44 protein-coding genes (2 of these 44 only partly in view) are annotated in these 57,671 nt (G+C 69.3%); 31 read left to right on the top strand and 13 right to left on the bottom strand.

Annotation, left to right across the window (positions count from 1 at the left end):
* From ACFYO2_RS13580 to ACFYO2_RS13540, 9 genes are all read left to right on the top strand, one after another.
* Positions 1–880: the 3' portion of a TauD/TfdA family dioxygenase gene (locus tag ACFYO2_RS13580; RefSeq protein ID WP_388348059.1), read on the top strand. Its footprint begins 125 nt before the window's first position; 880 of the gene's 1,005 nt are visible here — the last part of the coding sequence; the start codon falls outside the window, past its left edge; it ends in the stop codon at positions 878–880.
* Between the two features lie 42 nt (positions 881–922).
* Entirely contained in the window at positions 923–1,816 is an 894-nt protein-coding gene (locus ACFYO2_RS13575; RefSeq protein ID WP_388348057.1) for an aminoacyl--tRNA ligase-related protein, read from the top strand.
* Positions 1,817–1,981: 165 nt separating this feature from the next.
* Positions 1,982–2,956, top strand: coding sequence for a glycosyltransferase family 2 protein (locus ACFYO2_RS13570; protein WP_388348055.1), 975 nt, complete (start codon positions 1,982–1,984; stop codon positions 2,954–2,956).
* 61 nt (positions 2,957–3,017) lie between these two features.
* Positions 3,018–4,439, top strand: a complete 1,422-nt coding sequence (locus ACFYO2_RS13565) for a condensation domain-containing protein (protein ID WP_388348053.1) — start codon at positions 3,018–3,020, stop codon at positions 4,437–4,439.
* A 282-nt stretch (positions 4,440–4,721) separates the two neighbouring features.
* Positions 4,722–5,828: a thioesterase domain-containing protein gene (locus tag ACFYO2_RS13560; RefSeq protein ID WP_388348051.1), complete on the top strand. Its 1,107-nt coding sequence runs from the start codon at positions 4,722–4,724 to the stop codon at positions 5,826–5,828.
* A gap of 56 nt (positions 5,829–5,884) precedes the next feature.
* Complete coding sequence (locus ACFYO2_RS13555) at positions 5,885–6,595, top strand: thioesterase II family protein (protein WP_388348049.1); 711 nt, start codon at positions 5,885–5,887, stop codon at positions 6,593–6,595.
* A gap of 257 nt (positions 6,596–6,852) precedes the next feature.
* Positions 6,853–8,754 carry an amino acid adenylation domain-containing protein gene (locus tag ACFYO2_RS13550; RefSeq protein WP_388348047.1) on the top strand — a complete coding sequence of 634 codons (1,902 nt, stop codon included), beginning with the start codon at positions 6,853–6,855 and terminating at the stop codon, positions 8,752–8,754.
* Positions 8,755–8,875: 121 nt separating this feature from the next.
* Positions 8,876–9,103, top strand: coding sequence for a hypothetical protein (locus tag ACFYO2_RS13545; RefSeq protein WP_388348045.1), 228 nt, complete (start codon positions 8,876–8,878; stop codon positions 9,101–9,103).
* Positions 9,104–9,173: 70 nt separating this feature from the next.
* Positions 9,174–10,472 (top strand): helix-turn-helix domain-containing protein, encoded by a 1,299-nt coding sequence (locus ACFYO2_RS13540; RefSeq protein ID WP_388348043.1) that lies wholly within the window; start codon positions 9,174–9,176, stop codon positions 10,470–10,472.
* A 106-nt stretch (positions 10,473–10,578) separates the two neighbouring features.
* Here ACFYO2_RS13540 and ACFYO2_RS13535 read toward each other — a convergent pair whose 3' ends face one another.
* From ACFYO2_RS13535 to ACFYO2_RS13520, 4 genes are read right to left on the bottom strand one after another with little or no spacing between them, the layout of a single operon-like run.
* Entirely contained in the window at positions 10,579–11,538 is a 960-nt protein-coding gene (locus ACFYO2_RS13535) for a TauD/TfdA family dioxygenase (RefSeq protein WP_388348041.1), read from the bottom strand.
* A complete protein-coding gene (locus ACFYO2_RS13530) occupies positions 11,535–16,082 on the bottom strand; it encodes a condensation domain-containing protein (RefSeq protein ID WP_388348039.1) in 4,548 nt (1,515 codons plus the stop codon). Before ACFYO2_RS13530 ends, ACFYO2_RS13535 begins: the two co-directional genes overlap by 4 nt.
* Positions 16,082–19,459, bottom strand: a complete 3,378-nt coding sequence (locus ACFYO2_RS13525; RefSeq protein WP_388348037.1) for an amino acid adenylation domain-containing protein — start codon at positions 19,457–19,459, stop codon at positions 16,082–16,084. Before ACFYO2_RS13525 ends, ACFYO2_RS13530 begins: the two co-directional genes overlap by 1 nt.
* Positions 19,460–19,471: 12 nt before the next feature.
* Entirely contained in the window at positions 19,472–19,696 is a 225-nt protein-coding gene (locus tag ACFYO2_RS13520; protein ID WP_388348035.1) for an MbtH family protein, read from the bottom strand.
* A gap of 309 nt (positions 19,697–20,005) precedes the next feature.
* Here ACFYO2_RS13520 and sbnA point away from each other — a divergent pair, with 309 nt between their 5' ends.
* The 5 genes from sbnA to ACFYO2_RS13495 all read left to right on the top strand — a co-directional run bounded on the left by sbnA (position 20,006) and on the right by ACFYO2_RS13495 (position 24,793).
* On the top strand, positions 20,006–21,001 hold the full coding sequence (gene sbnA / locus ACFYO2_RS13515; protein ID WP_388348604.1) for a 2,3-diaminopropionate biosynthesis protein SbnA: 996 nt from the start codon (positions 20,006–20,008) through the stop codon (positions 20,999–21,001).
* A gap of 4 nt (positions 21,002–21,005) precedes the next feature.
* The gene (gene sbnB, locus ACFYO2_RS13510) at positions 21,006–22,010 is read left to right on the top strand and encodes a 2,3-diaminopropionate biosynthesis protein SbnB (RefSeq protein WP_388348033.1); all 1,005 of its coding nucleotides are present in this window, start codon (positions 21,006–21,008) and stop codon (positions 22,008–22,010) included.
* 35 nt (positions 22,011–22,045) lie between these two features.
* The gene (locus ACFYO2_RS13505; protein ID WP_388348031.1) at positions 22,046–22,996 is read left to right on the top strand and encodes an ornithine carbamoyltransferase; all 951 of its coding nucleotides are present in this window, start codon (positions 22,046–22,048) and stop codon (positions 22,994–22,996) included.
* Between the two features lie 66 nt (positions 22,997–23,062).
* Positions 23,063–23,953, top strand: coding sequence for an aminoacyl--tRNA ligase-related protein (locus tag ACFYO2_RS13500; protein ID WP_388348029.1), 891 nt, complete (start codon positions 23,063–23,065; stop codon positions 23,951–23,953).
* Positions 23,954–24,475: 522 nt separating this feature from the next.
* Positions 24,476–24,793: a hypothetical protein gene (locus tag ACFYO2_RS13495; protein ID WP_388348027.1), complete on the top strand. Its 318-nt coding sequence runs from the start codon at positions 24,476–24,478 to the stop codon at positions 24,791–24,793.
* Positions 24,794–24,977: 184 nt separating this feature from the next.
* On the opposite strand, the gene ACFYO2_RS13490 is transcribed toward ACFYO2_RS13495, so the two are convergent.
* A complete protein-coding gene (locus ACFYO2_RS13490; protein ID WP_388348025.1) occupies positions 24,978–27,167 on the bottom strand; it encodes a protein phosphatase 2C domain-containing protein in 2,190 nt (729 codons plus the stop codon).
* 523 nt (positions 27,168–27,690) lie between these two features.
* Here ACFYO2_RS13490 and ACFYO2_RS13485 point away from each other — a divergent pair.
* Both ACFYO2_RS13485 and ACFYO2_RS13480 read left to right on the top strand, forming a co-directional pair.
* On the top strand, positions 27,691–28,173 hold the full coding sequence (locus ACFYO2_RS13485) for a DUF456 domain-containing protein (RefSeq protein ID WP_388348023.1): 483 nt from the start codon (positions 27,691–27,693) through the stop codon (positions 28,171–28,173).
* Positions 28,174–28,264: 91 nt separating this feature from the next.
* A complete protein-coding gene (locus ACFYO2_RS13480; protein WP_388348021.1) occupies positions 28,265–28,639 on the top strand; it encodes a PPOX class F420-dependent oxidoreductase in 375 nt (124 codons plus the stop codon).
* Here the strand turns inward: ACFYO2_RS13480 and ACFYO2_RS13475 are convergent.
* The 5 genes from ACFYO2_RS13475 to ACFYO2_RS13455 all read right to left on the bottom strand — a co-directional run bounded on the left by ACFYO2_RS13475 (position 28,636) and on the right by ACFYO2_RS13455 (position 35,087).
* A complete protein-coding gene (locus ACFYO2_RS13475; protein ID WP_388348019.1) occupies positions 28,636–29,124 on the bottom strand; it encodes a methylated-DNA--[protein]-cysteine S-methyltransferase in 489 nt (162 codons plus the stop codon). The two genes, ACFYO2_RS13480 and ACFYO2_RS13475, sit on opposite strands and share 4 nt — an antisense overlap.
* Positions 29,121–30,524 (bottom strand): DNA-3-methyladenine glycosylase 2 family protein, encoded by a 1,404-nt coding sequence (locus tag ACFYO2_RS13470; protein ID WP_388348602.1) that lies wholly within the window; start codon positions 30,522–30,524, stop codon positions 29,121–29,123. Before ACFYO2_RS13470 ends, ACFYO2_RS13475 begins: the two co-directional genes overlap by 4 nt.
* A 91-nt stretch (positions 30,525–30,615) precedes the next feature.
* Positions 30,616–31,746: a ribosome small subunit-dependent GTPase A gene (gene rsgA, locus ACFYO2_RS13465; protein WP_388348017.1), complete on the bottom strand. Its 1,131-nt coding sequence runs from the start codon at positions 31,744–31,746 to the stop codon at positions 30,616–30,618.
* 342 nt (positions 31,747–32,088) lie between these two features.
* Entirely contained in the window at positions 32,089–33,570 is a 1,482-nt protein-coding gene (locus ACFYO2_RS13460; protein ID WP_388348015.1) for a cellulose binding domain-containing protein, read from the bottom strand.
* Positions 33,571–33,767: 197 nt separating this feature from the next.
* Positions 33,768–35,087 (bottom strand): radical SAM protein, encoded by a 1,320-nt coding sequence (locus ACFYO2_RS13455; RefSeq protein ID WP_388348013.1) that lies wholly within the window; start codon positions 35,085–35,087, stop codon positions 33,768–33,770.
* A 232-nt stretch (positions 35,088–35,319) separates the two neighbouring features.
* Here ACFYO2_RS13455 and ACFYO2_RS13450 point away from each other — a divergent pair, with 232 nt between their 5' ends.
* The 10 genes from ACFYO2_RS13450 to ACFYO2_RS13405 all read left to right on the top strand — a co-directional run bounded on the left by ACFYO2_RS13450 (position 35,320) and on the right by ACFYO2_RS13405 (position 48,806).
* Complete coding sequence (locus ACFYO2_RS13450; protein ID WP_388348011.1) at positions 35,320–36,573, top strand: D-arabinono-1,4-lactone oxidase; 1,254 nt, start codon at positions 35,320–35,322, stop codon at positions 36,571–36,573.
* A gap of 115 nt (positions 36,574–36,688) precedes the next feature.
* A complete protein-coding gene (locus tag ACFYO2_RS13445; RefSeq protein ID WP_388348009.1) occupies positions 36,689–37,936 on the top strand; it encodes an ROK family transcriptional regulator in 1,248 nt (415 codons plus the stop codon).
* Positions 37,937–37,947: 11 nt separating this feature from the next.
* Positions 37,948–39,795 (top strand): glycoside hydrolase, encoded by a 1,848-nt coding sequence (locus ACFYO2_RS13440; protein ID WP_388348008.1) that lies wholly within the window; start codon positions 37,948–37,950, stop codon positions 39,793–39,795.
* 219 nt (positions 39,796–40,014) lie between these two features.
* Positions 40,015–41,277, top strand: coding sequence for an ABC transporter substrate-binding protein (locus tag ACFYO2_RS13435; RefSeq protein ID WP_388348006.1), 1,263 nt, complete (start codon positions 40,015–40,017; stop codon positions 41,275–41,277).
* Between the two features lie 20 nt (positions 41,278–41,297).
* Positions 41,298–42,263 (top strand): carbohydrate ABC transporter permease, encoded by a 966-nt coding sequence (locus ACFYO2_RS13430; protein ID WP_388348004.1) that lies wholly within the window; start codon positions 41,298–41,300, stop codon positions 42,261–42,263.
* Positions 42,260–43,135: a carbohydrate ABC transporter permease gene (locus ACFYO2_RS13425; RefSeq protein ID WP_388348002.1), complete on the top strand. Its 876-nt coding sequence runs from the start codon at positions 42,260–42,262 to the stop codon at positions 43,133–43,135. Before ACFYO2_RS13430 ends, ACFYO2_RS13425 begins: the two co-directional genes overlap by 4 nt.
* 27 nt (positions 43,136–43,162) lie before the next feature.
* On the top strand, positions 43,163–46,057 hold the full coding sequence (locus ACFYO2_RS13420; RefSeq protein WP_388348000.1) for a glycoside hydrolase family 2 TIM barrel-domain containing protein: 2,895 nt from the start codon (positions 43,163–43,165) through the stop codon (positions 46,055–46,057).
* A gap of 144 nt (positions 46,058–46,201) precedes the next feature.
* The gene (locus ACFYO2_RS13415; protein WP_388347998.1) at positions 46,202–47,197 is read left to right on the top strand and encodes an ATP-binding cassette domain-containing protein; all 996 of its coding nucleotides are present in this window, start codon (positions 46,202–46,204) and stop codon (positions 47,195–47,197) included.
* Positions 47,197–48,000 (top strand): ABC transporter permease, encoded by an 804-nt coding sequence (locus tag ACFYO2_RS13410; protein WP_388347996.1) that lies wholly within the window; start codon positions 47,197–47,199, stop codon positions 47,998–48,000. Before ACFYO2_RS13415 ends, ACFYO2_RS13410 begins: the two co-directional genes overlap by 1 nt.
* Entirely contained in the window at positions 48,000–48,806 is an 807-nt protein-coding gene (locus ACFYO2_RS13405) for an ABC transporter permease (protein ID WP_388347994.1), read from the top strand. Before ACFYO2_RS13410 ends, ACFYO2_RS13405 begins: the two co-directional genes overlap by 1 nt.
* Before the next feature lie 194 nt (positions 48,807–49,000).
* Here the strand turns inward: ACFYO2_RS13405 and ACFYO2_RS13400 are convergent, their stop codons facing one another.
* On the bottom strand, positions 49,001–49,687 hold the full coding sequence (locus ACFYO2_RS13400; protein ID WP_388347992.1) for a TetR/AcrR family transcriptional regulator: 687 nt from the start codon (positions 49,685–49,687) through the stop codon (positions 49,001–49,003).
* Between the two features lie 115 nt (positions 49,688–49,802).
* Here ACFYO2_RS13400 and ACFYO2_RS13395 point away from each other — a divergent pair, with 115 nt between their 5' ends.
* Positions 49,803–50,432: an NADPH-dependent FMN reductase gene (locus tag ACFYO2_RS13395; RefSeq protein WP_388347990.1), complete on the top strand. Its 630-nt coding sequence runs from the start codon at positions 49,803–49,805 to the stop codon at positions 50,430–50,432.
* A gap of 14 nt (positions 50,433–50,446) precedes the next feature.
* Positions 50,447–51,850: a DHA2 family efflux MFS transporter permease subunit gene (locus ACFYO2_RS13390; RefSeq protein WP_388347988.1), complete on the top strand. Its 1,404-nt coding sequence runs from the start codon at positions 50,447–50,449 to the stop codon at positions 51,848–51,850.
* A gap of 69 nt (positions 51,851–51,919) precedes the next feature.
* Here the strand turns inward: ACFYO2_RS13390 and ACFYO2_RS13385 are convergent, their stop codons facing one another.
* Positions 51,920–53,278, bottom strand: a complete 1,359-nt coding sequence (locus ACFYO2_RS13385; protein WP_388348600.1) for an MFS transporter — start codon at positions 53,276–53,278, stop codon at positions 51,920–51,922.
* Positions 53,279–53,560: 282 nt separating this feature from the next.
* Between ACFYO2_RS13385 and ACFYO2_RS13380 the strand changes: the two genes are divergently transcribed.
* Together ACFYO2_RS13380 and ACFYO2_RS13375 are read left to right on the top strand one after the other, a co-directional pair.
* A complete protein-coding gene (locus ACFYO2_RS13380) occupies positions 53,561–54,880 on the top strand; it encodes a jacalin-like lectin (RefSeq protein ID WP_388347986.1) in 1,320 nt (439 codons plus the stop codon).
* Between the two features lie 99 nt (positions 54,881–54,979).
* Positions 54,980–55,564, top strand: a complete 585-nt coding sequence (locus ACFYO2_RS13375) for a TetR/AcrR family transcriptional regulator (RefSeq protein WP_388347984.1) — start codon at positions 54,980–54,982, stop codon at positions 55,562–55,564.
* Here ACFYO2_RS13375 and ACFYO2_RS13370 read toward each other — a convergent pair.
* The gene (locus ACFYO2_RS13370) at positions 55,521–56,363 is read right to left on the bottom strand and encodes an isocitrate lyase/phosphoenolpyruvate mutase family protein (protein ID WP_388347982.1); all 843 of its coding nucleotides are present in this window, start codon (positions 56,361–56,363) and stop codon (positions 55,521–55,523) included. The two genes, ACFYO2_RS13375 and ACFYO2_RS13370, sit on opposite strands and share 44 nt — an antisense overlap.
* Positions 56,364–56,479: 116 nt before the next feature.
* Between ACFYO2_RS13370 and ACFYO2_RS13365 the strand changes: the two genes are divergently transcribed.
* A protein-coding gene (locus ACFYO2_RS13365; RefSeq protein ID WP_388347980.1) for a hypothetical protein crosses the window boundary here: on the top strand, positions 56,480–57,671 show its 5' portion. 197 nt of this gene lie beyond the right edge of the window; only the first 1,192 of its 1,389 coding nucleotides appear in the window; its start codon is at positions 56,480–56,482; the stop codon falls past the right edge of the window.

Genomic DNA, 57,671 nt, shown 5'->3' with positions numbered 1-57,671 from the left:
CCCACCCGCGCTGGTGGACCATCCCGACTGGCTGGCAGGCGCGCGTCGGATGAGTAGCGAACTCCCCACTCGTGTGCTCGAGGTCGTCAGGCGCTTCCGGCATGATGCTGGACTGGACGGCACCCTGACCCTCTTCAATCTGCCTGTCGACCAGGGAAAGCTACCGCCGACCCCTGACGTTCCGAACTCGGTCGAGCGAGAATCCACGGTGCCGGCGGCCATCACCATGATGTTGGCGACACAGCTTGGGGAGGTCATCGCCTACCGCAACGAAAAGCATGGCGCGCTGGTCCAGAACGTCGTGCCCGTTCCCGCGCTGGCGGACTCGCAGAGTAACGGCGGTTCGGTGACGCTGGAGTTCCACACCGAGAACGCCTTCCATCCGCACCGCCCCGACTACGTCGGACTGCTGTGCCTAAGGCCCTCCCACGAGGAGGCGGTGAGCACGTATGTCGCATCGGTCCGCAAGGCACTTCCGCTGTTGTCGCCGGGCGAAAGAGAAATACTGCATGAGCCCAGGTTCGTCACCGCCGCACCGCCTTCATTCCGTACGGCGGGCCACGCGGGACCGCACGCCCTGCTGAACGGCAGCGTGGAGGACCCGAATATCCGGGTCGACTTCCACGCCACTTCGGCCCTTGACACCGCGGCAGCGGCGGCCATGTGCCGACTGCGGGAAGCGCTCATGGAGATCCGGAACGATCTCGTCCTGCGACCCGGCGACATGGTCTTCCTCGACAACCGGATCGTCGTTCACGGACGGGGGGCTTTCGTCCCCCGCTACGACGGCAACGACCGCTGGCTGCATCGCGTTTTCGTGCACCTGGACAACCGTCGGAACCGGGCCCACCGGGTCAACGGCGGAGCGGTACTTGCATAGAAATCGGATGAGAACGCAGTTTCCGAAGGGGTGTGTTGTGCTGTGAAGGTGCTGGAGTGTGGGCTTGACGTGGGTGCGGTCAAGCCTGATGCGTATGACCGTCTCGTGGCCGGCGGGTGGCTGAGGCCCACTTCGGTGGCGGGCTTGCTGAACCTGACCTCCAAGTTCGAGACCGCAGTGGCACGGCTGCAGGCCGCCCTGACCGCGGCCGATCCCTCGGACTCACCCGGACCCCTGTGGTGCCCTCCAGTCGTGCCACGGGAAGTCATCGAGCGGGCCGAATACGCGGAGTCGTTTCCGCAGTTGCTCGGCGCGGTCCACACGCTGGGCGGCGAGGAAGCCGTGGCCGGGGACGCCGCAAGCCCGACTGATGTGGTCCTGGCGCCGGCCTCCTGCTATGCGATCTATCCACAGGTCGCCGACTCCACCCTCGCCGAACCGGTCTTCTTCGATGTGGTCGGCCACTGTTACCGCCAGGAGGCAACCAGTGAGGTGGGCCGCTTCCGCTCTTTCCGGCAGCGTGAGTTCGTCGTCATCGCGGACGACGGGTACGCCCTGCAATGGCGCGATGAGTGGCTCGCTCGCGGTGAGGAACTGCTGACCCGCCTCGGCCTGACCATCGAAGTTCAACCGGCCAACGACCCCTTCTTCGGCCCTGTCGGCGAGTTCATGCGGGTCAGCCAGCTGCAGCAGTGCCTGAAGTTCGAGCTTGTGACCCGCGTATCCGCCGATGATCCGGGGACCGCGGTCGCCTCAGTCAACAGCCACCGGGACCATTTGGGTCACCGGTTCGGGATCCGGTTCGGCCGCGATGGTGAAGAGGAGCCAGCGCACAGTTCCTGTACTGCCTTCGGGATCGAGCGGGTCGTCTTGGCGTTGATCCACGCGCATGGCGACGACCTGGATGTCTGGCCGGACTTCGTGGAGTCACGGTGACAGTGGTAAATGCGCTGAGGTGAGCTGTTCCACTGAGGTCGGCCTACCCATGGCGCCGACCGGAGGCTTTGCTCGCCGAGGGTCCTGATCGCATCCACGCCCATCGACGGACAACAAGTTGATTTTCTACAGCCGTCGTAATCCATAGGGAAGGGTTAGTGTGCCATGTTGCCGACACTAAGCGTCGTCGTTCCGATGTTTGACGTCGAGCCATACATCTCCTCCTGCCTCGGGTCGCTACTCGACCAACAAGTCGCAGAAGTCGAGATCATCGTTGTCGATGACGGGTCCACGGATGGAAGCCACACCATCGCCGAACAGTGGGCGCACAAGGACTCTCGCATCCGCGTGCTCAAACAGCCGAACGCCGGAGTGAGTGCTGCCCGCAACGCCGGCGTTCGTGCGGCCCGAGGACGGTATCTCGCCTTCTGTGACAGTGACGACGTCGTGCCGGCCACCGGGTACGCCTCGCTCATCAAGTCGCTTGAGGACACGGGATCTGACATCGCTTCCGGAGACGTACGTCGACTGCACAGCGCCGGCGTGCGACAGCATCCCGGATACCAGGACGTGTTCGCGCACGACCGGCGCCGCACACACATCCGCCGCCACACCGCACTCGTGCGCGACCGCATGGTGTGGAACAAGGTGTTCCGACGCTCGTTCTGGGATGCGCGGGCTCTTGTGTTCACACTGCCGGAATACGAGGACGCGCCTGTGATGATACGCGCGCACATCGAGGCGTCGTCAGTCGATGTGGTGTCGGAGGTCGTCTACTTCTGGCGCATCCGCGAACGCGGTGCGCCATCGATCACACAGCGGCGCGACGAACCGGCGAATATCGCGGCCTGCATGCGGATGGTGCTCGACACGTTCGAGGTCATCACGACGCTCGCTCCGGAACTTGTCCCGCCGTACGCCGATGACATGTGCCGCGGTAACGTCCGGCAAGCGCTCCGCGCGCTGCACTTGCACAGCGACGCCACGCTGAGCGATGCGCTGTCGCCCGCGCGCTCGTTCGTCAGGAGTGTGCCCGTCGACCTTCTCAACGAGTTGCCGGCAAAAGACCGGCAACTCATGGCTCTGCTGGTCCGGGGTGATCTCACGCAGATCCGTCGCCTGGTGGAAGAACCAATTTAGCATTGCCGCATTCCCCAGGTGAAAGATTCGAAGAGGACACCGATACGACAGGCGGAGAGTCGTGCCCGAAAAAGTTGAGAACACAGCGGGGGAACGAGAAGGACGTCTGAACTGGCCCCAGGCCGACTGGTTCGCCGAACGCCCCACCGATCCTCAGGTACTCGAGCAGCACAAAAAGGCGGCCTACGAGGACAACATGTGCGCCGTGGTCGACGGAAGGGGAGCCACGGTCCCGCAGGTGCTTGAGGCTCTGACCGAGTTGGTCGACCGGCATGAAGCCCTGCGCACTCTGCTGTCGTTCGACGGGGACCTCACGGGCAGGCAGAGGGTCACTGCCGTCTCCGCCCCGGCTGTGGAGGCCGCCGTCTCGGTGAGAAGTGTCCGGACAGCCGAGGAGCTCTTCGCCCAGATCCGGCATTCGTCGTTCGAGGTGGCATCGAAGTGGCCGTTCCATGTGGTTCTCTCGACCACGGGTCGGCGGGTCCGAGAGATTGGCCTGGTGGCCGACCACAGCGCCGTCGACGGGTGGGGCATGAACGTGCTGCTGCAGGACCTGGACGGCCTCCTGCGCAGAGCGCCCCTCTCCAGCCCGGACGTCACCCAGCCGCTGGACGTCGTCCGCTGGGAGGACTCCGAGGCGGGCCAACGTCACCTCGAGCGGGCTCTCCGGTACTGGACCGAGCAGTTCGAGGAACTGCGGAAGGAGGTGGGACCACAAGGCGGCGTCGATGCTCGCTCGTCGGTCGTGCCCACTGGCTCAGACCGGTACGCCGCCTGCGTGCTGCGTTCCACGTCCATGCTCAAGGCTGCCGAGGCCGCGTCGTCCAGCCTTCAGGTGCCGGTGTCCACCGTGCTGCTGATGGCATTCGGAGCGGCACTGTGCCGCTTCACCCGCACTCCGGCGATCGGCGTGCTGACCCTGTCACACAACAGGTGGCTGGAGAGCGTCCGGTCCAGCGCGAGCAAGATGTTCCTCCAGGCTCCGGTGCGCGTGCCGGAGCCGTCACCAGAGGACCTCTCCCACGTCGCGAGGCGCACCTTCGTCCGGCACACCCAGGCCAACATGTTCGCCCACATCGACCGCGCGGAGGCCGAGGCCGTCAGGGATCAGGTGCTGCCCGGCGCGCACTCGATCCGGGTTGCCGGCGCCCTGTTCAACTTCATCGACACATCGGCGCAGTCGCTCCGCGCGGAACCGCAGGGCCCTCTCGCGTCCTCCCTCGCCCCGCGGCCTGTTCCCGAGGGGGAGATCATCTTCGAAGAGGAGCGGAGACACGGTCCGCAGCTGATGCTGTTCGCCTGGCGGGAGCCGAACAGCATCGGCCTGCGGCTCGCCTGGCGCCTGAACGGCGAACTCACCCGCCCCGGCGACCTCTTCATGCGTGATATCGGCGACGCGGTCTCGGCCCTGGCACGCGGTACGGATCCACGGGCCGAGCGTGCGGCCATCGACGCGAACCCGTCGCAGCGCGCTTACCGGTAGGCACGCCCGCGCCGGGTCCGCTGGGTGCGGATGGTGCACCAGCGTCCAGTTGATCTGGGCTGGTCGGGGCACTCGCGCCGTGGACGTGGAGTCCGCTGCCGGCACCGACGCGGCCGGCGTCGGCCAGGCCGGACGCCGATTCCCCGGCAATTCCCAGGCGTAAATTGCCGCCCTGATTCCTGTATTTACGTCGACTCCCGGTAAACACTTACCGGTGCCGCAGCAAGCGACGAAGTTAAGGCGTGAGCGTGACAGTGATATTCCATGGGTGGTGAATCGTCAATGATCAAACTGGACACCGCGGATGCTGAAGCCCAGCACACACTATGGGCATGCCAGGAAATCGAAGAAGCCCTGTGTGAGATATGGAGTGAACACCTCGGGCGGGAAGTTCTTCCATACGACGACTTCTTCGACCTCGGCGGCGACTCAGTGGCCATGATCGACGTCGTTCTGGCAGCCAGGCAGCGGGGGATACAGGTGCGGAGCTCGGTGGCGCTCCGGAACCCCGTGCCGGCGCGCCTCGCGGAGCGACTGACTGTGCACGGCGACGCACGCTCCCGATTCGGCCCACTGCAGGCGTCCCCCGAGAACACAAAGGCCTTCACCGACGCCGATTCTGGCGCATGCGGGGCGAACGAGTATCCGTCGGTGATTGTGGATGGCGGGGGTGCCGAACCGCTGTACGTCGTTCACTCAGAAGACCACGTCCAGGTGGAGCAAGAGGCCGTTGCCGCATGGGCGGGCGGTGTCCGGCCGGCAAAGGGCTTCGCTTTGCCGGAGCACCCTGTCGCGTTGGGCACGGGCATCGCGGACCTGGCGGAAGGCTTCCTGACCACCCTGCGCCGCGAACGACCCGAGGGCCCCTACCTCTTGGCCGGTTTCGGCACTGGTGCGGTCGTCGCGTTCGAGATGGCCCGGCGACTGCGGGAGAACAGTCACAGCGTGCCCGTGCTGGCGTTGATCAGACCCCGCCCGATGCGGCAGGCCGCGGAGCCGCCGCCGGTCTTCGATGAGCTCCTGCGGCAACGGCACGACGAGCTGGCCCGGCGGTTCGGCCTGACCGGCGACGAGGACTTGGCCGACATTCACACCAGAATGCGCCGGGCAGGCTGGTACGGCGACGCCCTACGTCCGGCTGCTCTTCCCCGGTTGCAGCATGCGTGGGCGCATCTGGCGATGGCCCTCGGCAGCTACACGCTCACGCACTACGCGGGGCCGGCACTCCTCGTCCTGGACCGCGAGGACATCCCCCTCGCACAGCTGTCCTGGGGCCGCTTTCTGCACGATCCCCAGAACGTCTGCGTCGATTACGGCCTGGAATCCCCCAAGGGCGTCATAGGGGATCTGGAGGTCGCCCGGACAATGCGTGAGGTGCTCTCGCCGTGATCACGAGTAGGCCGGCGGGGCAGGCGGGGACACGATGGATCGCCCGGCCCCGTCCCGTGGACGATCCGGACCTCCGGTTCATCTGCTTCCCGCACGTAGGCGCCGGCGGAGCGGCTTTCAACTCCTGGATGGATCATGTGCCGGCCAACGTCGACCTGTGTGTGGTACGGCTGCCCGGCCGGGAGAACCGCCTCGCCGAACCGCCCATTGACGACTCGCGCGCACTGTTCGACGGCCTTGAACCCGCGGTGGCCCCGCTGCTGGACGTACCCTTCGCATTGGTGGGGCACTGTTCCGGCAGCGTGCTTGCCTTCGAGCTGGCGCGCCGCCTGCACGACATGGGGAAGGCACGCCCGGCCATGATCGTGCTTTCCTCCACCGAGGCACCCGCGCACCGCAGCATCAACGACCCGCTGCATCTGCTGTCACGACAGGAGCTGATCTCGCGGGTCGTCGGTTTCGGCGGAATGCCGGCCGCCGTGCTCGAAGACCCGGATCTCATGGCTCTGTTCGAGCCCATTCTTCGGGCGGACTATCGAGTGATCGAAAGACTGCGGTATTCGGCGGGTCCTCCGCTGGACGTGCCCATCGCCGTGATCGGGGGCCGCCACGACGAATTCGTCAGCCCAAAGGCGATGGCGGCGTGGGCGGACGAGACCACCGCGGACTTCTCGCTGCACCTGCTCAATACCGGACACTACCTGCTCGCTGAAGCGGGCCAGATCATCGGTGGGATCGTACGGGGTCTGCTGGAGCGAGGACTATGACTGTCGCCGTCAGTAACGAGTTCGCCCTGCCCGCGCCGTGGCGCGCCGGCGGCGAAGCACCCCCGGTCGATCGCACGGTCGAGGTTCCGTACGCCGACCTCAACGCCGCTCTCGGCTCATACGCAGAAGACGGAGAAGATTCCGGCCGGACCGCCGCTCTCATGGCCGTCCACGCCAAGGTCCTCAGCATGCTCACTGAGGAGTCGATGTTCCTCACCGACGTCATCAGGGAGGACGGCCGGCTCGTACGTGTCCGCGTGGACCGCCCGGTCACCACCTGGCAGGAGGCGGTCGCCCAGGTTCGACAGGCTCTGGCGACGGCTTCGGCGGCGGTGGATACCGAGACCGACGAGGTCTGTTCGCCCGGCCGTGTGCTCCTCGTCGCGGATTCTTCCGCAGCCCGTGGCGTAGTCCAGACCGGGCCTCGGAGCTACGGGCTGCACGTGGGCCTGGAGCCGGGCAAGTTCGTCCTGCACACGGTCGGCGATGGGATCACAGGCACCTGCCTCACACGCCTGGCCGGTATGTACCGGCGCGTGCTCCAGGAGCTGGCATACGGGGAAGGCGACGCGAAGGCCGTCTGTCTGCCGGAGGAAGAACTCAAGTCGGTGCTGACCGACTGGGGCATCGGCCCCGCTGTCGAACGGGGACCCGACACGGCCGTCGACCTGTTTCAGGCACAAGCGGCCCGCACACCCGACGATGTTGCGGTAAGGGCGTCGGGTACGCAGCTTACTTACCGTGAACTCGATGTGCGGTCAAACCAGGTTGCCCGACACCTCATGGGTCTCGGCGCGCGACCGGACGCCCCGGTAGGTGTCTGTCTGCGACGCACGCCCGATCTGCTGCCAGTCCTCCTCGGGATCTGGAAGTCGGGCGCCGCATACCTTCCGCTCGACATCGATCTGCCCGCCGAGCGTCTCCGCGGCATGCTCGCTGCCGCCGGTTGCGAGCTGGTAGTCACCTGCGCAGAGCACCTGCCCGCACTCGAACCAGTGGACAGGACCAGGTTCGTCGTGCTGGACGAGGCCCGGAGCGCCGTCGCCGCACTGCCGGGATCGCCGCCCGGGGTTCGCGTCTCTTCAGCCGACCTCGCTTACCTCATCTTCACCTCGGGTTCCACCGGGGCGCCCAAGGGGGTAATGGTTCAGCACGGAGGACTCGCGAACTACCTGCTGTGGGCGGTGGACGAGTACGTGGCGCGCGGTACGGGCGGCTCGCCGTTCTTCTCCTCCATCTCCTTCGACCTCGGCATCCCCAGCCTCTTCGCCCCACTCCTGGCCGGACAGTGCGTACACCTCCTGCCCGACCCATTGGACACTGCGGATCTCGGTGAGCTGCTGACTGTCGGCGCACCGTACAGCTTCATCAAGCTCACACCCGGCCACCTGCACCTACTCAGCCTCGATCTGAGCCCCGAGGAGATCCACGGCCTCGCCGGGCTTGTGGTCGCGGCCGGCGACGCGTTCCCGGCCGGGCTCGCAGAGCGATGGAACAGACTCGCTGGCCCCGGCGGCACCCTGGTGGGTACGGAGTACGGGCCGACCGAGATCACGATCGGCAATTCAGGTGCTGTCATCCGAGATGGGCTCAGTACGGAGCTGGTGCCGCTCGGCGCCCCCATCCCCAACACCACGATGTACGTGCTGACGGACCGTCTGGAGCCAGTACCCATCGGGGTTCCCGGCGAAATCTGCGTAGGCGGCGCCGGAGTTACTCAGGGATACCTGGGCGATCCCGCCCTGACCGCGGACCGGTTCGTACCTGATCCTTACGGGCCCCCTGGGGCGCGCCTCTACCGCACCGGAGACCGCGGCCGCTGGTGGGCAGGGGCGCTGGAGTTCCTGGGGCGCACCGACAACCAGCTGAAGATCCGCGGCTACCGGGTCGAGCTGGGCGAAGTCAGGGAGGCGCTACGTCGGCGACACGGTGTGGGCGAGGCGGAAGTCATCGCACACCAGAGGCCGTCCGGGTCTGCCGGCCTCGCAGCATTCGTCGTCCCCTCGGCCTGCCGCCCATTGGACATCCCCACGGTGCGCCAGGCCCTTGCCCGCGAGCTCCCCGAGTTCATGGTCCCTTCGGAGATTGTCGTCGTCGACCGCATTCCGCTGACGGCCAACGGCAAGGTGGACGCTCGCGCGCTGAAGGGGATGCTGTGACTTGATCAGCCACACAATCGATCGCCGCCGCGGCGTTCGAGATGCCTCTGGCGGGCACTGGCGTACGCCGGGCGGCGGCCCGGGATATCTCACAGATAATGTCCTGCGCCGCCTCCACCCCGTGGAGCCAGCCGAGTCGGATGCGATGGCCGCCGATCAGCGGCCCGGCGGCTTCGCCCGGATCCGGATGCGCAAGGGGTCGTATCTGAAGGCGCTCGCCACCGGCCTGAGCCGTGACCTGTCCGTGGACTACGCGGGCGGCACACGCTGCGGCCGTCACCCTCGCTCTCGGCCCGACGGGCACAGCGAACACAGGCCGACCGCTCGTACCGCACCCTCGCCTCGCTGAGGACGAGGACGGGGACGGCACAATGGCCGTGCGATAGGGCGGCGAAGGTGGGGTGCCCCAGGCTTTCGGCATGGATCTGGTGCAGAACCTTGCGTCCCTCAGGAGACTGCGCGGCCTGACTCAGGAAGAACTTGCCGATCGTTCCGGAGTCAGTGTGCGCACGATCAGGAACCTCGAGCTCGGACGGGTGCACAATCCGCGCCGAGCGTCGGTCGGTCTGCTGGCGCAGGCCCTCGGTATGGAAGGAGGGGCGGGCCGGGCCGGCACGGCGGTGGACGATCACGGGCACTGGCGCGGTCCGCAGCCGCCGGCCGGCCCGCTCGTTGGCAGCAGGGTCACCCAGGAACGGTTGATGCAAGCTGTCTGGACCAACCAGCTGACCACGTTCTACGGCCCAGGAGGGGTCGGCAAGACCCAGATGGCCCTCACCGTGGCAGCGCAGCTCTGCACCTCCTTCCGGGGTGGCGTGGCGGTCGTCGAGCTTGGCGACATCCCGGCCGAGCTGGACGAGCTGGCAGGGGGCACGGCCGTAGTACTGGAACGCGTATGGCAACGGCTCGATCACCCAGAGCTGCCGCTCTCGCCCCCGTCCTCCGCATCCCAAGACCGCCCCGACACGAATCTCCTGCTGGTCCTCGACAACGCCGAGCACCTGCCATCGAGTGTCATCACCGCTGCCAGGCATCTCCTCGGGCGGTTCCCGGAGATGCACATGATCATCACTGCGCGTCGGCGGCTCACCGAGCGGCTGGGCGTCAACCACGAGATCCAACCGCTGTCGTGCGAGCCCATGTACGGTGTCGACCTGCCTGGCGCGCCCGCAGTGCAACTCGTGCTGCAGCATGTCGGTCCGGGTGACCGCGCCGCCTCCGAACTGATGCGGGACCTGCCCGGAGTTGCCGAGTTGTGCCGACGGTTGGGCGGGATGCCGCGCTACCTCGAGTTCGCCGCGGAGCGCATGCGGACGGTCCCGCTGCGGCTGCTGCTGACATCGGGTCTCGCACCTGAGCTGCTGTGTACAAGCGATCATTTCCTGCTGCCCCACCAGCGCTCCCTGGCGGCCAGCGTCGGCTGGGACTTGGGACTGCTCACCGAGGACCACCGCAGGCTGCTCGGTCGGCTCGCCCGACTGCCGGCGGCTCAGTTCTCCATCGACCTGCTGGTCATGGAGTACGAACGCCTCGGCACCAGGCAAACGACCAGCGCTCTCACCGTGCTCTCCGATCTGATGGAGACAGCGCTCGTCACCGCCGACGCCGACGGCCACACGTTCCAGATCGTGGACCACGTGAGTGCGGTCCTGACGTCGCAGAACACCTGCCCGCCGGGCGCGCGCGAAACCGGCCTCCCTCTGTCCCCGACGATCTGAGCCTGAGGGGAAGGGAGACCGGTTTCCCATACGCACGTTCAGTCCGTTGAGCTCTTTCAGCGTGGCCACGGGAGGTGTTCGACGCCTCAACTCACCGGCGCAGAGTTCAAGCAAGCTCCGCCTCAGTGAGCGCTCGGTGCGGCTCGGCCATGGCCACCGCGATCTTGCGTGGTCCGGTGAACGGCTCCCGGCCATGAGCGGTGATCATGTTGTCGATCACGAGCACATCGTGCTCGCGGTAGTCGAAACGCACCGTCGCGGCGCGATAGCAGTCCCGAACGTGTTCCATCACATCGTCGGGGATGGCGCCGCCGTCCCCGTAGTAGGTGTTCGTCGGCAGGCCGTCCTCGCCGAACATCCGCCGCAGGGAGTCCCTGATCTCGGCCGCCAGCGTCGAGACGTGGAAGAAGGCCGCGTGGTTGAACCAGACTTCCTCGCCGGTAGCCGGATGGCGGTGAAACGCGTCCCTGACGGCGACCGTACGCAGGCTGTCGCCCGGCAGCCAGCGGGCTTCGATGCCGTGCTCGTGGCAGTACGCCAGCACCTGGTCCCTGTCGTCCGTGTTGAAGACCTCCTGCCATGGCAGGCCCAACCCCCGGTGGAAGTTGCGCACCACCTGCCATCCCCGCCGGCTGAACTCCTCGCGTACCGAGTCATCCAACCGGGCGAGTACCTCCCGTGTGCTTGCGATGGTCGTGGCGCCGAGCGTCGTCGGCGGCCGCACACAGTAGAAGTACAGCGTCATCGGCCAGCTTTGCTGGTACGAGTTCTCGTTGTGGAGAAAGATCTCCTCACTCTGCGGATAGTCGGTCGAGGTGTACACCCGACCCTGAATCGTGCTGCGTGGCGATGAGCGTTCCGCGTAGGCCAGCGGTTCCCCGGACAGCTCGCGCACCACCCCGTCGAACCCCTCCACTCCGGCCACGGAGAAGCCGCGCAGGAGCAGCGCCCCGTTCGTGGTGAGCGCCGTCCGCAGGGCGTCCCGGTGCTCCCGCACGTACGCGATGACATCTTTCGCCTCACCCTGCGCTTCGCGGATCAGTGGAAGTTGGGCAGTGCGTGTCATTTCCGGCCCTCCTCAGTTCCGTTGTCGGACTGCTGGTGCGCCGCGGTCCGCAGGGCGACTATTTCCTCCCATAGTGTCTTCGGGGTCCAAAACGTGTCGAAGACCATCAGCAGCTCGTCGGGGATGACGATGTCGTAGGCCCGTTCCAGGCCCACGAGCAGGCGCACGAAGGCGAGGGAGTCGAGACCGATGTCGGCCAGGGCCAGGTGCGGGGCCACCTCGATGTTCCCGGCCACCTCGCCGAGCACCGTCTGCAGCAGTTCCTCGTACTGGTCGTCCCAGGGCTTCTCCGCTCCGGCCGACTCGCTTTCCGTTGTCGGCGGATCCGGGAGTGCGTCGACGTCGAGCGAACCATCGCCGGTCAGCGGCCAGTCGCTGATATCCACCAGAGCGGCCGGCACCAGGTGCCGCGGCAGGCCCTCGGCGAGGAATCGGGTCAGCTCCGCCACCTCGGCCTGACTGCCTGGGACGGCTTGGACGTATGCGATCAACCGCGGCCTGCCCTCGGCCACGGTAGGCCGAGCCAGTACCTGACTGTCCAGCACCGCGGGGTGAGTATTGAGCAGTTCGCGCGTGCGGTACGACTCGATGGGCTGCCTGTTGCCTCCGCACAGGGTCTCGCGCGGGCCGAGGTGTTCCACAGTTCCGTCCGCGGCGAACCTCGCCAGGTGCCCGGTGCGCAACAACCGTTCCCCGCAGGTCCCCAGGGGGTCCGGGACGAAGCTCTCCACCGTTCTCGCGGGGTCCTGGTGGAAGCCGTCGGGCAGGCCCACTCCGCCCACGCACAACTCGCCGACAACCTGGGCGGGCACCGGGCGAAGTGAGGAGTCGAGTATCCGGACCACCCTGCCGGGCGTCGGCCGGCCGGCCAGGGTGGCCCAGCCGGGCAGCGCCTCAGTGCGCCACCCCTCGACCGCCTGTGTGCCGGTGGAGGTCGTGGGGACCAGCAGCTCACCCAACTGCCAACCGACCGTCGAGGCCGGCGACAGCAGCCAGGAAGCCCCCCGCACAGTGCCCCCGCCAGCGGTCTCGAGCGCGCGGTGAAGGCTTTCCACGGTCTCGGCGAGCGAGGTATGCGACACCACGGCACCGGACGCGCCGGCGCCCCACCCACCCGGCAGTACGCAGGCGCCGTCCGCGACCGCGCCGGTCGGTGCCACCACCGCGGTCACGCCCGGGCCGGCTCGCAGCGTGCGCGCCTGCGGCGCAGGCGTGGCCGGGTCGAGCGGCGTCCACGCGGCACCTGCCCGCCACACGGCGAGCAGCGCCGCCAGCGTGCCGATGTCGCACCCCGGCTGTACCGCGACCACGTCCTGGGGCCCCACCCCGGCTCCCGTCAGCTGACGGGCCATTTCCGCCGCCCAGCCATCGAGCTGCGCGTAGGTCACGAATTGCCGGCTCCGACTTGGCGCCACCGCGTCGGGTCGGTCGCGAACCTGGGCGGCGAACCACTCTGGGACCGGTACCGGTTCGCTCAGCGGTGACGGTCCCTGGCCCATGGACAGGAGCCAGTCCCGCTCCCGTTGCGGAAGGCAGGACGACCACGCGTCGCCGTCCGGCCCCTGGCACATGCTCCGCAGCACCGACCGGTACAGCTCCCCGAGTCTGGTCGCGGCCTCCCGGCTCAGCTGGTGTGAGGTGGTGTTGAACTTCAGCACGCCCGCGACGCTGAAGACGTGCAGGGCAAACTCGTTCTCGTTGTCGTTCAGTGTCTGGTCGTAGTCGATCAGCTCCTGGTCGACCTGGTGGAAGTCCGTGTAGTTGTAGTAGACGTCCAGCAGCCGGTCGCCCTGCCCGAATTCCTGCTGGATCGCGCGCATCGGGAAGGTGCGGTGGGGCCAAAGGTCGGTCAGCGCGCCGTAGACGGCCGTGACCAGGGCTCCCCAAGTGCGGGCCTTCGTGGGCATCGCGAAGGGAAGCGTGTTCAGGTACATCCCTGGGACCTGCTCTGCCCCCGCGACCTCCGGTCGGGCGTCGCAGACCAGTCCGGAGACGAACGAGTCGGAGCCGACCACCGTGCTCATGACCTTCATGTGGGCCGCAAGCAGGACCGCCTTCAGGGAGGTGCGGGTCTTCGTGGCGAGTGCGCGCAGGTCATCCTCGAGGTCGCGGATGGAGACGGTGTGCTGGTAGCGCTCCCGAGGGGCGTCTCTGTCGCCTCGCCAGGCTGAGGGCAGCACGATGCCGGTCCGCCCCTCGATCACCTGCTTCCAGTACGCCCGGTTCTCGTCACTCCTCAGGGAGGCGCCTTCGGCCGCGATGTAGTCGACGTACCGGAAGGAGACGGAGGCGGGCTCAGCGGGGCGTCGGCCCGCGCGCAGCTCCTGGTAGCAATCGAGGATTTCCATCAGCAGTCCGTGGAAGCTCCACCCTTCGAGGATCGGGTGGAACTCAGTGATCGACAGCCACCACTCCCGGGTTCCGTCCGCGGTGTGCGCGTGCACGCGGATCAGCGGGGCACGTGTCATGTCGATGAGCGCACGCCGCTCCTCTGCCGCAAACACCTCAAGTCGTGGCCGCCAGCCGGCCGGCCCCAGTTCGCCGTGGTGCGTGAACCCGACCGTAATAGCCGCGTGCTCGTGCACGAGCTGCAGTGGCACCGAGTAGCTCGTCAGATCGAAGGTGGTGCGCAGTACCTCATGGCGATCCACCACGATCTGGGCCGCCTGCCGCAGTGCCGCCTGGTTGACCTCCTCGCCGTCGCGGATCAGGAACGACGTCGAGTCCTGGTAAGGGTTGATCTCTGGCAGCGCGCGCATCTCGACTATCATCCCGAGCTGCAGCATGGCCAGCGGATACGCGTCCACCACTCCTCGCGGCAGCGCGGATCGGTCCTCCGCGCTCACCAGCGAGAACGGCGGGGTGGGCGTGTTGGTGGGCGGCGGGGATCCCGTCCCGCTCGCCGCGAGGAGGCCCGCCAGCGCCTCGATCGTCTGGTTCGCGAAGATGCCCGCCGCAGAGACCGGCAGTGCATCCTCTTTCAACCGCCCGGCGAGCGCCACCGCCCGCAGCGAGTCACCGCCCACGTCGAAGAAGTTCGCCCGGACATCGGCGTCGTCAAGCCTCAGAACCTCGCACCAGATCCGCTTGATCCGGGCGATCAGCTCAGTGGGTGCCTCGCCGACAGAGGTCGGCGAGGCGGCCTCCTCGGCTCCGGGTGCTGACGGCTCCGGCCGCTGCCTGCGCGAGCCGAGAACGCGTGACAGGGGTTCGCCCGGCTGGAGAACCACCGCATCGAGCAGGCTTTCGTAACCCGTGGCCCACTCCGCCGCGGTCTCCTGGTCGATCAGTGCGGTGGCGAACTCCAGGGTCGCGGACAGGGGTCCGGCGGATGTGTCCTCGATATGGAGGGTCAGGTCGAACTTCGCGGCTGGGACTGCGTCGAGGTCCAGGTGCTCCACTTGCGCGCCGGCCAACTGGAAGGCTCCGACATCGGGTTGGTTGACGTCGAACCCAACCCTGCACAGGGAGCCGGCGTCTGCGCCGCGGACAGGACTTGCTTCCTCCACTACCCACGTGAACGGAGCAGCCCGGTGGTCCAGGGCGTCGAGGTAGCAGTCCCTGACACGGGCGAGCAGGGTCGCGAAGGTGTCGTCCTCGGCATGCCTGGACCGCAGGGCCACGGTGTTCACCAGATAGCCGACGACGTCGTCCAGAGCGGGCACTGTACGGGCGGAGACCGGCATCCCCACCGTCACGTCGTCACTTCCGGTGATGTGTGAGAGCAGCGCCGTGTAGGCCGTGAGCAGGACGATGGAGGGCGAGGACCGGTGCGCCCCTGCGAGCGCGCGGATACGGTCGGCCGTCTCCGGCTCGACCGAGACCTTCACCAGTCCGCACCGCGAGTCGGGCCGGGCCGGCCGGGGCCTGTCCGTGGGTAGGGCCAGCTCCCGCAGGCCGCTGAGCGTGCCCCGCCAGTAGTCGAGATGCGGGCGCAGAGTGCCGTCTGCCCTGCTCGCCTCCTGCCACGCTGCGAAGTCTGCGTACTGCGTCCGTACGTCCGGCAGCTCGGGCTGCCGCCCCTGGACGTACGCGCTGTACAACTCGTTGACCTCCGCCGCGATCCGCAGATAGGACGTGGCGTCGCAGGCGATGTGGTGGATGCTGATCACCACCAGGTGGTGATCAACGTCGGCTTTGATGTGTGTGACGCGGACCGGGTGCTCCATGGCGAGGTCGAAGCCTCTGCGCCGTTCGCTCTGAGCCGTGCGCAAGGCGCGCTCGTGCAGGCCGTCGGCCGGCCGGTCGGCCAGGTCGACGGTGCGGAGCTCGAATCGGCGCGGCGGATCGACGAGTCGCTGTGGATGGCTTCCGCTCTGCACGTAGCGCGTGCGCAGGATCTCGTGCCGTTTGACGACCTGCTCCCAGGACGTGCGCAGGGCCTCGGTGTCCAGCTCGCCGTGCACGCGCAGTACCCAGGTCATCAGGTAGGCGGGGCTGTCCGGGTCGTACTGCTGAAGAAACCACATCTGCTGCTGACCGGCGGACAGTCCGGCGCGTTGCGTACTCTCGCCGGCGAGGCCGGCGGGCAGAACTGTTGCCATCAGGCCCTTTCCCTTCCTGGAACGTCGCTGTGCGGCTGAGGATCGGCGGACTCGGGCGGTACGGCCTCTTCGACCGCCCGGGCGATCCCGGCCGCCGTCGGACTGTCGAAGAACGCGCGCATGGGTACGACGACCCCGAACTCCTGCTGGACGTTCCACAACAGGCGGGCGGCTTTCAGAGAGTTGCCCCCTCTGTCCAGGATGTTGTCCTCGAAACCAACGTGTGCCTGCTCGAGCAGGTCGCGGACGAACTGCAGGATCGTCTCCTCGTGTGGCTTCAGCACCGGGGCGGCAGGGCTGATCGGGCGACCCGCGTCGGCTCCCACCGGGACATCCGGGTCGGCGGCGGCGAGGGTGGCGAGGGCGCGGAACTCTTCCGCCAGATCCGCCGCGATGGCGTCGCTGAACAGCGCCGTCGCGTACTCCAGGACACCGCCGTACCGCCCGCCCTCATGCGACCAGAGGTGCAGGGTCAGGTCGGTGCGGGCTGTCGCCCATGCGTGCTCCAGGAGTTCGAGGTCTCGCTCCCTGGCGGTGGAATCCGCCGAGTCGCCGCCGGCCATGAAGAACATGGTTTGGGCTACCGGGGTGCGCGACAGGTCCCGGTCCGGCGCCGCGGCCTCCACGACGGCCTCGAAGGGAACGGCGTGGTGAGCGAAGGCCTCCTTGCACGCCTGGCCGACCCTGGTGAACGCTTCGACGAAGGTCATGTCCGGTCGGATTCGCGAGCGGACCACAACGACGTTGATGAACAGTCCTACCAGGCCGTGCAGTTCCGGCCTCGATCGGCCGGCGTGCGGGGTACCGACACCGAAGTCCCACCGCCCTCCGGCCCGGGCGAGCAGCACGTTCCAAAGGGTGAGGAAGGTGACGAAGGGAGTGGCTCCCACCCTGCGGCCGGTGTCCAGCAGTGGCTCGACCACGTTCTTCGGGAGGTCGAACCTGACGGCGGCTCCCTGGATGCTGCGTTCGGCACCGCGTACGCGTGCGTCTGGCAGGTTCAGGTCCGGCAGCTCCGCGAGGGCTGTCCGCCAGTAGTTCAGCTCGTCGGCCGCCTTTTCGTCGGTGAACTGCGATCGCTGCCAGGCGACCGCGTCCACGTAGCGCATGGGGAGGTCCGCCAGCTCGGCCGGGCGGCGCTCGTCGATCGCCGCCACCAGTTCGTTGATCTCCCGCTCCAGGAGCGTGGCGGACCATCCGTCGCAGATGATGTGGTGGCACACGAGCAGCAGCAGCTGTTCGGGGCCACCGTCACGCAGCAGGGCGGCGCGCCACACCGGTGCGGCGCTCAAGTCGAAGCTGTGCCCGAGCTCCTCGGCGACCAGATCGCGCAGTCCATCGGGGGTGGAAACGGCAGTGCGCAGCGGAACGCGCACGGTGGGCGAGACAACCGCGGACAGCCCTTCGGAGTCCATGATGTAACGGGTGCGTAGTACCTCGTGCCGTTCGGTGAGGCGGTGCAGTGCCTGCTTCACCGTCCGCTCGTGGATGCGCGCGGGCAGCCAAACGAGAACGGGTAGGACGTACTCCCGACTGCTCGGGTTCATCCGGTCCAGGACCCAGAAGCGTTCTTGGCCAGGTGACAGGGGAAGACGGGCGCCGGGCGGCAACAGGTCGATCTCCTTGGCCCGCACCGCCTTGGCGAGTAGCCGGGCCTGGTCGCGGGCCGTCGTGGCGAGATGCAGGTCGCGGAAGTCGAGTTCGACTCCGTGCGAACCGGCCAGGCTGTGCGCCAGCCGGATCAGCATCAGGGAGTGCCCGCCCAGGCGAAAGAAGTCGTCGTCCAGGTGGGCGTCCTCAATGTCCAGCAGCTCGCGCCAGGCCGCCAGCACTGAGGCCTCCTCCGTGGTCAGCGAGGCTGCGGGCTCTCGTTGGCTGCTCCGCTGTGTCCAGTCGGGCTCGGGAAGCCGTGAGCGGTCGATCTTGCCACTCGTGGTCCAGGGAAGGGCGTCCACCTTCATCACCACTGCCGGGACCATGGCGGGCGGCAGGCGGTCACGCAGGTACGCGGTGACATCGGCGGCTTCGGCATCGCCGCGGGCGACGACGCAGGCCGCCAGGCGCCGTATGCCGTGGGGGTCCTCCACCGTCCGTACAGCGGCCGCGGTTACCTCGGGGTGGGTTTGAAGGACGGCCTCGATCTCCACCGGTTCGATCCGTACACCATTGATCTTCACCTGAGTGTCGGCCCGCCGTACGAACTCCACGCCGCCTCGCGGGTGGTCACGCACCAGGTCTCCGGTACGGAACATCCGTGCGCCGGGCGGGCCTGACGGGTCCGGTAGGAAGCGTTCGGCCGTGAGCACCGGATCGCCGTGGTAGCCGCGACCCACGCACGCTCCGCGGGCGTAGATCTCCTGGACGGGAGCGTCTGCGGCACTCTCATCCGTGTGCGCAACGAGCTGACATCCCGCGTGGTCGATGGGGTGCCCGATCGGTACGGCCCCGGACTGCTGGCCGGGATCGAACTGCGCGGCCATGAAGTCGACGGAGCATTCGGTGGGGCCGTAGGTGTTCCAGATCTCGACGTCGAGCTCCCGCAGGATTCGCTGACAGAGCTCTGCCTGCAGCGGCTCGCCGCCAGAGCACACCAGGCGCAGGCTGTCGCACGAAGCCAGGTCCGCCTCGGCCGCCAGCATCCGCAGCATGGTCGGTACCACCTGGACCACGGTGGCCCGCCGCTCGCGGATCGAGCGGACCAGTTCGGCAGGGTCTCGGCCGGCGTCGGGATGGCCGAACGTCACCGGAGCGCCGCAGATCAAAGGAGCGAAGATCTCCCAGCCCGCGGGATCGAACGTCAGCGGCGTCTTCTGCAGGACGCGGTCGGCTGCGGTGAGTTCCAGGGCGCTGACACCCCAGCGCACCCGGTTCGCGATGCCTTCGTGCTCGATGACCACCCCCTTGGGCGCACCCGTGGAGCCCGAGGTGAAGATCATGTACGCCGCCTGACGGGGATGTGTCAGCCGGCTCGGCGCCCATGTGGGGTTCCCGGATTCCCGCAGTTCGCCGATGTCCACGAAGGTCGCGCCGACGTCCGGGGCGGGCTGCGTCGCCGGGTGATCCCCTCCCCGGACGACCAGTCCCGCACCCGACGAGCGCAATACTCGGTGGAGGCGCTCCGGCGGATCCAGTGGATCCAGCGGCAGGTAGCAGCCGCCGGCCAGCCAGATGCCCAGCAGTGAGGCAACCATGTCGGGGCCCGGCGCCAACACGACGCCGACCACAGACTCGTTCCCGACACCGAGTTCGCTTAGCGAACCGGCGATTCGGCGAGCCGACCGCTCCAGTTCCCGATATGTCAGAACACCGCATCCGGAAAGTACAGCGGGAGCGTCGGGAAACTCGTCCGACCGCTCTAGAAACAGCTCAGGAAGCATTGAGTTCATCGTCTACCTCGACTGATCAACCGAGGAATCGGCACCGGACCGGCGACTGAGTGGCCGCATATCTGTCCAGACTTCGGCAATGTAACCCAGGCAGGCGTCCTTCTCTCCGCGGAACCCCACGGAGCGCCAGCCGTCAGGCGGATTGCCTTCCGAACTCCAGATGGAATACTGCTCCTCGTGATTCACCACGACCTGGTAGCGGCGCCCCTCCGTCGCCATATCACTCATCTGGTACCGCCTTCCTGAAATCCTGCACTGACAACGACAGGCCGATAGTCGCAACCCACAGTCGTTGCGGCCAGGCATGGAACCGGCAACATCACCGGAGTTCAGACGCCTCGGACATGCCTCCGCAACGCCAGCTGGTCGACTCGCTTCCCGGCATCGGATGAATGCCCCTTCAGCTGCCGCCGAGTTGCCTGTCCTGGATTGACTGATCACACCTAGACTGACGCGGCACCGTGGCAATGCGGAAGGCGAAAACGAACCGTTGATCAGGAATCGTCAGTAATGTCACGCTAGACAGGGTTGACTATTGTGATATTTGAGCAAGCGCACGAGGTGATCCTGGATCAGGTTTTCCTGCGCCTCTCCGATCTCATGCCAAATCTGGATGTCTACTTGAAATTGGAAGGCCTGAATCCAGCAGGATCGATAAAGCTCAAAACCGCATCGGCCATGGTGGGCGACGCGGAGGAGAAGGGAATGATCCAGCCCGGCTGCCATATCATCGAATCCTCTTCCGGAAGCCTGGGGATCGCGCTGGCCATGGTGTGCACGACCAAGGGCTACGGCTTCACCTGTGTGACCGACCCGAACACCTCACGGCTCAGCATCCAGGTCATCCGTGCCCTCGGCGGTCAGGTCGTGGAGATCAACCAGCGGGATCCACTCGGCGGCTATCTGGGCAACCGCATCGCCTACATCGAACGGCGTCTGGTTCAGGAGCCCGACCTCGTCTGGCTCAACCAGTACGGCAACCCGGCCAACCCCGCCGTACACGCCCGTCAAACCGCCACTGCGATCACTGCCGAAATCCCTGATATCGACGCCCTCTTCGTCGGTGCCGGCACCACAGGAACCCTGATGGGTTGCGTCCAACACTTCCGTAGCGCCTCGCCCGCAACCAAAATCATCGCGGTCGATTCCGAAGGCTCCGTCACCTTCGGCCATCCCGCCGGGCCCCGCCACATTCCGGGCATCGGCACCAGCAGCCGCCCGCCGCTCCTGCGATCTGGTGTCGTTGACGACGTGCTCCTGATCCCTGAGGTGGAGACGGTGCGAACCTGTCGTCTGCTGGCCCGGCGGCACGGACTGGTCGTGGGCGGTTCCACCGGATCGGTGGTCACCGCCATCATGCGATACGCCCCCCAGTTGCCGGAGGGGGCACGGGTGGTAGCCGTCTCTCCCGACTTCGGCGACCGGTACGCACACACCATCTACGACGACGACTGGGTGGCTGACCGGCTCGGCGTTTCGGCCGCCTCTCTGTCCCCGTCCGACCAGCCAGAACTCTCCGCCGTACGGAGGTGATCCGGTGTTTCCCTTCCACGTCATGGGCGGCAAGGACGTCCGCGCCGTCATCGACAGCTCGCACGCTGAGATCTACGCACAGGTACGCGAAACGTACCTGGCCCATCACCGCGGTGAAACCATCAATCCGAACAGCTACTTTCTGCGCTTCCCCGACAAGCCGGACGCACGGATAATTGCCCTGCCTGCCCTGGTGCGCGGAAATCCCAGCGTTGCCGGCCTGAAGTGGATCGGCAGCTTTCCTGAGAATATCGAGCACAATGTCCCGCGGGCTTCGGCTGTACTGATCCTCAACGACTTCGCCACCGGATACCCGTTCGCCTGCATTGAGGCGTCCCAGATCAGTGCGGCACGCACGGCGGCCTCAGCCGTCCTGGGAGCGGAGCTGTTACAAGGCGCCCGCCGCGCGGACAAGGTCGCGGTCATCGGCGCAGGCGTCATCTCCCGCACCATCCTGGAATTCTTCCGCGGGCTCGGCTGGGACATCGGTGAGGTGGCGGTTCACGACCGGGTCGAGGACTATGCGCGCCGATGGGCCCGCCGGGCGGACGAATCGGGCTATCAAGGCACGGTCTGCGCCACCCTGCCCGCGGCTGTGGAGGGGGCTGATGTGGTGGTGCTGGCCACCACCACGGCCGAGCCGTACCTCACCGACACCGGGCTGCTCGCCCCCGGGCAGAACGTCCTCAACGTCTCCCTGCGGGACCTCGGCCCTCAACTCGTCCTGGGGTCCCACAACATCCTCGACGACGTCGAGCACTGCCTGACCGCTCGTACATCCCCTCACCTCGCAGAACTGGAGTGCGGTCACCGCCGGTTCATCGACGGGACCCTCGCGCAGCTGATGCTCGGCGAAGTGACGCTCACCAGGGACAAGCCTCGGATCTTCTCGCCGTTCGGACTCGGTGTGCTCGACATCGCGGTCGGTCTCAGCGTCTTGCGCGCGGGTCTCGAGGCCGGTACCCCCCTCGCAGTCCCCGACTTCTTCGCAGAGGTCGCCCGCTGGTAACGCCCCCTGTCATCAGAACCGCCGGAGGTGGCTTCATGCCCACAACCAAGGCTAGACAACATCTGATCTCACTCAACGACCTCTCGGATGTCGCGCTGCGCGCTGTTGTCGACCGCGGCGCGGCGCTGCACAGGAGCCTGGCGACGGGCGGAAAGGTGCCCGGCTCCCCGCTGGACGGACTGGTCGTCGGCGTCTACTTCAGCAAGACGTCCACGCGAACCCGCACCGCCTTCTCCGCGGGAGCGCTCCGGCTGGGGGCAGACATCGTCGCCTACGGACCTGACGATCTCCAGCTCAACACCGGTGAGAGCAGCGAGGACACCGGCCGGATCATGTCGCTCATGCTGGACGCGCTCGTTGCACGAACGGCCGGCGACCCGGCCGAGATGCGTGCCTGGTCTGCACAGCGCCGGATGTCCGTGATCAACGCGATGAGCGCAGACGAGCACCCGACCCAGGCCCTCGCCGACCTGACCACGCTCACGCTCCAGTTCGGCAGGGTCGACGGGCTGCGGATTCTCTATGTGGGAGAGGGGAACAACACCGCTGCCGCCCTCGCCCTGGCTCTCAGCCGCTACCCCGATGTCCTGCTGGATCTGCGCACCCCCACGGGATACGGCCTCCCGCAGCAAGTGCTCGAGCGGGCACAGGCGCAGGCACAGGCCGCCGGTTCCGTCGTACGCCAGCGGCACGACATGACCGGGCTGCCGGGCGACCTCGACGTCGTCTACACGACCCGCTGGCAGACCACAGGCACGACGAAACCTGATCCGCACTGGCGTGATGGCTTCGCTCCGTTCCAAGTCACGGCCGAACTGATGGACCGCGCTCCGAAAGCCGTATTCATGCACGACCTGCCCGCCCACCGGGGGGAGGAGGTAATCGCCGACGTCCTCGACGGACCCGCGTCCATCGCCTTCCAGCAGGCCGAGAGCAAGCTTTACAGCGCCATGGCGGTACTGGAGTGGTGCGTTGTCGCCGGCTGAACTCCGCAGGGTCAGCGCTCGCTTGTGTCCAATCCACGTGATTACGTTGAAGGGTAGTGTTGTGCAGTGAAGGTTCTGGACCGAGGGCTCGACGCTGATGTGGTCAAGTCCGATGAGTATGAGCGGCTCGTGGCCGGCGGGTGGCTGATACCCACCTCGGTGGCAGGCCTGCTGAACCTGACCTACAAGTTCGAGACCGCGGTGGCACGGCTGCAGGCCACCCTGACCGCGGCCGACCCCTCGGGCTCACCCGGACCCTTGTGGTGCCCGCCCGTCGTGCCTACGGCAAGTGTGCAGCGAGGGGGTTATGCAGAGTCCTTTCCGCAGTTGCTCGGCGCGGTCCACACACAGGGTGGCGACCCGCAGGGTGGCGACGAGGCTGTGGCCGGGAACGTCGCCAGTCCGACCGATGTGGTGCTGACGCCGGCTTCCTGCTACGCGATCTATCCAGAGGTCGCCGACACCACCCTCGCCGAACCGGTGTCTTTCGACCTCCTTGGTCACTGCTATCGCCAGGAGGCAACCAGTGAGGTGGGCCGCTTCCGGTCTTTCCGCCAGCGTGAGTTCGTCGTCATCGCGGACGACGGGTACGCACGCCAATGGCGCGATGAGTGGCTCGCCCGTGGTGAGGAGTTGCTGACCCGCCTCGGCCTGACAGTCGAAGTTCAAACAGCCAACGACGCCTTCTTCGGCCCCACGGCCCGACTGATGAGGGCCAGCCAGAAACAGCAGAGCCTGAAGTTCGAGTTGGTGACCCAGCTCACCGACGATGACTCGGGCACCGCGGTCGCCTCGGCCAACAGCCATAAGGAGCGCATGGGTAAACGGTTCAACATCTCACTCGAGCAAGGGGGGCCGGCGCACAGCGCCTGCATCGGCTTTGGACTGGAGCGGATCGCCCTGGCCCTCATCCACGTGCACGGCGACAATCTGGCCGATTGGCCCGACAGCCTCTGAGGAGAAATCAGTTCCGCGGGCAGCGAGCCGACGTGCGACAGGCGAATCCGCTCGATCCGATGGCCGCGGGTAACGGAGGTCGGTGGCGCACGCAGAGAAAGCGACGAGTCCCCGCGAGGGCGGCCATGTGACGCGACGGATGGTCCGTCGTCTCGGCGCGCCGCGCAGCCGAGAAGGCGAAACGCTGTTCAAAAGCGGCCGCAGGGATCGTCCGGCGAGCTACGGCTACTCCGGAGTGCGCTCCTCGCGGGCGATCGCGGGTAAGCGGATGATGTCGCGCCGAACTACCGGTACGCGTCCAAGAGCCCTTTCAACCGAGCGATAGCGTGCCGATAGCGAGTTGCGCGAACATACGTCCATGTCCTTTGACGTCTATGCCGCAAAAACCTCACGCCGGATATGAACGAGGTGCATGTGCTCATGCAAGCTCCGGAATGGCGAAGCCGCCCATCCGGTGCCACCACAACTGGGACAGGTGCCACGGTCCATACAAGTTCGGACATCGTTCGCACTCTCGCGATCGTGGTGGTCGACGGAGTCCACGGGCAGGAAATCGACGATGTCAATGTCACCCTCGAACGCCACGTCAACGGATTCTGGGAGACAGTGCCGTTGCTGAGGAAAACGGGATCGGTACCCGCTGCTTCCGTACGGCATCCGACTGTCGGCAGCTACCGGCTCAGTCTCGACACCGCCGCCTTCTACGCGGCTCAGGGGAGCACTCCACCGTTGACCGGTTCCGTGGTCACCTTCTGGCTCGCCGCCGTTGCGCGCAGTTGCACGCTGATGGTCACCGTCACCGGACACACGCAGTTCTCCGCCTTCTGTTGGAACGACTGAGAAGGCTTTCGCTTTCCGGACGTGGTGGATTCGCGGGAGCCTGAGTGAGTTACGTCTTCCCTGGGCCTGGCAGCGATCGGCTGGGCCGGCGCGGCCTTCGCCTTGGCATCCCCTGATCGTCGCCCGGAGCCGCCTCCCCCGTCGGCGCCGGGCGACCCCCACTAATCTAAGCCCCCTGCGACCGTCAAGCCTCCCAGACCGCGGCAGCCGTACGGTCGTCCGCGTACCCCTTGACCCTGACCTGGGCGTCGGCGAGGAACTCCGCGAGGCCGGGCGGGTTGGGGCCGGACCACCGGCCGGTGAGATATCCGCACAGCTCGGGTTCGCCGCGCAGCGGCTCGGCCAGCCCGCCGGTGCACATCAGGAGCGTGTCACCCGGGCGGGCGACGGAGGCGCGGAAGCGGAAGGGTTCGCGGGGCGGCTCGGGGGCGGGTTCGTAGGGGCTCGGGGGTGTGGGGATGCCGAGGTCCATGGTGAGCCGGTCGCCCTCGGGGGTCTCGGCCGGCAGGGACCCGAACCCGACGACAGGGTCACCGATGACGTCGGTGACCCGCGGCTCGATGTCCTGCCACTCGCCGTCGCGCAGCCGGAACAGTCCGCCCGGGCCGACGCCGAAGAACACGCGCGTACGGCACTGCGGGTCGGCGGGCAGGAGCAGACAGCGCAGGGCAGCGGCGTACTCCTCCGGTTCGATGCCCTGCTCGGCGGCGCTGGCGCGGAGTTTCCCGAGGCTGCGGTCGGTCAGGCGGTGCAGCCCCGACTTCAGCTCGCCGCGCCGGCCCGCCCTTATGTCCTCGGCGAGCCGGGCGTGACTACGCCCCACGGCCCGCCCGATCCAGTGACACGCCTCGGCGGCCGCGCGGTGCGCCCCCGGCGTGGCCCGCGCACCGGTCGCCATCGCGACGAGCACGAGCGCGTGCTCGCCGGTTCCGAAGCGGGCGGTGAGCAGCGAGTCCCGCCGCGGCTCCCCCCGGAACCGCGCGGAGTCCCCCCGCACGGACGCCGCCCGCAATGTCGAGGTCCCGTACCGGGCCCCGTCCAGCACGGTGTCCGCGACCAGATCGTCGAGGTCGTCCGGGTCCGCCGGAGGCAACGCGGTGGGCTCGGCCTCGTAGGTGGGGGGCCCGGAGCCGACATGGCCGACGGGCCTCGGCGGGGCGACGGGAAGGTCGACCCGGGTGGCGGTACGGGAACTCGGCGGGGCGTCCTGAGGAGGTGCGTCGGCTCCGGTGTTCCGGGCATGGGGCACGGCGGACGGTTCGGCGACGCCGAAGGACGAAGCGCGGGCGGCGTCCTGGGACGCCCCGGACTCACCGCCAGGACGCGACTCCCAGGACCGGCGCTGCGGCGCGGGCTCTGCGGGGCTCGGGGCATCGGCCGCGTCCGCAGGCCCTACCGGACTCGGAGCGTCCGCCGCGTCCGCGGGCCCTGCGGCCGGCTCGGGCGGCCGGTCGGGGCGGACCTGGCCGCCGACTTCGGCGAGCGGGGCGGCTGCCCCCTCTCCGGTGGATGCGTCGGGCCACCCATTCTGCTCGGGCCCGGTGTCGACGCCTCGTGCGTCGGACGGCTCGGGGTCGGTGTGTGGCGGCTCCCACGGTGCGCGACCCGGGACGGGGTCGGTAGGTCGCGGGGTGGTGGCGGCGCCTGGGGTCGACGCGACCGGCACCCCGTCCTCTTCCGGTTCGTCGGCGATGCCCGCCGCGGTGTCTGCCCGGGCGGGCGGGGCTATGGGCGGAGGTGGCCCGAAAGGCGGAGGCGGCGGAGGCGGCGAAGGGGGTGCGGACGGGGGCGGGGGCACGTCCGGGGGCGTCCGCGAGGCGGGGGCGGCCGTCGTGGGGGTCTCCGTGGAGATGCGCCCACCGGTCGGGGTGGCCGTACGGCCAGGGGGCGGCGGCTGGTCGGGGGCCGTACGTGCCCCGGGTGGCGGCTGTTCGGCCGATTCTGGCGGCGTCGGTCCGGGCGGGAAGGTCGCGGGCCCGGGCCCTGGAGGCAGATCGGTCGGCGATTCACCAGGGGCGCGCTGCCCGGCGCCGACACCGGACCCCGGCGCCGGAAACCCGTCGTCCGGATCACCGGCCGTGGCGGGACGCGCCCCCGGGAGCCCACTGTCCACCACTCCGGCGTCACCGGACCGTGGCGAGGGCACCCCGCTCTCCGCGACACCGGACGACGTATCGGCGCGCGGCGCCGGAATTCCGCCCTCGGCAGCTCCCCGGGACGCGGCCCGCCCCTCCACCGCTCCCGCAGCGGAAGCGAAACGGTCGTCCAGTGAGTCGGGCGTGGCCGTGGGGCCCGTGTCCTCGGTGGTGTCGTCGTACAGCTGCCCCCACCAGTCGTCCTCGTGACCGCTGGGCTTTCCCCCCTGCTGGTTCATGCCCGTAATTGTCCACCGTGCGGGCGGCATGAAAACGGGGCATCCGGAAAATCCGGCGGCGCACCCCCCGTCGCTCGGCATGCCGAGCGACGGGGTCGAGGCCGTACGAAACAAGCCGCCGGGCGGCCCCACCCCCCACGGGAGGACCGCCCGGCGACCCGAGTGACCCGGGCCTCCGTTCCCCTACGTGCTCGCGCACGTCGTTGACCCGGGTCACGATCCGGGTCGCCGAATCGCCGTCGTATGCTTCGGTCGGTTCGGCCCTGAGGTGACCTGCCTTCCCGTCGCGCCACCGTGGTCGACGACCGCCGACGACCGCCGACGACCGTCTGCCGCACCCCGCCGCGCCGGACGGTCCGCGCCCCGGTCAGGGTCGCCCCTTCGTCGTACGAGTAGGCCGACGCCGCGAGGTCAACCCTCCGGGTTGACAGCCGCGGGGCCGCTCACCGTGAGGTCGGGCCTGGTGAGGGCCTGCGGGCCTTGTTGACCTGCGTCTTCGCCGGGCCTCCGGCACCCTGGACAGATGGGAGTGGTGGATCTCCTGCTGGTCGGCCTGGTCATTCTGCTCGGTGTGGGCGGAGTGCTGGTGCCCGGTGTGCCGGGGTCCTGGCTGGTGTGGGCCGCGGTCATGTGGTGGGCGCTGAAGGACCCGCAGCCGCTCGCCTGGGCCGTCCTGGTGGGCGCCACCGTCACCCTGCTCCTCTCCCAGGTGGTGCGCTGGGCGCTGCCGGCCCGACGGCTGCGGGCGAGCGGCGCGACTGCGCGGATGGGCGTGTACGCCGGCGTCGGGGCGTTCGTCGGCTTCTTCCTGATCCCCGTGCTCGGCGCGATCCCCGGCTTCATCGGCGGCATCTACCTGTACGAACGGCTCCGGCTCGGCCGCCACCGCGAGGCCGTGGCGGCCCTGCGCACGGCGATGCGCTCGGGCGGCTCCAGCGTGCTGGCGGAACTGTTCACCTGCCTGCTGATCATGGGTGCGTGGCTGGGAGCGGTGCTGTGGGGATGAGCCCTCGGTACACGCCGCGGCCGTCGTAGGTCCTGGGAATTAGGGCGAGGATCCGATGCGCCGGGCGGAGCCGGGGTGTTGGCTGGTCGGCATGACCGAACTCAGCGAGGCCGAGCGCGCGTACCTCAGGTCCCAGCGCCTTGGACGACTGGCCACCGTCGACCAGCACGGACAGCCCCAGGCGAACCCGGTCGCCTTCCATCCCCGGCCCGACGGGACCATCCTGATCGGCGGTTATGCGATGGGCCGCACCAAGAAGTGGCGCAACCTCCAGAAGAACCCGAAGGTAGCCCTGGTCGTCGACGACATCGTCAGCGTGCGGCCGTGGAAGGTGCGCGGCATCGATATCCGGGGCGAGGCCGAACTCCTCACCGGCCCGCACGACCTGGGCTCGCACTTCAGCGAGGAGGTCATCCGCATCCACCCCCGGCGGATCCACAGCTGGGGACTGGAGGACGACGCCTAGAGGACGCCTTCGAGAGCGAGCAGGCTCGTCTTGCGTTCCAGCCCGCCCGCGTACCCGGTGAGTGAACCGTCGGCCCCGATCACCCGGTGGCAGGGCCGCAGGATCAGCAGCGGGTTGGCGCCGATCGCGCCGCCGACGGCTCGTACGGCGGCCCGGGAGGCGCCGATGCGGGCGGCGATCGTCCCGTAGGTCGTGGTCTCGCCGTAGGGGACGGTGTCGAGGGCGGCCCAGACCTGCTCGCGGAAGCTGGTGCCCTCGCCGCGCAACTCCAGCGTGAACTCCTTGAGTTCGCCGGCGAAGTAGGCGGTGAGCTGTTCCTCGGCGGCCCGGAAGAGGTCCGGGTCGTGGCGCCAACCCTCCTGGACGGTACGGCCGTTCTTCTGGCCGGGCACGGAGAGGGAGGTCAGGGCGCCGTCCGGGTCGGCGGTGAGGAGCAGTGGCCCGACCGGGCTGTCCAGGGTGGCGTAATGCGTGTCGATCGTCATCGGTACTCCAACTCCCCTGCTGCGCGCAGGTGTTGCAAAGCGTACGAGCGCCAGGGGCGCCAGGTGTCGGGGATGTCCGGGCCGGGTGGGGCGACGTCCGGGTCGCCCAGGGCGCGGGTGCGGATGGTGGCGGCGGTGCGGGCGTCCAGGCCGGGCAGGGCGAGCAGGGCCGCCTCGGCGTCGTCGCGGTCGGCGCCCGGGTCCAGTCGTAGGGTGCCGTCGGCGAGGGCGGTGGTGAGGGCGCCCAGGGTGCCGTCGGGTTCGGCCCCGGCGAGGACGGCCGGTTCGGGGAACAGGTGGGTGAGGCTGCCGCAGGGGGCGTCCAGCGTCTTGCCGTACCGCTGGACCAGCCGCTCCGCCTCGGTCCGCCCGACCAGGGCCCGCACCGCGAGTTCCTCCGGGTCGGCGGCGCCCGGCGACCTGAGGCCCGGCCGGGCGGCGACCAGCGGGGCGAGGCGCGCCTCGGCGCCGAGCCGCTCGTCGACGGCGTACGGGTCGGCGTCGAGGTCGAGGAGCCGTCGCAGCCGTTGTACGGCGGTGGTGAGGTCGCGGGGGTCGGTGAGGTGGAGGCGGGCGTCCAGCCAGCCGCCCGGATGGGCGCCGGACGCGGACCTCGCCGCGCCCGGCCGTTCGTCGACGGCGACGATTGCGCTGCCGTGCGGCAGACGCAGGGTGCGGCGGTACGTGCGTCGCCCGCGCGGTCCGCCGACCTCCTCCACGCCCGCCACCGCCTCGGCCGCCAGCAGGTCGAAGACGGCTCCCGACTGGTACGGCCCCCGGTGCGCGAGCCGCAACGGGATCCCGGCGTCAGGGGTGGCCGTAGGGCGGGCGGCCCGGCCGCCGTGCGGGGCGGCGGCCCGCAGCTCGCTGGGCGTCGAGGCGTACACCTCCCGCATGGTGTCGTTGAACTGGCGCACGCTCGCGAAGCCGGACGCGAACGCGATCTGGGTGATCGGCAGGTCCGTGGTCTGCAGCAGGACGCGCGCAGTGTGCGCCCGCTGGGCCCGGGCGAGGGCGACGGGCCCGGCGCCGAGCTCGGCGGTGAGCTGCCGCTGGACCTGCCGGGCGCTGTAGCCGAGCCGGGCGGCTAGCCCGGCGACGCCCTCCCGGTCGACGACACCGTCGCCGATCAGCCGCATCGCCCGGCCCACCACGTCCGCCCGTACGTTCCACTCGGCGGAGCCGGGCACGGCGTCCGGCCGACACCGCCGGCAGGCCCGGAATCCCGAACCCTGCGCGGCGGCGGCCGTGGAGAAGAACCGGACGTTGTGCCGCTTCGGCGTCACCGCCGGGCAGCTGGGCCGACAGTAGATGCCGGTGGTCTCAACGGCGAAGAAGAACTCGCCGTCGAACCGCCCGTCCCGGCTGCGCACCGCCTCGTACCTGGTGTCCTCGTCCATCACGTCATCCAGTGTGGGCCAGGACCAGGACCGCGGCTGGCGGAAATCGGACGCCGAGCTTGCCCGTCCGGGCCGCCCTGCGCCCGACTCCCTACGCCCAGCGCCCGCGCTTCGCCTCCATCGCCGCCTTGCCCTGCGCCCCCTTCCGCTTCCAGTCCCGTTTGATCTCCGCGCGCAGCCGCGCGTCGGTCTTGGCGACGATGCGCTGGTTCTCCCGGATGAGCTTGCGGTAGCTGTCGAGGCGTCGCTCGGGCAGCACACCGTCCTCGATGGCCGCCAGCACCGCGCAACCCGGTTCGCTCTCGTGTGCGCAGTCGTGGAACCGGCAGCGCGCTGACAGCTCCTCGATCTCTGAGAAGACCTGTCCGACGCCGCGCTCGGCGTCCCACAGGCCGACACCCCTTAGCCCCGGCGTGTCGATCAGGGCACCGCCGCCGGGCAGGACCAACAGGTTGCGGGTGGTCGTGGTGTGCCGTCCCTTGCCGTCCGCGTCCCTCGTCGCCCGGACGTCCATGACGTCCTCGCCGAGCAGGGCGTTCGCGAGCGTGGACTTGCCCGCACCGGACTGGCCGAGCAGTACGGACGTACCACCGGAGACGACGGCGACCAGGACCTCCAGTCCGGCCCCGTCCACGGCGCTCACCGGCAGCACCGGCACCCCCGGCGCGGTCGTCCCGACGTCCTGGACGAGGTGTCCGAGCGTCACCGGGTCCGGCACCAGGTCCGCCTTGGTCAGCACGACCACGGGCCGCGCCCCGGACTCCCAGGCCAGGGCGAGGAACCGCTCGATGCGCCCGAGGTCGAGTTCGACGGCCAGCGACACGGCGACGATCGCGTGGTCGACGTTGGCCGCGAGGATCTGCCCCTCGGACCGTTCGGAGGAGGTGGAGCGTACGAAGGCCGTACGGCGTGGCAGACAGGTCCGTACGTACCGCGGGTTGCCCGCGGGATCGACGGCGACCCAGTCGCCGGTGCACACGACCCGCATCGGGTCGTTCGGGGTGACGAACGCGGTGTCCGCCCGGATGATCCCGTGGGCGGTGACCACGTCGCACTGCCCGCGGTCGACCCGGACCACACGCCCGGGCAGGAGGCCCTCGGGCTCGTAGGGGGAGAACTGGTCCGCCCATGCGTCGTCCCAGCCGTACGGAGCCAGGGGATGTGAGGTCGACGACGGACCCGGGAGAGATGACGACGGACCCGGGAGAGATGAGGAAGACAAGGGGTGACCCTTCAGGAGGGTGGCCCCGGCACACGCACAGCGGCGTGGGAGAGGAAAGAGGTCAGCCGGAGACCACGGAGGTGGGGTGGATGAACTTCCGGATGCGGGCAGCGCCCGTCTCAACGACAGCCATCTGTGACACCTCCTGGTCCTGCTCGGCGACGACAGCGGCCGACCGGCCGCCAGGAACGATGCAGACCCTAGCTTCCGGCTCCGACCGGCCGCCACTCCTTTTCGGAGTTACCGAGGTCGCGGGTTGTCCTGTGCCCGCTGCCCCGTCTGCTCCCGGAACTCACTGAGCTCGCCGATGCCCACGCGCCGCCGCCATCGCGCACCGGGGCGTCAGGCCTTCGTGCAGCTGTGCCCGTTCAGTGTGAAGTCGTACGCCGGCGAGTTCTTGCCTTGCCAGGACGCGAGGAAGCCGAAGGCGAGGCTGCCGTTCGCGGAGACCGTCTTGTTGTAGTCGGCGGCGGTGGCGGTGACCCGGGAGCCGCTCTGGGCGAAGCTGGCGTCCCACATCTGGCCGACCTGCTGGCCGTCCCGGAAGGACCAGGCGACGCGCCAGGAGTCGAGGGCGCGTGCGGTGGTGACGGTGACGGTGGCCTGGAAGCCGTCGGGCCATTCGCCGACCAGGTCGTACTTGACCCGGCAGGGCGCGGGTTCGCTCGTGCTGGGGTCCGGTTCGGGGGCGGTGGTGGGGGTCGTGCCCTGGGGGGTGACGCCCGGGTTCTTCCCGGCGGAGGCCCGGGAGGTGCCCGGCGAGGCGGTGGCCGACGGCTCCGGGGAGGCGGAGGACCGCTCGACGGTGGACGGGACGGACGAGCGCGGGTCGGCCACCGGCTGGCGGTCGGCCGAGTCGCCGGGCGACGCGACGCCGTTGTCGGTGCCGGCTCCCGGCATCATCGAGACGGCGAGCGCCAGCAGGGAGACCAGGACGGCCGCGACCAGGAGGCCGTTGCGCACGACGCGCGCCTTGTGCGCGCCGGGGTTCGGCGGGCCGCTCTCGCCGTCCGCCGAACCCGGGCGCCCGGCACCGAGGCGGACCTCGGCGGCCCGGCGGCGGCGCTCCAGGTAGGCGAGGCCGCCCCAGCCGATCACTCCGCCGGCGAGGGCCGCGGGCAGTCCGCCCCCGTGCAGCCTGAGGCAGGCGGCGGCCTCCGCGCACTCCATGCAGCGGGCGAGGTGCCGGGAGAGGTCGTTCGGGGCGTCGGCGGCGGGCGAGCGGGTGACCGCGTCGAGCAGCCGGGCGTAGCTGCGGCACTGCGCGTCCATCGGCGTGTCGAGGTGGTTGCGATGGCAGCGGTCCCGGAACAGGCCGCGCACCTGGCCGAGTTCCTCTCCCACGACGGCCGGGTCGAGGCCGAGCCGGCGCGCCACCACGGACAGCGGCAGCGCCTCCACCTCGGCCAGCCACAGCAGGGCCGCGTCCGGTTCCTGGAGGTCGCGCAGGCCGCGCAGCGCGAGCGGGCGCCGCAGCGGGGGGCCGTTGTAGCGGGCGGCCTCGTCGGAGTTGAGCCACAGGCGCAGTTGGGGGTCGAGCTTGTGGCCTTGGCCCTGGATCTCCCAGGCCGCCGCGGTGTTGCGTACGGCGGTCAGCAGCAGCGGGATCCTGGGCAGGCGGGCCGGGCGGCGGCCGGTACCGCGGGCGGGAGCGGACTGCGCGTCGCGGGCTTCGCGCATGCCGAGGGAGAACGCCTCCGTGGCCAGTTGGGTGGCCGCGGTGGAGCCGGACGTGCACAGGTCGGCGTACGAGAGCACGGCATCCCAGCACTCTGAGAACTGCGCTGCCTCGGCGGCGTCCTGGGGAGTCGGCAGGTCGGGCATGGGTCTCCTGCGTCGAAAAGCGAGGTCAACTCGCCATACTGGCAAAGGAGTTGGGGGGAACCTCGCGGCAGAGGAGAAGTTTTTCACGCCTCCCACACAACTGACAAGCGCCCTGTTCAAATGTCATGACAGGACTGCCGCGTCCCCACAACCGCAACTCCTGCCTCTTGTACGGACGCGACCGCCAGGTGACTCACCTATACCGTCGCCGATTCCACCGCCGGAAGACTGTCCATGAAGGAGCTGACGGAGAAGACCGCGCGGCCGGGCCCGGGCGGGCCGTAGCCGGGCGGCGAGGACAGGCCGAAGTCGTCCATCGTGGCGCGGTAGGCCTCGAGCAGCCGGATGTGGTACTCCAGCGGCGCGCCCTGCGGGTTGGCCTTGCCGAGCGGGGTCGTCGGCTCGGGGCACCAGGTGGTGAAGCGGGGCGTGATGCCGTGCGACATGAAGAAGCGAAGGCCCTCGGTGGTGGAGGCGACGGCCTCGTCGACGGTGGTGAAGCCGAAGGGCTCGGCCATCTCCACGCCGGCCACGAAGTTGGGGATCACGTTGCGCGCGCCGAAGATCTCCGCCGAGTCGAGGATGCGCTTGTGCCACTCGTCGCGGCCGACGTAGCGCTCCTTGCCCGGGCAGTACAGCTCGAACAGGCGGCGGTCCCACACCTCGTAGTTGGGGTGATAGATCTGCACGCCGTAGTCCTTGAACCGCTGCACGTCGTCGCGCGGCAGCGCCTGGGCGACGACCTTGCCGATCCAGCGTCCGGGGAACCGCTCCTCGATGGCCTTGGCGTAGTGGCCGTAGAAGTCGGCCTCGTCGCGCCCGGCCACCGTCTTGGTGATGGCGCCGCCGGTGAGGGTGTAGGCGGTGGACGCCTTGGCGGTGTCGTACCGGTCGATGATCTCGAGGGCTTCGAGGACCTCCTCGACGTCCTTCACCCCGGTGTACGGCCGGCCCGCCGCCTTGTGCTGACGCCAGTTGTGGTTGATGTCGCAGTACTGGCACTCCTCCTTGGCGCCGAAGTACTGGCAGACCCGGAAGACGGTGAGGTAGATCAGGTAACCCCACTGGATGGTCGGGGCGACCTCCATCACCGACTTCCCGCTGGCGAGCGTGTGCCGGTAGTACTCCGGCATCGGCGGCACACCGACGTCGGAGATCCGCTTCCCGTCCAGGTAGAGCCCGAGCACTCCGTGCTCGTCGGACGCCACGCGATAGGGCGACGCCGGGTTCACCCGCACCGACACCACGGTGCGGCGCAGGTCGTACGGCCCGCCCGTGAGGATGATCTCCTCCGGCGGGCGCCGGAGCGCGGCCTCGCCGAGCTCGGGCAGGGTGCCGTGGTCGAAGGAGAAGATGAAGTACGACTTCGGCTTGACCTCGCCGCCCTCGTTGTCGCTCAGGGCGGATGGATCGAAGGCCACCCCGCCCCGGAGCAGATCCTCTTTGAAGACGGCTTCCCGCGGAACGTGCGGGAATCGCTCCATCAGATCCTCGACCAGTGCGGTACGGCTGCCCATCCCGTGTCTCCTCCCGGATCGGACGTACGACTCTCACGGTATGCCCTCGCCCCCGCGTGAACCGTGCCGGGTCCCTCGCGGCGTGCGACATGCCCCGGTACGGCAGCGTTTGCCGAGGTGCGGGCCCGCACGGCCGCGGGCCCGGAGGCCCGGCTGCAGAAACCGTTCTCCACCGCAGCCCGCCGCAGATGAGAGGGTCAGCGGAGCGCACTCTGCGAAAGGGACGGCAGGAATGACGGAGACGGTCACCAACTGGGCGGGCAACATCACCTACCTGGCCAAGGAGTTGCACCGCCCGCACTCGCTCACCGCGCTCGGCGGCCTGGTGGCCGGCAGCGCGAAGGTGCGGGTCCTGGGCAGCGGACACTCCTTCAACGAGATCGCCGAGCCGGGCCCCGGCGGCGTGCTGCTGTCGCTGGCCGCGCTGCCCGCCGAGGTCGACGTCGACACGGCGGCCCGTACGGTACGGGTCGGCGGCGGCGTGCGCTACGCCGAGCTGGCCCGCCAGGTGTACGCCCATGGGCTGGCGTTGCCCAACATGGCGTCACTGCCGCACATCTCGGTGGCCGGGTCGGTGGCGACCGGCACCCACGGGTCGGGGGTCGGCAACGGTCCGCTCGCCTCCGCCGTACGCGAGGTGGAGATCGTCACGGCGGACGGGTCGACGGTCGTCATCGGGCGGGGGGACCCGCGCTTCGGCGGTGCGGTGACCTCCCTGGGCGCCCTCGGTGTCGTCACGACGCTCACCCTCGACCTGGAGCCCTCCTTCGAGGTCGAGCAGCACGTGTTCACCGAACTCCCCCTCGCCGGGCTGGACTTCGAGACACTCGAGACGGTGCTGGCGACGGCGTACAGCGTCAGCCTCTTCACGGACTGGCGTGCGCCCGGCTTCCGGCAGGTGTGGCTGAAGCGGCGCACCGACCAGCCGCTGCCCGACTTCCCGTGGGCGGCGCCCGCCACCGAGAAGATGCACCCGGTGCCGGGGATGCCCGCGGTCAACTGCACCGAGCAGTTCGGGGTGGCGGGGCCGTGGCACGAACGGCTGCCGCACTTCCGGGCCGAGTTCACGCCGAGCAGCGGCAGCGAGTTGCAGTCGGAGTACCTGCTGCCGCGCCGGTATACCGTTGAGGCATTGTATGCAATTGACAGTATCCGAGATGCGGTCGCCCGCGTACTGCAGACCTGCGAAGTGCGGACGGTCGCCGCCGACGAGCAGTGGCTGAGCCCGGCGTACGGCCGGGACACGGTGGCCCTGCACTTCACCTGGGTCGAGGACACGGCGGCGGTGCTGCCGGTGGTGCGGCGACTGGAGGAGGCACTGGCGGCCTTCGACGCGCGGCCGCACTGGGGGAAGGTGTTCACCGTGCCTGCGGCCGAGCTGCGCGGGTTCTACCCGCGGTTGGAGGACTTCCGGGCGCTGACCCGGGAGCTGGATCCGGCGGGTAAATTCGCCAACGCCTTCGTCCAGGACATCCTCGGCGGCTGACTTTATAAAGCCCCTTTCCTAACCCCTTGTCGAAAGTCCCGGCAGACCATAGCCTTGCGCCGCGCCGGTGCCGATGTCGTCCCGGCACGATCTGCTGAAGGGATGGGACCGGCCGGTGAAGCGCACATCACGGGACATCCGTACTGCGAACCGCTACGAGGTGCTGCGCCAGATCATCGCCGAGTCGCCCACCTCCCGGCAGGAGCTGGCGGCCGCCACCGGTCTGAGTCTCGCCACGGTCGCCACGCTGGTCGGTGAGCTCCTCGACCTCCGGATGATCACGGAGGTCGGGTTCGAGGACTCGGCGGGTGGCCGCCCCCGGGGTCTCGTGGCCGTCAACGCGTCGGGGGGCGCGTTGATCGGCGTCGACATCGCCGAGACGTACGTCCATGTCGAGCTGTTCGACCTCGCGCTGAACGTCCTGGCCCGGGCCGAGGAGGACGTCCGCCCCGGCGAGAGCCGACCCGAGCAGGTGGTCGGCCATGTCGCCGCCGCCGTCGGCTCGGTGGTCGCCCAGGCCGGGATCGAGGGCGCCCGGGTGCTCGGCGTCGGGGTGAGCGTGCCGGGGCAGGTGGACCGCGCGACCGGCATCTCGGAGTACGCGCCGAACTGGGACTGGCACGACGTGCCGCTGCTCGACCTGCTCACCGAGCACATCGCCTACCCCCTCTACCTGGACAACCCGCTGCGTGCCTGCGCGGTGGCCGAGCTGTGGTTCGGGGCCGCGCGCGGGCGCGGGAACGCGGTGGTGGTCAACCTCGGGACCGGGGTGGGCGCCGGCCTGGTCCTGGGCGGCGGGCTGCACCGGGGCGTGAGCAACAGCGCCGGCGAGTGGGGCCACACCACGATCGTCCTGGACGGCCGGCTGTGCCACTGTGGCAACCACGGCTGCGTGGAGACCTACGTCGGCGCGCCCGGCATCATGCTGAACCTGCGGGAGCTCAGCCCCCGCAGCTCGCTGCTGCACCCGGAGGACCAGACCGCCACCATCGACGCGCTGGCCCGGGGTGTGCTCGCCGGCGACCCGGTCGCGCTCAAGGTGGTCCGCGACACCGCCCGTTACCTCGGCGCCGGCATCGCCGACCTGGTCAACCTGTTCAACCCCGAAGTGGTCGTGCTCAGCAGCTGGGTCGCGGCCGGCCTCGGCGAACCGCTGGTCGCGGAGGTGCGCGAGGCCGTCGCCCGACACGCGCTGCCGCGGCCGATGGCCGCCACCGAAATCGTCCTCTCCCCGATCCCCACCGACCCGGTGTGCCTGGGTGCGGCGACGTTCGCGCTCGAAGGGGCGCTCCAGTCGGTCGGGCAGAGGAACGGAAAGAAACGCACCACCCCCACAAGGAGCCGTACCGCACCACCTTCATGACGACGGAAGGGATGCACGTGACTCACCCCCACCCCAGGAGATCGGTCCTGCTGACAGCCGCGGCCGCGTTAGCTGTCTCCGGGCCTCTCATATCCGCCCCGACCGCCTCGGCCGCCACCCCCACGGTGGCCGAGGTCTCCCCCCACGCCGCCCAGACCATCGACAACATCGGTGCCTCCGGCGCTTGGTGGGTCAACGACCTGAAGAACTTCGACCCGAAGGTCCAGGCGAAGGTGGCCAAGCTGCTGTTCTCCTCCAGCGGCCTCGACCTCAGCAACTACCGCTACAACATCGGCGGCGGCGGTACGGCGGTCACCACCCCGTCCCGCGCCCCCGAGGACTTCCGAGACGACGACGGAACGTACGACTGGAGCAAGGACAAGGGCGGCCGCACCTTCCTCTCCTACGCGGCGAAGTACGGCGTCGAGAACCTGGTCGCGTTCGTGAACAGCGCGCCCGCCGAGTGGAAGACCAACGCCAAGAGCTGCGGCGGTTATCTGAAGGCGGAGAACGAGCAGGACTTCGCGAAGTACGTAGCGGACGTCACCGACCACTTCGCCAGGCTGGGCCAGAAGTTCGACTACATCAGCCCCTTCAACGAGCCGACCAACAGCTTCGACAGCTGCGGCCAGGAGGGCATGCTGGTCAACGTCGACCAGCGCGACGACATCGTGCGCGCGCTGGGTGCCGAGCAGGACGCGCGCCGCCAGAAGACCGGCATCATCGCCGACGAGTCGACCAGCACGGTCAAGTTCAACGAGGAGGTCCCGCAGTGGATCTCCCAGCCCGGCACGGCCCAGTACGTCGACAAGCTGGCCCACCACACCTACGACAACCCCAGTGACGCGAACCGCGCCAGGGTCTACGAGACCTCCAAGGCGGCCGGCATCGAATCCTGGTCGACCGAGATCTGCTGCTTCGGCAACGGCGGCACGGGCTGGGCGCAGGAGTACGACCCGACCATCGACGGCGGTCTGAATCTGTCGCGGATCATCTACAAGGACTTCGCGACCGCGCACGACTCGGCGTTCCACTGGTGGGTCGCCCTGTCGGAGATGATCGGCAGCGACCCGTACGCGAAGAACGGCGACGGCTGGAACGACGGGCTGATCTACTACGACCCGAACTACGCCACCAACGGCAACCAGACCCTGTACTACACCAAGCGGTACTACGCGCTCGGCCAGTACAGCAAGTTCGTCAAGCCGGGCTCGGTCGCGCACAACGTGACCGGTCTGCCGGACGGTGTCGAGGCGTCGACGTACGAACGGGACGGCAAGTGGGTGGTCGTGGTCAACAACCACAACACCACCGAGACGGCCCTCGACCTGCACTTCAACAGCAGGACGCCGGTGCGGGCGAGCAAGGCGGTGCGCACGTCGGCGGACGAGAACTGGGCGAACGTCGCCAAGCCGTCCGTCAAGGGCGGCACGGTCTCCGCGTCGCTTCCGGGCCGCTCGATCACGACGTACGTCCTCGACCAGAAGAGCCACGCCCCGAGTTCGACGATCACCGGTGCCTGGCAGGGCAAGCAGTCCGGCAAGTGCCTGACGGCGGACGCCTCGGGCGCGGTGATCGGTGCCTGCACGGGCGGGGCCGAGCAGGCGTGGTCGTACGACGCGAAGGGCCGGCTGAAGGGCGCGAACGGCTTCCTGACGGCGGGGAGTTCGGGACTGGTGGCGGCGCCCTCGGCCACCCGTGACGCCTCGCAGCAGTGGCTGCTGAACTCCAACGGCCAGGTCGTGAACGAGGGTTCAGGAAAGTGCCTGGACGTCGGCGGTCAGGCGACCGCGGACGGCAGCAAGGTAAGCATGTACAGCTGCAACGGAGGGGCCAACCAGGCCTGGTTCCGCCAGTAGTTCCCCGGTGGCGGGCCGCTGGTGCGGCGGCCCGCCACCCCGTGACGTCCGGAATCCCGAACGCTACACAACGCTTCGAACAGACTTCGTCCAACCCCTTGCCGAAGCCTTAGCCGAAGGTTTAGCGTCCCGCACCGCAACCTCATTTGAGCCAACTGGCACTGAGCCGCAGAGCCACAGGCACAGAGCCGCAGCCGTACTCGAGACAAGGACGTCACCATGTCGGCACTGAGCAACACCAACTGGGACCGCCGCAACGTACTGCGGGCCGCGATGGGCCTGGCCGCCGCCGGCGGTCTGGCCGCGTGCGGCGGGAACACCGGCCGCAGCAGCGGGGGGTCGGGCGACGTCCTCACCCAGTACTTCCACGCATACGGCGAGGCGGGCACCGAGCAGGCCATCAAGAAGTACGCGAAGGCCTACAAGGGCGCCAACGTGACCACGCAGTGGATCACCGGCAGCAACTTCGAGAACAAGCTGTTCCCGGCCCTGCTGACCAAGAACGCGCCGGACCTCTTCGAGTTCCACCCGCAGCTCCAGATGGTCGAGAGCGGTCAGGTGGCGGACCTGAGCGACATCATCAACCCGGTCAAGGACGACTTCAACCCGGCCGACATCGCCTCGCACACGGTCGACGGGAAGATATACGGCGTCCGGATGATCGACGACCCGCAGTTCTTCTACTACCGGCCGTCGCTCTTCGAGAAGGCCAAGATCGAGGTTCCGCAGACCCTGGAAGAGCTGATCGAGGCCATCGACAAGCTCACCACGGACAAGGTCAAGGGTGGCTTCCTCGGCAACGACATCACCCCCGTCCAGAACCCGCTGATCTGGTCGGCCGGCGCGAACACGCTCAACGAGAAGAACGAGATCGCCTACCACACGGACGCCGTGGCCGACGGTCTGGCCCAGCTCCGCAAGCTGTTCACGAGCGGCAACCTGCTCCTGGACGCCCCCGCCGACTGGTGGGACCCCTCCGCCTTCACCCAGGGCCTGACCGCGATCCAGTGGTGCGGCATGTGGGCCATGCCCGTGATCCAGAAGGCGCTCGGCGACGACGTCGGCATCTTCCCGTTCCCCAAGGTCGGCTCCGCCGGCAAGGCATCGGTCACCAACGGCGGCTGGTCGATGTTCGTCAACGCCAAGGGCAAGAACGTCGACGCGGCCAAGGAGTACGTCAAGTGGCTGTGGATCGACCAGAAGGAGTACCAGGAGGACTGGGCGCTGTCCTACGGCTTCCACGTCCCGCCGCGCACGTCGATCGCCCAGTCCGCCACCAAGCTCAAGTCGGGTCTGCCTGCCGAGGGCGTCAAGCTCTTCACGGACTACGGGCACTTCGACAACATCGCCTGGACCCAGTCGATGATCACCTCGTTGAACGACGTGATCGCCAACACCGTGCGCAAGAACGGCAGCCCGGAGGCCGCGCTCGACGCCTGTGACAAGAAGGTCAACGCAGAGCTCAAGAAGCTCTTCGGATAGGCAGACGGACGGACCTCGACATGTCGACCACCACCGAGATCGACCTCGCCACCTCCGCCCCGGCCAAGCCTGCGAAGGACAGGCCGCGGCGGAGTCTGCGGGCGAGCAGCACCCTCAACTTCTGGCTCTTCACCGGGCCCTTCCTCATCGGCCTGGTGATCTTCGTCTTCGTGCCGATGGGCTGGAGCATCTACCTCAGCTTCTTCGAGGCACGCTTCACCGTCTCGCCGAGCACGTTCATCGGCTTCGACAACTACACGGCGATCCTGGACAACCCCGATTTCACCGGGTCCCTGGTCACCTTCACCGTCTTCGCCGCGTTCATCGTGCCCACCACATGGGGGCTCTCGCTGGGCCTGGCGTTGCTGGTGCACCGGCTGAGGTTCATGAAGGCGTTCTTCCGCTCGGTGTTCTTCATCCCGACCGCCGTCTCCTACGTCGCCGCCGCGCTCATCTGGAAGATGTCCATCTTCAACGGTGTCCGCTTCGGCCTGGCCAACACGGTCGTCGGCTGGTTCGGCGTCGACAACGTCGCCTGGCTCGCCAACCCCGACCCGCCCTGGTACTGGCTGGTCATCGTGACCCTGCGCCTGTGGCTGCAGGCGGGCTTCTACATGATCCTGTTCCTGGCGGCCCTGCAGAACATCCCGGCGGAGCTGTACGAGGCCGCCGCGATCGACGGCGCCAAGCCGGGGTGGCAGACCTTCCGGTACATCACGCTGCCCCAGCTGCGGGCCACCTCCACCGCGGTGATCCTGCTGCTACTGATCGCCGCCTACCAGGCCTTCGACGAGTTCTGGAACCTCCTCAGCAAGACGACCTGGGGCCAGCCACCCCTCGTGGAGCTGTACAAGACGGCCCTCGGCGAGAGCCAGGACTACGGCCAGGGCAGCGCGGGCGCCGTCATCCTGACCCTGCTCATCCTCGTGATCACCCTGTTCCAGGGGAAGATCATGGGCTTCGGAAGGGGTGAGGAGTCCAAGTGACCACCACCGCACCTGACCTCAGGAAGACCCCCGGCAAGAAGCGCGGGGGGAAGGTCATCGGCAACACCGGTCTGTACATCGCCACCGGTATCGCCGCTCTGCTCTTCCTGGTGCCCTTCTATCTGATCGTCCGCAACGCGCTGATGACGGACCCGGAGATCACGGGCGAGAACTGGAAGTGGTTCCCCACCGACATCCAGTGGGGCAACTTCGCCGAGCCGTTCAACGACGAGACCGTCGACTTCGGCCGGGCCCTGTGGAACTCGTGGGTCGTCGCCATCCTGCACACGACCGGCATCCTGCTGATCTGCTCGCTCGCCGGCTACGGCCTCGCCCGCATCCCGTACAAGCACGCCAACAAGATCTTCTACCTGGTCCTCGTGACCCTGATGATCCCGACGGCCGTCACCTTCGTGCCGAGCTTCGTGCTGGTCTCGTCGCTGGGCTGGGTGGACACCTACCGCGGTCTGATCATTCCGGCCCTGTTCAGTGGTTTCACCTGCTTCCTGTTCCGGCAGTACTTCCTGGGGTTCCCCAAGGAGCTGGAGGAGGCGGCACGCGTGGACGGACTCTCGTACTGGGGAGCGTACTGGCGGGTCGTGGTGCCCAACTCGCTGAACTTCTTCGCGGCCATGGCCACGATCACGTTCATCAGCGGCTGGAACTCCTTCCTGTGGCCCCTGGTCATCGGTCAGGACCCGAGCTCCTGGACCATCCAGGTCGCGCTGTCCTCGTACATGACCAACCAGACCGTCAACTACCACCTGATCTTCGCGGCCACGGCCATTTCCATCCTGCCCCTGCTGTTCGTGTTCCTCTTCCTCCAGCGCTGGCTGGTGCAGGGGATCGCCCAGACCGGCATCAAGGGCTGACACCTTCTTCTCGCTACCTGGAGACCGATGTCTTTGCGCACGACGACGGCCATCGATTACGTCGAGGACGTCTCACCCGGCAGCGGAGCCCTCCCGCCCCGCGCCTGGTACTCGTCCTCGGACGCCACGTCCCTGTCACTGAACGGCAGTTGGCGCCTGCGGGTGTCGGCGACCGCCGACGCCGAGGACGACTCGTTCGCCGAGGAGGGGTACGACGCCGGCGACTGGGCCGAGGTCACGGTCCCCGGGCACTGGGTCCTCCAGGGCGACGGGGCCTTCGGGTCGCCGATCTACACCAACCACCTCTACCCCTTCCCCGTGGACCCCCCGCACGTCCCGACCGAGAACCCCACCGGCGACCACCTGCGGGTCTTCGACCTGCCGGCCGACTGGCCCGCGGACGGCGGCGCGGTGCTGCGCTTCGACGGCGTCGAGTCCTGCGCCCGGGTCTGGCTGAACGGCACGGACATCGGCGAGTTCAAGGGCTCCCGGCTGCCGCACGAGTTCGCGGTCGGCCACCTGCTGAAGCCGGCCGGCAACGTGCTCGCGGTCCGCGTCCACCAGTGGTCGGCGGGCTCGTACCTGGAGGACCAGGACCAGTGGTGGCTGCCCGGCATCTTCCGTGACGTCACCCTGCTGCACCGCCCCGCGGGCAGCGTCCTCGACTTCTTCGTGCACGCCACCTACGACCACGTCAGTGGCGAGGGCACCCTGCGCGTCGACTCCGACGTGGACGGCCGCGTCACCGTGCCGGACCTCGGCATCGACGTGGCGACCGGCGAGTCGGTGACGGTCCCGGTGCGGCCGTGGACGGCTGAGACGCCGTATCTGTACGACGGGGTCCTCACGACCGAGGGCGAGCGGGTGCCGCTGCGCATCGGCTTCCGCACGGTCGTCCTCGAGGACGGCCTGATCAAGGTCAACGGCAAGGCGGTCCTCTTCAAGGGCGTCAACCGGCACGAGTGGCACCCGGAGAAGGGCCGCGCACTCGACCTGGAGACCATGCGCGAGGACGTGCTGCTGATGAAGCGGCACAACCTCAACGCGGTCCGCACCTCGCACTACCCGCCGCACCCGGCCTTCCTGGACCTGTGCGACGAGTACGGCCTGTGGGTCATCGACGAGTGCGACCTGGAGACCCACGGCTTCACCGAGCAGGGCTGGCGCGACAACCCCGTCGACGACGACCGCTGGACCCCGGCCCTCCTGGACCGCGCGGCACGGATGGTCGAGCGGGACAAGAACCACCCGTCGATCGTCTTCTGGTCGCTGGGCAACGAGGCCGGCACCGGCCGCGGTCTGACCGCGATGGCCGAGTGGATCCACGGCCGCGACTCCTCGCGCCTGGTGCACTACGAGGGCGACTGGGACTGCCGGGACACCGACGTGTACTCGCGGATGTACGCCTTCCACGCCGAGGTCGAGAGCATCGGCCAGGGCCTGGACGGGGGAACGCACAAGAGGCGCGAACTCCCCTTCATCCAGTGCGAGTACGGGCACGCCATGGGCAACGGCCCTGGTGGCATCGCCGACTACCAGCGGCTGTTCGAGAAGTACGAGCGGCTGCAGGGCGGCTTCATCTGGGAGTGGATCGACCACGGCATCAAGCATCCCGAGCTGGGCTACGCCTACGGCGGCGACTTCGGCGAGGAGCTGCACGACGGCAACTTCGTCTGCGACGGGCTGGTCTTCCCCGACCGGCGGGCCTCCCCCGGCCTGGTCGAGTACAAGAAGGTCATCGAGCCGGTCCACATCGACGGCGACGGCTCGGGCGGCACCGTACGGGTGACCAACCGGCACGACTTCGCGGATCTGTCCGCGCTGGCCTTCGAGTGGTCGTACCAGGTGGACGGCGAGACGGTCGAGGCGGGCACGCTGTCGGTGCCGGAGCTGGCGGCCGGCGAGTCTGCCGACGTGAAGCTGCCCGAGCCGCCCGCGGACGCCCGCGGCGCGGAGACCCAGTGGACGGTACGGGCGCTGCTGGCGGCCGACACCTCGTGGGCGCCGAAGGACCATGTCGTCGCCTGGGGCCAGTTCCCGGCCACGGCCCGTCCGCTGCCGTCCGTCGCGCCCACCGACCGCCCGGTGCCCGGCGAGAAGCTGATCACTCTTGGCCCGGCGTCCTTCGACGCCCGTACCGGTGCGCTGAGGACCATCGGCGGGGTGTCGGTCGTGAGCCCGCGCCTCGACGTGTGGCGGGCGACCACCGACAACGACGACGGCGCCGAGTGGCAGACCGACACCCGTTACGGGGTGCTGTGGCGCACGCTGGGCCTGCACCGTATGCAACACCGCCTGGACTCCGTGGAGGTGGGCGAGGACGCGCTGACGGTACGGACCCGGGTGGCGCCCGCGGCCCGCGAGGTGGGCCTGAACACGGTGTACCGCTGGACCTCGGACGGCGACCGGCTGCGGCTGACCGTGTCGGTGGCTCCCGAGGGCGAGTGGACACTGCCGCTGCCCCGGCTGGGCATCCGCCTCGGACTGTCCGAGGCGGACCAGGTGAATTGGTTCGGCGGCGGTCCCGGCGAGGCATACCCCGACACCAAGTCGGCGTCGATCGTCAGCCGTTGGCAGTCGACGGTAGACAATCTTCAGACGCCGTACGTCCGTCCACAGGAGAACGGCGCCCGCGCCGACGTCCGCTGGGCGGAGCTCGGCGGCCTGCGGATCGAGGGTGACCCGGAGTTCTGGTTCACCGCCCGCCGCTGGACGACCGAGCAGCTGGACGCGGCCGCCCACCTCACCGACCTCACGGCCGGCACTGCATCCGACAGCGGCTCCGCCGCGGGGGTGTGGGTCAACCTCGACCACGGTCTGCACGGGATCGGTTCGCAGTCGTGCGGTCCGGGCCCGCTGCCGCAGTACTTCCTGCGGGCCGAGCCGACGGAGTTCTCGTTCGTGTTCTCGGTGATCGGTTGATCCGACTCCGTTAGTCCAACTCCGTGATCGATTAATCCATTGACCGATTGATCGACATTCTGCGACGGTCATGAAGTGCCCGCGGCCGGTCGGCCTCTCCAGCCGACCGGCCGCAACCACGTCCAGAGCAAGGGAGTTGGCAGTGTGAGCGGAAACATCGAGGTCCGCGGTCTGTCCCGCACCTTCCACACCACCGTCCGCCGCCCGGGCCTCACGGGCGCGCTCCGCTCCCTGGTCAACCCGGAGCGGGTCGCCAAGCACGCCGTCGCCGACGTCACCTTCGATGTCGCCCCGGGTGAACTCCTCGCCCTGCTCGGCCCGAACGGCGCGGGCAAGTCCACCACCATCAAGATCCTGACCGGCATCCTCACGCCCACCTCGGGCGAGGCCCGGGTCGCGGGCCTGGTGCCCTATCAGGAGCGTGAGCGCAACGCCCGCAACATCGGCGCGGTGTTCGGTCAGCGCACCCAGTTGTGGTGGGACCTGCCGGTGCGCGAGTCCTTCGCGATCCTCAGGGACATCTACGAGGTGCCGAAGGCCGAACACGCCGCCCGGCTCAAGGAGTTCGACGACCTGCTCGACCTGTCGTCCTTCTGGGACACCAGGGTGCGCCACCTCTCCCTGGGTCAACGTGTCCGCAGCGACCTCGCCGCCGCCCTGCTGCACGACCCTCAGGTCGTCTTCCTGGACGAGCCGACCATCGGCATGGACGTGGTGGTCAAGGAGCAGGTGCGGGAGTTCCTGCGGCACCAGGTCGAACAGCGCGGCCGTACGGTCCTGCTGACCACGCACGACATGACGGAGGTCGAGCGGCTCGCCGAACGGGTCGTCCTGATCAACCACGGCCGGCTCGTCCTGGACGGCAGCCTCGACGAGATCCGCCGCAAGTTCGGCTCGACCTGGCAGGTGCGGGCGACCCTCGCCGACGCGCACGCCGAGGCCGTGCCGCTGCCGGGGATCGCGGTGCTGCGGCACGACGGACCGCAGGTGGTGTTCGGGCCCGACGGCCCCGACGCCCCCACCGTGCACCAGGCGTTGAAGGCGGTCATCGAGCGGTACGAGGTGACCGGCATCGCCATCGACGAGGCGGATCTCGAGGACGTCATGCGGGCCGCCTACGTGCACGCCGAGGTGGCCTGATGGCCGTCCTGCACGCCTGGCGCACCGCCCGCGTCACCCCGCTCGGCGAACTGCACGCCCCGCCCCGGATGACGGCCGTCCTGCTCCGCCTGACCGTGCAGGTCGTGCTGGTGGCGTCCCTGTGGCACGGCCTGTACTCCCACACCGGCACCACCGCCGGACTCGACCGCGACCAGGCGGTGACGTACGCCGTACTGGCCGTACTCGCCTCCCGGCTGCGGGAGTTGGACCAGTACGCGGGCCGGGACACCGTGCTGCAGCACATGCACTTCGGCACGATCGTCTACTGGTACCTGCGCCCGCTGCCGCCCCAGCGCTACCACGCCCTGCGCGCCCTCGGCGAGCAGCTGTACGGCCTCGCGTGGGCGCTCGGCGGATACGCGGTCTGCCTGGCGGCCGGGGTGGTCGAGCCGCCCGCGTCGGCCGCGGTGGCGGGGGTGTTCGCGCTCAGCCTGCTGCTCGGCCAGTTGGTCCTGTACCACGTGATGCTCGTCCTGGACCAGCTGTGCTTCTGGACGGTCCGCAACAACGCGGCGATGCTGATCCTGATCTTCGCGCAGAACCTGTTGTCCGGGGTGTACGCGCCGCTGTGGTTCTTCCCCGACTGGTTCGTGACGCTGAGTGCCTTCCTGCCTTTCCAGGCGACGCTGAGCGTGCCGCTGTCCCTGTACATCGGCCGGATTCCGCTGTCGGACGCGGCCGGCCAGTTGGCGATCCAGGCGGTCTGGGTCGTGCTGCTGGCCCTGTTCACCCGTTTCCTGTGGCGGCGGGCCGCCCTTCGTGTCATGTCCCAAGGAGGTTGATGCCGGTGAACGCCGTCCGGATCGCGTGGCGCGTCACGCTTCTCAACTTTCGTGCGCAGCTGGAGTACCGCACCGAGTTCCTGCTGATGATCGCGATCGGTGCGATCTGGCAGGTGTCGGTGATCGTCTTCGCGACGGTCCTGCTCACCCGGTTCACCGGGATGGGCGGCTGGGACAGCTCGGAGGTGCTGCTGATCCCGGCGACGCGGATGCTGGCGCACGGGCTGTTCGTGCTGGTGCTGGGGCGTTTGCACGGTATCGGCCGGCAGATCCAGGAAGGCCGGATCGACATCTATCTGACGCGTCCCATGCCGGTGCACCGCCAGGTCCAGCTCGCCTTCTTCCCCACCAACGCGATCGGCGACCTGACCGTCGCCGTCGGCCTGATGGTGGGGGCACTCAGCCGCAGCGACCTGGACTGGACCGCGGGCCGGGTCTCGTACCTGATCGCCGCGATCCTCGGCGGCATGCTCCTGGAGGCCGCCCTGTTCACGGCGGTGGCCTCCGCCTCCCTGCGCTTCCCGGCCGCCGACTACTGGGGCCGCTGGCTGGAGGAACTGCTCGGCACCTTCGGCAGCTACCCGCTGAACGTGCTGCCCAGGGCGGTGGGCGGCCTTCTGACGTACGGTCTTCCGCTCGCGTTCGTCGCGTACTTCCCGGCCGCCGTCCTCACCGGGCACGGCCACGACACCGGCGTCCCGTACTGGCTGGCGGCGGCCTCCCCGCTCGTCGGCGTGCTGGCGTATCTGGGGTCGCGGCTGCTGTGGCGGTGGAGCCTCAGGCACTACGCGGGCGTCAACGGATGACCGCCGCCACGCCTTGACGACGGTGGGCACAGGAGACGGCCCGGACCGGGCAGCCGGTCCGGGCCGTGTGTCGTCGGGGTCGGGGTCGGCGCACGAGCGCCAGGGCCGCGACCAGGGCGGAGGCGGCGCGCGGAGATCCCCGGGGGTGACGTGGCGTGGGCAGGACCGGCGGGACCGGGTGCGCGCCACCCCGGTCACGCGGCCCGGTACGCCCGCAGGAACGCCGCCACACCCCGCGTGATCAGCCGCTCCGTCTCCTCCTTGGGCAGCGGGCGCACGCCGTAGTGGGAGGACTGCACGATCTGGTGGGCGGTCAGCGCGGAGAAGTGGACTCCCGCGAGGGCGGCGTCGCCGTGCACGTCGATCAGGCCGGCCGCGGCGAGCCCGGCCATGGCGTCGGCGAGCCCGCGGCCGACCGGCCCCGGACCGGCGTCATGCCAGGCCTGGAGGACCTCGGGCGGCACGTGGTCGGCCTCGGCGTGGATGTGCCGGACGAGCGCGAAGTGGTCCGGGAATTCGGTCATCACGCCGACGAAGGCCCGGGCGAGGGCGACGAGATCGCGTTCCAGATCCTCCGGCCGGGGTGGGCGCTGAGGGTCCAACAGGGCGTGGAGACGGCCGAGTTGGGCGTCCTTGACCTCGCTCGACGTCCAGGTGACGACCGTACGGAAGAGGTCGGCCTTGCCGCCCGGGAAGTGGTTGTAGAGCGTGCGTGTGGACACGCCTACCGCGGCCGCCAGGGCGTCGACCGAGGCGCGTGTGTAGCCCTCGCGGCCGAAGACCGTGCAGGCGGCGCTCGCCATCGCGATCTGCTTCTGCAGCTTGCGGGGCGGGACCTCGCGCCGGGACGTGTCCATCCAGGCCTGGTTGCTGCTGCCCACACTCGCCTCCCACGTGACTTACAACGAGCGTTGCACTTTTTACAACGCTCGTTGTAGCTTACCGGAGAGGGGCGCCGCACCGGGCGACCGCCCCTGTCGAGGAGGGGATACCACCATGTCTGCCACCGAAGCCATGCCCGCGCCCACCGCTCACCAGGACACTCCGCTGCGCGTCGCCGTCGTCGTCGGCAGCGTCCGCGAGGGGCGCGCGGGACGTGCCGTCGCCGACTGGTTCGTCGGGGCCGCGAAGGAAGCGGACGGCCTGGAACTGGACGTCGTCGACCTCGTCGATGTCGAACTGCCGCTGGCGATGTCCGGGTGGGGCCGCACGCCGAGCCCGGCGGCCGCCGCCACGTTGGCCGAGGTCGCGCCACGGCTGGCCGCCGCGGACGCCTTCGTGGTCGTCACGCCCGAGTACAACCACAGCTTCCCCGCCGCCCTGAAGAACTTCATCGACTGGCACCGCGGCCAGTGGCACGCCAAGCCGGTCGGCTTCGTCTCCTACGGCGGGATCTCCGGCGGTCTGCGCGCGGTCGAGCAACTGCGGTTGGTCTTCGCCGAGTTGCACGCCATGACGGTCCGCGACTCGGTCAGCCTGCACGGCCCGTGGTCCGGCCTCACCGAGGACGGCACCCCGCGCGACGCCGCCGTGTGCGAGGGCGCCGCGAAGGGCATGCTCGGCCAGCTGTCCTGGTGGGGGCGGGCGTTGCGGACGGCCCGCGCGACCCGCCCGTACGACGGCTGACGGGGGGCAGGGGGATGACCACCACACCGGCCGTAGAAGCGCCGCCGGAGGACTCCCAGGCCGCCGCGAAGACCCTCCGGCGCACCATCGTCGTCGTGGTCATCGGCTCGGTGATGTCGGTGCTCGACATGACGATCGTCAACGTGGCGCTGCGCAGCCTCTCCGAGGCGTTCCACGCCCCACTGGAGACGGTCCAGTGGACCGCCACCGCGTACACGCTCGCACTCGCGGCCGTCATCCCGACCGCGGCCTGGGCGATGGGCCGCATCGGCGCCAGGCGCACCTATCTGACCGCCCTCGTCCTTTTCACGCTCGGCTCGCTGCTCGCGGCCTTCGCCTGGGACGCGCCCAGCCTGATCGCGTTCCGTGCCGTGCAGGGGCTCGGCGGCGGGCTGTTGATGCCCGTCGGCATGGCGATGGTGATGCGCATTGCCGACCGGGAGCGCCTCGGGCGGTCGATGGCCCTGCTCGGGCTGCCGATCCTGGTCGGCCCGGTGGCCGGGCCGGTGCTCGGAGGCTGGCTGCTCGACGCCGCCTCCTGGCACTGGATCTTCCTCGTCAACCTGCCCGTGGGCGCGGTGGCGTTGCTGCTCGCGGCGAGGTTGCTGCGACCCGACGAGCCCCAGGCCGAGCCGCCCGCCTTGGACGTCGTGGGCCTGCTGACCCTCTCGCCGGGCCTCGCCCTGCTGCTGTTCGGCCTGGCCCGGGGCGGCGAGCGCGGCGACTTCACGTCGTACGGCGCACTCCTGCCGACCCTCGCCGGTGTCGTGCTCGTCGCCGCCTTCGTACGGCGTGCGCTGACCGCCCGTGAACCGCTGCTCGACCTCCGGCTGCTCGGCGACCGCACTTTCGCCGTCGGCATCGGCACGCTCGCGCTGTTCACCTGCGGCTACTTCGGCTCGATGCTCCTCTACCCGGTGTACTGGCAGGAGGTGCGGGGCACGAGCGCGATGGTGACCGGGCTGCTGGGTGCGCCGGTCGGGCTCACCGTCGGCATCACCATGCAGTTCGCCGCGCGCCGCGTCGACAAGGTGTCGCCGCGGCGGCTGATCCCGGCCGGGATCGCGGTAGGCGCGCTCGGCATGGCGCTGACGGCACTCCAGATCGGGGAGTCCGACGTGGCCGCCTGGCGGCTGGTCGGCGCGGGGATGGTCATGGGGGTGGGCTCCGGCATGGTCCTGATGCCGACCATGACGACCGCGAGCCGTGACCTGCCGAGGGACCGCATGGCCGCGGCGAGCACCGCGCTGAGCATCAACTCGCAGGTGTGGGCGTCGGTCGGAACGGCCCTGATCTCCGTGGTCCTCGGCTCGGCCGGCACCGACCCCTCCGGCTTCCGGATCGCGTACACGGTGGCGGCGACCCTGCTCGCCCTGTCACTGCTGCCGGCGTCATTGATGCCGGGGCGGAGGGGGTGAGGGGGCCGACCGGGCGGATCGGGCTGCCCGCCCCGCCTGGTCGGGGCCCGGGGTGGAGCCCCGTGACGGTCACTCGTGGCGCACCGAGTCGGGTGGCGGTTGGGCGAGGCCGGGGTCCGGGGCGGAGCCCCGAGGGACCCTCCGGGCCGCCCGGGCCGGCAATCCGGCGGCACCGGACCGCCGTATCGGCGTGAACAGCGCGGCCACCGCGATCAGTACGCAGAACGCACCGGCGACCAGGCCGACCGGTGCCGTGCCCCGCCGTTCCGCGGCCCAGGTCAGGATGGCCGCGCCGATCGGGGCCGCGGAGTAGTGGAGGGTCCAGAACGCGGAGGTGAGGCGGCCCAGCAGGGGTTCCGGGGTCACCTCCTGACGCAGTGACATGGAGCAGGTGCCCGCGATTCCGCCGCAGGCGAGGAAGGCGGCGCTCAGGGCCGCGACGACCCAGACGTCCCGCGCCCAGCCCAGCCCGGCGAACGCGAGCCCGCACACCGCGACCGCTCCGGTCCAGGTCGGACCGAAACCGAGTCGCCGCCGGATCCGGGCCACCACCAGGGCGCCGGTGATCGTGCCGAGGGCGCCGACGGCCATGACGGTGCCGACCGTGCCGTCGTCGTGGCCGAGGTCGTGCTTGACGTGGTAGATGACGAGGTCGGTCATGCCGAGGGTGAGGAAGCTGAAGACGAACAGCAGGGCGGTCAGCGAGCGCAGTACCGGATGGCCGTAGAGGAAGGACACCCCGGCCCGCAGGTCCTGCCACAGGCTGCCCTTCCTCGCCGGGCCGCCCTCGTCCCCGGCGCGCGCGGCGAACCGTACGAAGAGCATGCAGGCGGCCGACACTCCGAAGCTGGCCGCGTCCACGCCCACCGCGGCGGCCGGACCGGTCCACGCGGCCACCAGGCCCGCGCACAGTGGGCCGAGTACGCCCGCCGCCGCGGCGGTAGCGTTCAGCCGGCCGTTGGCCTCGGTGAGCCGCTCGGTGCCGACCAGGCTGCGGACGACGGTGACGTAGCCGACGGCGAACAGCATGCCGACGGCCTCGCACAGCGGCAGGACGGCGTACAGCAGCCAGACCTGCGGGCCGAACAGCCACACCAGCGGAATCACGCCGTACAGCACCATGCGCACCAGGTCGCAGACGATGAGCAGCCGTCGCCGGTCCACCCGGTCCACCAGGGCCCCGGCGAAGACGGCCGCCAGCACCGAAGCGGCTCCCCCCACCGCCGTGAGCAGGCCCATCCGGGCGAGGGAGCCGGTCGCCTGGAGGACCAGCAGGGGCAGAGCGATCAGGGCGAAGGAGTCACCGAGGACGGAGAGAGTCTGCGCGGCCCAGAAGATCCCGAAGTCCCGTTGCCGCCACAGGGGACGGCCGTTGGGAGACCGCTGATCGGTGCGTCGTACACCCCGACCCGGGCCGCCCGATCCCACCTCGCGCTGCGCCTCGTACGCCAAGCGGCCCCTCCCCCTCGTCCTGGACCCGGCAACCTTACGGCTGCCCTGCGGCGCCCCGCACATGAATAGAACGCACCCACGCCCAGGGGCGGCCGCCCCCAAGTGCGGGCGTCCCGAGCCACCCGACTCAGACGCGGCAGGTCACCTCGTCTCTCACTGTTTCGCCAACTGTCCTTTCCCGTCAGACTGGTTGGCGTCGAACCTGAGCAGTGTTCATCTTCAGCACCCGCACCCCGCGACCAGAGAGACACCCCCACCATGAGACGACTCATCAGCACCCTCGCGGCCGCCGCGGTGGCCGTGACCGGCCTCGCCGCCGGCGGCGCGACGCCCGCCGCAGCGGCCACCACGGGATCGTTCAACGTCCTGACGTACAACGTCGCGGGCCTTCCCGAGGGCCTGAGCTCCGGCAGTCCGGAGACGAACACCCCGCTGATCTCCCCGCGCCTGGCGTCGTACGACATCGTGAACGTCCAGGAGGACTTCAACTATCACGCGGCCCTGTACGCGGGGGACAAGCACCCGTACCGCACCGCGACCAGCGGCGGTGTGCCCTTCGGTGACGGCCTCAACACCCTCTCGGACCACGCCTTCGAGGACTTCGAGCGGGTGAAGTGGAACGACTGCACCGGCACCAACTGCCTTACCCCCAAGGGCTTCACGCTCGCCCGGGTGCGGCTCGCCGAGGGCGTCTTCGTGGACCTCTACAACGTCCATACCAACGCCGACGACACGGACGAGGCACACGCCGCCCGCCGCGCCAACGTAGAGCAGCTCTCCGACTTCATCCAGGCCAACTCCGCGGGCAACGCGGTGATCGTGATGGGGGACACGAACACGCGGTACACGCGCACGGGCGACAACATCCGCACACTGGCCGCGGAGAACGGCCTGACGGACCCGTGGGTGAAACTGGTGAAGGGCGGCACGGCACCGGCACAGGGCGCCGACGCGTTGGTGTGCCCCACTACGGCCCCGTCCAATGACTGCGAGGTGGTGGACAAGGTCCTCTACCGCGGCAGCAAGCTGCTGACCCTGGACGCCACCCGCTACAACAACGAGTGGGCGTCCTTTCTGGACTCCGCGGGCGCCAACCTTTCCGACCACTTCCCGCACACCGTCGACTTCGCCTACACCCTCAACTCGTCCCTGAAGGCGAGCGACTTCTTCGGCGGCCCGCACGGCACGGCCTTCAACGACGCGGACGACCTTCCCGCGACACCGTCGCCCCGCACCCTGACGCTGCGCGGCGGCGCCCGCCTGGACGCGGTGTCCCTCACCCACGACGGCGGTACAACGCTCATCCACGGCGGCACGGGCGGCACGACCACGTCCCTGACACTCACGCCGGGCGAGCACCTCACCTCCCTGAAGCTGACCCAGGGTCAGAAAGACGGTCGCACCCGCCTCTTCTCGGCGTCCTTCACGACGGACAAGGGCCGCACCCTCTCCTCCGGTACGGCCACCACGGACACGAAGACCATCACGGCCCCGTCCGGCCGGCAGATCGTCGGCTTCACGGGACGGGCGGGGGACGAGATCGACAAGTTGGGGGTGCTGTACGCGCCGATCCGCTGAGGCCGCTAGGCGTCCTGTGCAGGGAAAAGTGAGGCGTCACCCTAGGGCACCCAGGCCATAAGCTGGGTGCCCTAGCCAACGGCATCCCGGAGGGTCCCCATGCCCAGAGCCGGCCTCACCCCCGACCGCATCACCGCGGCCGCCGCCGACCTGGCCGACGAGGTCGGCTTCGAGAGCGTGACCCTCTCCGCACTGGCCCGGCACTTCAGCGTCAGGGACGCCAGCCTCTACTCGCACGTCAAGAACCTCCAGGACCTGCGCACCCGCGTGGCGTTCCTCGCCGCAGGGGAAATGATCGACCGGATCGCCGTCGCCGTGGTGGGGCGGTCAGGGAAGGACGCCTTGGCCGCCTTCGCCGGGGCCTACCGCGAGTACGCGCTCCAGAACCCCGGCCGCTACGCCGCCACCCAGATCCGCATCGACCCGTCCCTCGTGGCCGGCTCCCCCGCCATGGCCCGCACCGCCGAGGTCACGTACGGCATGCTCCGCGCCTACGGTCTCGACGAGCCCGACCTCACCGACGCCGTACGGCTGCTGCGCGCCGCCTTCCACGGCTACTGCGTCCTGGAGTCCACCGGCGGCTTCGGTCACCCCCGCGCCGTGCAGGCCTCCTGGGACAAGGCGATCGACGCCCTGCACATCACGCTGGAGCACTGGCCGCGCGAGGAGAAGAGCGGGGGCTGAGGAACGCTGCCTCCGTCCGTGCCGGGGCCTCGTCGGTCCCGCCCCCGCGTACCCACGCCTCGACCTCGGCGTACGACGGCGCCGCGCCCCGCACGGGCCGGCCCGCCCGGATCTCGGTCACCGTCTCCAGCGCCGCGCCCAACGCCCTCCGGTACAGCAACGAGCCGACGCTGACGCGGCGTACGCCGAGGTCGGTGAGGTGGGGGACGGTCGGGCCGGTGGGTGAGTAGAGGATGTTGAGGGGGGCGTCGAGGTGGCGTACGAGGGCGGCGATCTGTGCGGGGTCGGTCAGGCCGGGGACGAACACGCCGTCGGCGCCCGCCTGTTGGTAGGCGACCAGGCGGGTCAGGGTGTCCGGGAAGTCGCCGTCGCCCAGCCAGTACGTGTCGGTGCGGGCGTTCACGAAGAGGTCCGGGGCAGCCGCCTTCACCGCGGCGATCTTCCGCGCGTGCAGGGTGACCGACCCCAGCCCGTCCTCCAGGTTGATGCCGGCCGCCCCGACCACGGACAGCTCGCGTGCCAGCTCCGCGACCTGCTCCGGGTCCTCGCTGAACCCGTCCGCCGCGTCCACGGACAGGAGGAACGGTTCGGTGCCCAGGGTCAAGGTGAGCTGGAGGGTGTGCTCGCGGGTGGCCGGTGATCCGTCGGGCAGGCCGACGGCCGCGGCGACGGCGAGGCTCGTCGTGCCGATCGCGCGGAAGCCCTGCGCGGCCAGGGCCGTCGCGGAGGCGTGGTCCCAGGCGTTGGGGAGCAACAACGGCTCCTCGGGGAGGTGGTGGAGCTCGGCGAAGGCGGTCATGTCCGCCACGGTAGGGGCGACTCGGTTCGGTGCCGGCCGAAGTGTTCCGGCGACGGCCCCGCCCCCTGCGCGCAAAGCCACGGCAACCTTTGATCTCCCCGCGGCGACTCCCGACCATGACATCCGCAAGACGCCCCGCCGGCCACCGCCGCGTCCGCGCCGCCCGCAAGCCCGTCCTCGCCGGACTCGTCGCGGCCGGTGCCTTCGTCGGCGCCTGGTACGCCGTGGCCGGTGCCGCCACGACCGCCGCGCCGACACTCGCCGTGACCACCACGACCGTCAGCCTTCCGGCCAAGTTCCCCTATCTGTCCGCCGGTTACAACAGCACCCGCGAATGGACCCGGACGGCGACCGCCGCGGCCCCGAACGGCACCCTGCGCGTCGCCTGGCCCGCCCCGGACGGCATCCACGTCACCCCGCTGTCGGCCGCCGGGAAGCGATCAGGCGCCGACACCGTGGTGAAGGGCGCCAAGGAAGTCGGCGGCCTGATCGCGCACAACGACGGTTTCGCCCTGCTCACCCGGGTCGCGGACACGAACAAGTGGAAGGAGACGGCGGCCGCGATCGTCCGCTACACGGGCGGCAAGCAGACCTTCCGTACCAAGCTCACCTCCACCGCCTCCCATGACACCGCCCCGCTCCTCGACGGACAGCTCACCTGGAACGGCACGAAGTACGGCGCGTACTTCGTCGTGCACGGCGCGGGCGGCTTCGCCGACGGGCACTTCGGCGACAAGCTGTCGTACGTCAGCGCCAAGGGCGCGAAGCTCAGCGGTGGTTGGAGCTGGGGATGCAGCCACAACGAGGGCATCGCCCTGCACCCGGAGAAGACCGGCGCGTTCACGTCCCTCTGCTTCGACGACTGGCGTTCGGGACTGTTCGTGTCGACCGGGATCGGTGCCCCGGACAACGCTCCGGTCGTGCAGCGCGAGCAGTGCTGGGCCGGTTACTGCGGCGGCACGTTCGCGGGCCGTACCGGCGATCTGGTGAAGTCGTCCACCGGCCGTTACGCCACCGCCTTCGCCTCGCGCGGGGCCGCCTCCGCCGGGAAGAACCCGGACGACGCGAGCGGCCGCGGCTGGACGGTGAAGCCGAGGACGGCCACGCACCAGGTGGCGGTGGCCTTCCTCAAGAACCGCAACTCCGGCCCCGGCAAGGCGATGTACCTCTCCAACGCCAAGGGCACCGAACACGTCAACGTGCGCCTCGCCCCGTACGGAAAGGACCGTCTGCTCCTGTCGTGGGAGTCCCTGAAGAACGCCAAGTGCGCGAGCGGCACCTGCACCGGCACCTTCACGGGCACACACC

It is taken from the genome of Streptomyces sp. NPDC006602 (assembly GCF_042870385.1).
In the GTDB taxonomy this organism is placed as follows: Bacteria; Actinomycetota; Actinomycetes; order Streptomycetales; family Streptomycetaceae; genus Streptomyces.
This window is presented reverse-complemented; position numbering and strand designations above follow the sequence as displayed.

What these genes read in the sequence shown, in the direction of transcription:
- ACFYO2_RS13535 (WP_388348041.1), bottom strand. Translation starts at nt 11,538, where the DNA reads ATGACACGCACTGCCCAACTTCCACTGATCCGCGAAGCGCAGGGTGAG.
- ACFYO2_RS13455 (WP_388348013.1), bottom strand. Translation starts at nt 35,087, where the DNA reads ATGGGCAGCCGTACCGCACTGGTCGAGGATCTGATGGAGCGATTCCCG.
- ACFYO2_RS13420 (WP_388348000.1), top strand. Translation starts at nt 43,163, where the DNA reads ATGTCTTTGCGCACGACGACGGCCATCGATTACGTCGAGGACGTCTCA.
- ACFYO2_RS13475 (WP_388348019.1), bottom strand. Translation starts at nt 29,124, where the DNA reads ATGACGATCGACACGCATTACGCCACCCTGGACAGCCCGGTCGGGCCA.
- ACFYO2_RS13435 (WP_388348006.1), top strand. Translation starts at nt 40,015, where the DNA reads ATGTCGGCACTGAGCAACACCAACTGGGACCGCCGCAACGTACTGCGG.
- ACFYO2_RS13440 (WP_388348008.1), top strand. Translation starts at nt 37,948, where the DNA reads ATGCACGTGACTCACCCCCACCCCAGGAGATCGGTCCTGCTGACAGCC.
- ACFYO2_RS13570 (WP_388348055.1), top strand. Translation starts at nt 1,982, where the DNA reads ATGTTGCCGACACTAAGCGTCGTCGTTCCGATGTTTGACGTCGAGCCA.
- ACFYO2_RS13375 (WP_388347984.1), top strand. Translation starts at nt 54,980, where the DNA reads ATGCCCAGAGCCGGCCTCACCCCCGACCGCATCACCGCGGCCGCCGCC.
- ACFYO2_RS13450 (WP_388348011.1), top strand. Translation starts at nt 35,320, where the DNA reads ATGACGGAGACGGTCACCAACTGGGCGGGCAACATCACCTACCTGGCC.
- ACFYO2_RS13520 (WP_388348035.1), bottom strand. Translation starts at nt 19,696, where the DNA reads ATGAGTGATATGGCGACGGAGGGGCGCCGCTACCAGGTCGTGGTGAAT.
- ACFYO2_RS13505 (WP_388348031.1), top strand. Translation starts at nt 22,046, where the DNA reads ATGCCCACAACCAAGGCTAGACAACATCTGATCTCACTCAACGACCTC.
- ACFYO2_RS13540 (WP_388348043.1), top strand. Translation starts at nt 9,174, where the DNA reads ATGGATCTGGTGCAGAACCTTGCGTCCCTCAGGAGACTGCGCGGCCTG.
- ACFYO2_RS13485 (WP_388348023.1), top strand. Translation starts at nt 27,691, where the DNA reads ATGGGAGTGGTGGATCTCCTGCTGGTCGGCCTGGTCATTCTGCTCGGT.
- ACFYO2_RS13390 (WP_388347988.1), top strand. Translation starts at nt 50,447, where the DNA reads ATGACCACCACACCGGCCGTAGAAGCGCCGCCGGAGGACTCCCAGGCC.
- ACFYO2_RS13380 (WP_388347986.1), top strand. Translation starts at nt 53,561, where the DNA reads ATGAGACGACTCATCAGCACCCTCGCGGCCGCCGCGGTGGCCGTGACC.
- ACFYO2_RS13490 (WP_388348025.1), bottom strand. Translation starts at nt 27,167, where the DNA reads ATGAACCAGCAGGGGGGAAAGCCCAGCGGTCACGAGGACGACTGGTGG.
- ACFYO2_RS13530 (WP_388348039.1), bottom strand. Translation starts at nt 16,082, where the DNA reads ATGGCAACAGTTCTGCCCGCCGGCCTCGCCGGCGAGAGTACGCAACGC.
- ACFYO2_RS13430 (WP_388348004.1), top strand. Translation starts at nt 41,298, where the DNA reads ATGTCGACCACCACCGAGATCGACCTCGCCACCTCCGCCCCGGCCAAG.
- ACFYO2_RS13480 (WP_388348021.1), top strand. Translation starts at nt 28,265, where the DNA reads ATGACCGAACTCAGCGAGGCCGAGCGCGCGTACCTCAGGTCCCAGCGC.
- ACFYO2_RS13525 (WP_388348037.1), bottom strand. Translation starts at nt 19,459, where the DNA reads ATGCTTCCTGAGCTGTTTCTAGAGCGGTCGGACGAGTTTCCCGACGCT.
- ACFYO2_RS13470 (WP_388348602.1), bottom strand. Translation starts at nt 30,524, where the DNA reads ATGGACGAGGACACCAGGTACGAGGCGGTGCGCAGCCGGGACGGGCGG.
- ACFYO2_RS13410 (WP_388347996.1), top strand. Translation starts at nt 47,197, where the DNA reads ATGGCCGTCCTGCACGCCTGGCGCACCGCCCGCGTCACCCCGCTCGGC.
- ACFYO2_RS13560 (WP_388348051.1), top strand. Translation starts at nt 4,722, where the DNA reads ATGATCAAACTGGACACCGCGGATGCTGAAGCCCAGCACACACTATGG.
- ACFYO2_RS13395 (WP_388347990.1), top strand. Translation starts at nt 49,803, where the DNA reads ATGTCTGCCACCGAAGCCATGCCCGCGCCCACCGCTCACCAGGACACT.
- ACFYO2_RS13405 (WP_388347994.1), top strand. Translation starts at nt 48,000, where the DNA reads ATGCCGGTGAACGCCGTCCGGATCGCGTGGCGCGTCACGCTTCTCAAC.
- ACFYO2_RS13370 (WP_388347982.1), bottom strand. Translation starts at nt 56,363, where the DNA reads ATGACCGCCTTCGCCGAGCTCCACCACCTCCCCGAGGAGCCGTTGTTG.
- ACFYO2_RS13460 (WP_388348015.1), bottom strand. Translation starts at nt 33,570, where the DNA reads ATGCCCGACCTGCCGACTCCCCAGGACGCCGCCGAGGCAGCGCAGTTC.